Raw genomic sequence first — 56,643 nt, forward strand, 5'->3', positions numbered from 1 at the left:
TGATAGCTGCCCGGGTCCGGGGCCTAGAGGCCGGGCGGGTCAAGGGCCGGCCGCAGGCCGGTCACGCAGTGACGCGACCGAAGGGAGCGCCCTTGACGCGCCCGGCCGACCCCGGAAACTGGCCGCGAAAAGGGGGACGGAAACGCAACGCCGCATCAGAACAGCAGCTATGCGCGAGCAGGGTTCGCTGGGCTGGGGTCGTTGTCTGCGGTGACCTTCTGCGGGAGGGTACCGATCATCTGAGCGCGAACGACGGCCGCGTAAGGTTGGCGGGTATGGAAGAGCGTCGGTTCACCGGTCTAATCCTGGACTTCGCGGGTGTCCTCACCTCGAACATGGTTGAGGTGATCTCTCGCTTCGAGAGCCGTGAGCGACTGGCTCCGGGTTTGTTTCTCAGAGGGTGGGCCGACCCAAAGGGAGCGGAGCTCTACCGCCAACTCGAAGCCGGGGAGATCGACCAACGCGGCTGGAACGAGAGCTTCGGAGCTCTGCTCGGGATCGGCGCGGATGACCTGATGGGTCGATTGCTGTTCGAGCTCGATCCGGCCTATGAAGTGCTGAGGGTCGCCAAAGAAGCACGAGCCGCGGGCATCCGGACCGCAGTACTCTCGAACTCGCTCGGGCGCGAGCCGCACGATCCGTACGCCCCGTACGATCTACGCGGAACATTCGATGTTGTCGTCTTCTCAGCCGAACTCGGAATTCGCAAGCCCGATCCGGCAATCTTCCAGCACACCCTCAGACTCCTCGGAGTGCCCGCTGAGTCATGTGTGTTCGCCGACGATACTGAGGCAAACCTTCCGCCAGCGCATGCCCTCGGGATGACGGTAATCCATGCGCTTGACGAGCGAGAGACCGCTCTTCGCCTGCGAAGGCTACTCAAACTGACCAATACCCCATCAGCGCGTGGCTTCTAGGAAATCGCGCACCACCGGGACCGCACCGTGGCCGCCGAGTTTCGTCCGAAGCCCTGCCAGAGTCGACGTCGACCTCGCTGAATCGACTCCACCGAGGCAACGCATTGCGTGGGTTGCCCGCTGCACAGCCGCATCGAGGTCGCGCATCGTGAGATGCGCTTCCGCTGCCCTGGCCAGGTAAATCGCATGGCTTCGCGGGTATAGATCGTCCCCGCGGTAGTCGGCATTGATCGCTGCGTCGAACCTTCGTATCGCCTCGGCCGGATCTCCGAGTTCGAGCGCGCACGACCCCGCGATCATCTCAACCTCGCCTTCGGTGACCCAGTAAAGGGTCGCCGGATCATCGGGGTGCGGCCCCCGGTCCAGGGCCTCGCGCGCCTCATACAACATATGCGCGGCGGCCCGCCGATCACCCGTCTTGGAGAGCGCCCGAGCTGACCTTGCGGCAAGCATCGCCGACATCCGCGCCGTGCTTTTGCCGCTGACCGCGCTGCGTGCCGTCTCCAGCAACGACACTGCCTGTAGGCCCTGGCCAGTCGAATAGCTCTGGACCGCCATGAATGAGAGTGCATACGCACCAGTCACCGAATCGCCAGCAGTTGCCGACGCGCGCAGAGCCATCTCGAAGTACCGCTGAGCAACCCCGTGATGGTCCTGGTCGAATTGATCCCACGCAACTTGCCGGCTCGCTTCGGCAGCTAGGGAGTACAGCCGCCTACCTATCTGCTCGGTGTAGCTGCCTGCCCTTAGAAGCTGGGCGATTAGTGCGAGTTCACTGCGAGCGAGCGTCGCGAGGTCGCCGCTGCCCAGTTCATCGTCGAGGTGTCTCAGATGATCGAGTCGTTGGTCGATGTGTCCGACCAACGAAGGGTTGATCTGTCTGGTGCCCGCAGCTATAAGGGGTTCGGGCGCTTCAAGTGCCGCCTCCCACCGACCAGCCATCGCCATCAGCGCAGCGCCGCTGACCGCCACGAACGACCGCCGGTGCACATCGCTCCCGTCTAGCAGACCGTCAAGGATTGCCCTGGTTCCGTCGCGGTCCCACGGCATCAACACCGCATCGGGCTGGGCCTGGCGGACCACCAGCCGAGAGCCGAACGTTCCTCCGGTGTTCAACACCCGATCGTATGCGTCGACGACATCGATCGTGACCTCACGTCTGCCGTTCTCAACGCTTCGCAGGTGGCCCTCGGAGTACCCGGCGAGCATGGCGAAGCGGCGGAACGTCATGCCTGACGATCTCCGCGCGTCACGAAGATCATGCCCAAAGCTGGTGACCAACTCCTCGTCCTCCGCCGAAGTGATTCGCCTCTGATTCGGTCGACCTCATTGTCCCGCTCCTGTTGACGGTGTGTGCTCTTTTGGGCGGCGGGTTGTGAATCCGCCATGACTGAACACTCACCGACTGGGAGGCGATATGGGCGGCGCCTGGCTGAACTGTGCAGCTCAACGCTCGAATTGCCTGGCGATTCCAGACGGTCGGTTAACCCTGTGCGGGGTTCGCGAAGTAGTCACCGAGCATTTCGGTGGTCCATGCGGCTTGGCGTACCTCGCCGCGCGGGCCGAACTCTGTAAACCATGGCTTGATGTCGAGTACTGGTGTGCCGTCTACTGCATCGAGCTCTTCCACGTGAAGGTCCAGTCCGTCGACCTTGATCAAGCGACAGCGGGAAACTCCGAGCCAGTTGATACGCCGCATGTTGCGGTGGCCGAAGGTGCCGACTGGCGGCCAGTCCGGATTGTCGCGTGGCCGGCGCGCACCGAGGTTCAAGTCCGTCGGGTCCGTCAGGTGGAATCGGAACACGATCTCAAGGTGGCTGAAGTCCGAGAGTCCGGCCGTGGCATCTTGCGTGAATCGCGGATCGTCGATCCGGATGATCGAGCGTGTTCCGCCCCAGTAGTCGTCGGTGGGCTCGATGCGCCCGCCCACTACGTGGGCGATGGCTTCGAGTTCGAACGTCTCCGCAGGCATTGCGGCTCCCGTCTTATTGGGCGGCGTACCGACAACGCGGCCGGTCACTGTGGGTCGGGTGGCTTACTTAGCGGCCAGATAGCTCTTGGCGCGAGCATCCAGTTCGGCGACAGCGGAGATGCCGCGCTGTCGCAGGGGCGAGACTGCCGAGCGCATGTTGGCGACGACGGCGCGGGTTCGCGCCGAGTGGATGCCGTCCATGGCGTCCAGCGCTCTGGACCAGGTGGCACAGGCTTCTTCGATGCTCCCCTGACGTGCCTGTACGGCGCCGAGATAACCCAGAGTCACGGCGTGGGTCCGGGTGAAGGTGGCCGCCTTACGGGTGCGGACGCTACGGCGAAACTCCCGTTGCGCCCCGGCCAGATCACCGGTGTCGCGCAGGGTGCAGGCAGTCTCGTGCGCGAGGCTGGCTTCGCCGAAGAAGAACACCCGGCCCGGCTCTTCATCTCCGGCACTGGCGTTGGCGAGGTCGCGCTCTGCCTTCAGCAGCGCGGTTGCCGCGGCGCGCTTGTCGCCGGAGGCGGCGAGTGCCCGCGCGTGGACGACTCCGAGAAGGGCACGCTCTCGGGGAGTGGCCAGCGTGTAGCGGGTGCCGTCCATAGACGCGGCAGCGTGCTCCAGTCCTCTGCTTGCATGGCCGAGATCAACTGCCTGATGCGCCATCGCACGCAAGATGTGCCCTGCGAGGGGCGGGTCGTCAGCCTCGGCTGCCAACTTCAAGGCAATGCGGAACCCGGCCTGGGCGTCGGCGTGCTGGCCGTTGTCGAATGCCATCCAGCCAGCGAGATAGGCGAGTTCGCCTGCGGCAGAGAACATGGCGCGCCGTACTGGCCCACGCGCGTAGCTGCCGTGCAGAAGCCGGGCGACGTCCGAGGTCAGATAGTGCACGACGGTGGAGCGGGCGTGGCCCCCGCCTCGGCGTTGATCGGCCCGGGAGAAGGCGGAGACCAGTTCGCGGACGGTCTCGACGTCGCCTTCGCCGACGGAGAAGGTGCCCACGCCCGACCGGGCGGAGCCGCGCTGGGCCATCCGTGTCCACCAGGAACTGCTTGGCAGCGCAAGCGCCGCCACGGAGTAGGCGGCACCTCCGAGCGCCTGGCGGCGGTCCACATCCACCTCGTGATTCGCGAAGTCGGTCAGCGCGCTCAGCGTATCGCTGTCCCAATCGACCTCGATCCCGGAGGACCCGCCCGGTGTGCGCAGTCCGATGTCCTCCGGTGTGACCGTCCGTCCGAGGCGACGGGAGAGCGCTTCGCACAAGAAGACTGGCGCAGCCCCGGACGGCTGGGTTCCCCCGACCCAGTGCGTGACATGGGAGCGGCTGATCGCGGAGTAGTCGTGCGCGCCGTTCTCCAAGGCAACCAGCACGAACGCAGACGCAACATTGGCATGGGACAGCCCAGCCTCCGCGATGAGCGCGGCGAGCTTCCGGTTGGGCTGGCGTCCCTCTGCCATGACTCTGATAACGCTCCTTCGGCTCCGTCACGATCTTTCACCGCTTTCACCACATCGCGGTGCTTGACAGCGTACCCACGCCGAGTGATCCGCGGTTTGCTCAACGTGTCCGAATTCTTCATTCGCCTCACGCGCCACGGCAGGGGCCTCCAGACAGCGGGATACAGCGTGCTGACTCACAGGTGGTCCGCCAAGAGGCTGCTCGGTGGTTGGCGCACAGCCGCACGGGAGACGGCATGAACAGCGCGCAGAGCGGGGAGGCCAGCCAGGCATCGAGGGCCGTCTACGCCCTGACGCAGGCGCTTGCGGGCGCCGGCCTCGAACCAGCCCGTGACCTGCCCGGTCTGTCCACCGTCCGATTTGGTGGTCAAACGATGGTGCTGCTCGGCCGCGTCACGCCAGAGGTCGCAGCCAAGCTCGCGCTCATCATCGTCGGCGGCAACGAGGGTGGCCCCCAGTGAATCCCTCGCCACGCGAATCCGGCCGCAACCGGGCCGCCGTGCCGCAGGGCACTGCCAACACCGATCCGACCTTCCGGATCAGCCATCTGTGCGTGCCCGCCACCGAAAGCATCGCCCACAGCCTTGGCCAGGTCTCCGGCGACATCCTCGCCGCCTGGGGACTTCGGGACGACGAATTGGCGTACGCCGTGCGGATGAGCGTCCGGGAACTGGTCGGCAATGCCGTCAAACACGGCCCGCAGTCGCCGGACCCGGTGGTGTTCGTGTCCTTCCAACTCGGGGCCGACGCATTCGGACCGGACCGGGTCACCGTCACCGTGCAGGACCAGGGCCGCGGGCAACTTGCGATTCCGGTGCCCGAGGATTTCGAGGAGGCCGAGGAGTTCAGGGGTCTGACTGTCGTCAGCGGCTACGGCGCACGCATCGAGTCGATCGTGCACCCCGCAGGTCACACGGTGATGGCGTGGATTCCCGTGGCCGCCGCAGATCGCGAGCGGGTGTGCCGGTGCCTGTGCTGGGGCCACCAGGCAGTCGCGCCACACTGCCGCGGCTTGGTCGACCCCGATACCGGCACGCTGTTCACCGGTCCATGCGGAATGCCGATCGCTGTGTGTCGGGCGTGCGCGGACGCGATCACAGCGTCCTGCTTCCCCGCCCTGGCAGCAGCCGATGAAGCCGCCCGCCTCCCGATCCTGGCGGCCACGCCGGGCGGGGGGTGAGAGCACCGTGGCACTCTCGCTACGTCGGTGGCGCAAGGCCGCCCGGCAATCGATGGAACCCATCCCACAGGAGCACTTCGAGCAGCCCGCACCACGTGCGGACGACGAGTTGCGGGCATTGATGTCGACGCTCGCGCGTCGCCAGATGGCGTTGACCTACCACCTGATCCGCGTGCTCGACGAGGTAGAGCGAGAGGCGGTGGAGCCTGACACGCTCAAGGCGCTCTACGCCGTCGACCACGACGCCAACCGGCTGCGGCGGTATGCCGAGAGCCTGTTGTTGCTGGCCGGCGGGCAGGTGTGCGACGGGTTGGAAGGACCGGTCACGCTGGTGGATGTGGCGCGTGCCGCGCAGTGCGCCTCGGCCGACTTCGAGCCGGTCAAGCTCACGGCAATGCCTGCCGCCGCCGTGCCGCCCGGGGTGTCGGACGACTTGGTCCACTTGCTCGCTGCGCTGCTCGACAACGCGATCTCATACGCTCCAGCTTCTTCCCGCGTCACTTTGTCCGGGCACTCCGACCGCGACGGCTCGGTGCTGATTCAGATTGCCGACTCCGGCCTGGGAATCGAGCGGGCGGCGCTGGCAGAGCTCAATGTCCGCTTGGCCGCCGCCCCCGTGCTCGACGCCCGCTCAGCGCGGCAGATGGGGCTGTATGTCGTGGCGAGCATCGCGCATCGGCACGGCCTTTATGTCCAGCTCGCTCCCCGGCCCGGGGGCGGGACCATCGCCTACGTCACCCTGCCCGGCCACCTGATCATCTCCCCCGAGGCCATCGCGCCCGCACCGGCGGCAACGTCTACGCCCGCACCGGCGCGCTCCGCGTCGTCGAGCGGCGACTGGTGGGGAGTGCAGACCCTTGCTAGCCCGGCCACGGGCACGACGAAGAACGGTCTGCCGCGCCGCACGCGGGCTCCTCAAGCCTCGGGGCCGTGGCTGCCGACCGCGCCGTCCGCGCGGCCTCCAGATCCGCAGTCCATCCGCGACGACCTCAACGACTTCGAGGCGGGCGAGCAGCGCGCCCGCACCGAGTCAGCCACTACGCACGACACCGCATCGACCTCGTGGGAGGGACCGTGGGAGCAGCAGTGAGAGCCGAAGGCAGTGCGCAGGAAGTGGCCTTCCTCATCGACAGGTTCGCCACGACCACCACCGGGGTGACCAGCGCCATCGTGCTGTCCACCGACGGCATGAAGCTGGCCGCGTCCATCAGCCTGCAAACCGACCAAGCCGACCGGTTCGCCGCGACCGCCAGCGCCGTCTACTCGCTGTCCAGCGCAGTGGGACGCGAATTCGGGTTCGAGGGCTACCAGCAGTCGATCCTGCGCTACGGCAACGGACACGTCATCGTGACCGCGCTCGGCGAGTCCGCCGCGCTGGCGGTCATCACCATGCCCGACGCGAAGCTCGGCCAGGTCAGCTACGAGATGTCGCTGTTCGCCCAGCGCGTCGGGGCGCTCCTGACCCCTGAGGTGCGCCGGCAGTTGCGCGGCGGGCTAGTCGCGTGACCCGCACGTACGGACTCCACGCGCCGCGCCGCCCGTCGCGAGTACGCCCTTACGGCATCACCCGGGGACGCACCGCCGCGGACCGGTTTCTCGGCGTGGAGCGACTGATCAGCACGGTCGAGTTCGATCCGCGGCGCGTGCTCGGGATGCTGCCGGAGACCGCCGCCGTGTACGAGGCGTGCCGATATCCGCGCACGATCGCGGAACTCGCCACGGGCCTCGCGCTTCCGCTCGGCGTAATCCGCGTCCTGGTCGGCGACCTCGCCGCAGTAGGCAGGGTTCGAATTCATCCACAGGCCGCCGACATGCCGGACCGTCACTTGCTGGAGAGGGTGCTGCGTGGCCTTGACAATCTCTGACGCCTCCCTCGCCCTGTCCGCGAAAATCGTGATCGCCGGGGCCTTCGGCGTGGGCAAGACCACCTTCGTCGCCGCCATCAGCGAGATCCCGATCGCGGGCACCGAGGCCCTGATGACCGTGGCTGCGGAACCGGACGACGACGTCTCCCTCGCGCGCGGCAAAACCACCACGACCGTCGCGATGGACTTCGGCCGCATCGCCGTCGACGACGGGCTGACCCTCTACCTGTTCGGCACCCCTGGCCAAGACCGCTTCTGGTTCCTGTGGGACGACCTGGCCCGCGGCGCGTTAGCAGCGATCGTGCTGGTCGATACGAGGAATCTCGCCGCGAGCTGGCCTGTGATCGCGTACTTCGAGCGGCGCGGCGACATTCCCTTCACCGTCGTGGTCAACCTGTTCGACGGTCGTCTGACCCATGAACTGGACGAGGTGCGCGACGCACTCGATCTGTCGCCCGCCATCCCGCTGACCGCGGCCGACGCACGCGACCGCCACGACGTACTTGAGGCGCTACGGGCTTTGATCCGCCATGCCCTAAACCTGCTGCCGAGCCACTGATGCCCAAGCAAACAAGGGGAGAGATGCGCAAGATCCTGATCGTCGGTGCTGGACAGGCCGGCCTCCAGCTCGCCCATGGCCTGCTATTGGCGGGGGGATACGAGGTGACAGTAATGAGTCAGCGCCTCGCCAGCGAGATACGCGACGGCAGAGTCACCTCGACTCAATGCATGTTCGGCGCCGCGCTCGACCTTGAGCGACGCGCCCTCGGAGTGGATCTGTGGCCCGCCGCAGAGAGCGGACATCGCATCGACGGACTCGGAGTCAGTGTGCCCGGCCCCGAAGAGGTCCCCGCTATCAACTGGCTTGGCCGTCTGAGTCAGTACGCTCAATCTGTCGACCAGCGCCTGAAGATGGCCGCTTGGTTAGAACTCTTCGCGGAACGCGGCGGAACCGTCGTGATCAACGCGGCCACCGTCTCCGACCTGGACCACCTCTCCACCCTCTACGATCTGGTGATCGTCGCCGCAGGGAAAGGCGACATCGTCGGGCTGTTCGACCGTAACGCCGAACTCTCCCCGTACTCCGTAGCGCAGCGCTCCCTCGCGGTCGCCTACGTCCACGGAGTAGAGCCTCGCGGAGAGCATCCCGACACCACCGCCGTGCGCCTCGACCTGATCCCCACCGTCGGCGAGCTGATCGTCATCCCCGCAGTCACCACGTCGGGAACCTGCGACATCCTGTTCTGGGAAGGCATTCCCGGCGGCCCGCTCGACACCTTCGACCAGCTCGCAGACGATCCCGGGGCGCACCTGGCGCACACCCTTGAGCTGATCCGCCAATTCGCCCCATGGGAATACGAGCGCTGTGCCGCAGCCGAGCTTACCGACGCCGGGGCGACCCTCGTCGGCCGCTACGCACCCGTGGTTCGCAAACCCATCGCAACCCTGCCCTCCGGACGCCTCGCGCTGGGCATCGCAGACGTCGTCGTCGCCAACGACCCGATCACCGGCCAGGGCAGCAACAACGCCTCCCGCGCCGCAGACGCCTACCTCACTGCGATCCTCGCGCACGGCGACCGCCCCTACGACCAGGCATTCATGCAGGCCGCGTTCGACTCGTTCTGGGCCAAGGTCGCCGTCTGCACCACGTGGACGAACGCGATGTTGGCCCCACCGCCCCCGCACGTGCTGGACATCCTCGGCGCTGCGGCTCAGCACCAGGAGATCGCCGACCGGTTCGCCAACGACTTCTCCACCCCGGACGACTTCGCCGACTGGCTGTTAGACCCCATCAAGGCCGGCACATACCTCGCCGACGTGGCCGCGCGTTAGCGCGACTCGCACCGACCAACGGAGCCAACCCGTGTACCGCATCGCCAAGACCTTCACGTTTGAGGCCGCGCACCGCCTCAGCGGCCTACCCGAGGAACACAAGTGCGCCCGCACCCACGGTCACAGCTACCGCGTCGAGATCGTCCTGGAGAGCGAGCAGCTGACCGAGACCGGATTCGTTGACGACTTCGCCGAGCTGAAGCCGCTGGGCGACTACATCGCCGCATCGCTGGACCACAGCGACCTGAACAGCGCCCTCGACGGCAACCCGACCAGCGAACTGCTCGCCCGTCACTTGGCCGACTGGTTCGAGCGCCATCTCGCGCCGGACCTCAACGGGCAGCTGGCCAGCGTCCGCGTGAGCGAGACGGCCAGCAGCTGGGCCGAATACCTCCCCGCATCGTGCAGGGAGAGCGCATCGTGACGCTGACACTGGCAACCACCGCACAGCAGGCCGGATATCTACTGGTCAACGAGCTGTTCGGTCCAACGTTCCAGGGCGAGGGACCATCCGCCGGGCAGCGCGCAGCGTTCTTGCGGCTGGCCGACTGCAACCTCGCGTGCGCCTGGTGCGACTCTCGGCACAGCTGGGACTGGCGCCGCCACGATCAGGCGGCCGAAACCCGTCGCGTCACCGTCGAGACCGTCGCGGCCCAACTCCTCGCCCTCGGCACCGACCTGGTCGTGATCACCGGCGGTGAGCCGTTGCTGCAAGCCGAGGCGGTCACCGACCTGGCGACTTTGCTGCGGGCGGCAGGCCGATGCATCGAGGTGGAAACCAACGGCACAATCCCACCACCGTCACAGCTGACCGACCTGATCGAGCGGTACAACGTCTCGCCGAAGCTGCGCAACGCCGGGCTAGGCAGCAGGCCGATCGACGCCGCGGCACTGACCGCGTTCGTCACCAGTGGCAAGGCCGTGTTCAAGTTCGTGGCCTGCGGCGCAGACGACGCCGCGCAGATCGCCGCGCTGCAAGACGCCTACGGACTTCATCCCGTGTGGGTAATGCCGCAGGCCACCTCACCCGAAGAAGTCGTCTCCGGTATGCGCCAGCTCGCCGACACAGCCCTCGAACACAGCTGGAATCTGACCAGCCGCCTGCACATCCTGCTGTGGGGTGACCAGCGTGGCCGATGAACCGGACACCAGCCGTCTGTCATGGTTCGCCGTCGAAGCCCAGGCTCGGTGCCTCGCGGAGGCCGCGTCCGAAGACCGCGCACCGGACTGTGTCGTCGGCGTTCTGCGCGGCGGCGCGATCCCGGCCGTGCTCGTCGCCCACCTGCTGCGCGTACGCGACCTGCGCACGGTCGAGGTCACCCACACGCTGCACGACGGAATCGACGCCCCGAAAAGCCCCCAAGTGCGTGTCGGCAATCCCTCCACGCTCGGCGATCTGACCGGTCTCGACGTGCTGATCGTGGACGACGTCGCGGGCACCGGCCATACGGTGCGCGCTACCGCCGCGCTGGCATCGCACGCGGGCGCGGCCCGTGTACGCACCGCAGTGTGCGTCTCGAACCAAGCCAACCTCGACCCGGACCTGTCCAGATCCGAGGTCCCCACATATACGGCCCTCACCACCCGAGGATGGGTGGTCTTCCCCTGGGAGGCGCAGCCATGACCGCCACTGACCCGGCACCCACGCTGCCAGAGCAGTACACCACCCGACCCGGCACCCCGATGATCGGCCCGTACAGCGCCAACCAGATGGATGATTTCTACGAGGCTCTGCACCGGGGCGAGGCCAAGCCCACCGGGATCATGAACCTTCTGCAACACCTGCTGATCGCCGAGCACTGCCCCGAGGGCGCCACGGTCCTTGACGTGTGCTGCGGGCGCGGCTTGGCGCTGCCGCTGCTGCACCGCTACGCCCCGCAGATCTTCCGATACATCGGCCTGGACATCTCGCCGGAGAACATCTCCGAGGCGCACAAGATGCTTGAGCGCTGCCGCGCCGTTTACGGCGAACAGTTCGGAGTCGAGTTCGTCCACTGCGACGTGTCCGAGCCGTTCGCCGTCCCCCAGGTCGACCTTGCGATCTACACCTCAGCGCTCGAACACCTTCCCGGCCCGCTGGGAGCCGCGAGCCTGGGACACACCGCCGACGCGCTACGCCCCGGCGGCGTGCTCTACCTGTCCACGCCGGCCACCCCGGGCGATCCGCCCCGGGCACTGCAACACCGGGTCCACGTCTACGAATGGTCCCGGCAGGAAACCCTCGACGCACTGGAATCCGTCGGACTCGCCGTCGAATACGAGATCGGACTGCTGCCACCCGACCAGCCAGAAACCCTCGCCACCGCCCTGGCCACTCGCTACGGCAACAGCGCCGCCGCCTGGTACTACGACCTCGCCTCACGGGTGCCCGCCGCACTCCTCGGCACGATCGCCGCAACCTGCGCCCCGCAGGTGGCGACCGAAATCCTCTACGTCGCCCGGAAATCAATGTGACCGCGACCGCGACGACCGCCGCTCCGGCGCACCCCGACGCGGGCGCGCCCATCTCGCCGCTGTGGATCACCGTCGAAGGCATCAATGGCGTCGGCAAGACGACGGCGATCAAGGCGGCTACGCCGCTGCTCGGCCCCGGATGTCTACGGCTGGGCGAGCTGACCGACCAGAATCCGGACACGCTGCCCGGACGGCTGATCAGTGCGCTGTCCGCAGCCGATGACGTCTATTTGCGCACTGGCCACCCCATCGCCGAAACGCTCGCGCTGTTGGCACTGAAGACTCGGGAATACGAGCGCTACGCCCCGAAGCGCGCACCCGGCCTCGACCTGATCCTCGAAGACCGTGGCATCGACACGGTCGCCGCCTACCAGGCAGCGATCATCGAGCAGGTCGACTCCGGCGCGGACGCGCTCGCTTTGGCCCAGCAGATCCTGCGCCAGGCCGTGCTCTTCCGCCCGCCGCCCGACTACACAATCCTTCTGCTCGGCGATCGCGATACCTGCCTCGACCGGTTCGAACAACGCCTGAACATCACCCTCACCCTGCGCGACCGGCAGCTGGTCGGCCGCATCGAAGAGCTTTACCGGGCGCTGGCCGAGATCGAACCAGACCGCTACATCCCGCTGACCGTCACCGGGATGACCTCGAACCAATGCGCACACCGCCTCGCCGCGCTGTGCCGCAGCCTGATCGACGCCGACGCGGGGGCGGACTATGGCACGTGACATCACCCTGCTATGGGCGTTGCGATCGACGTGCAAATTCACCTGCGGATACTGCTACTTCGGCACGATCGCCGCCCACCGGGCCGAGGTGCCGACCGCCCCGGGCGCGCTGTCCCACCTTCGCCGCGACGACCTGACCCGCGAGGAGATCTTCGCGTTCGCCCGCAGCCTCGACAGCTCTCCGGTGGCACGAGTGGTGATCGCGGGCGGCGAGCCGCTGGATTGGCCGCACACCCTCGATCTGATCGCGACCATCAAAGCGGCCGGCTGCCAGGTGGTGATCGCCACCAACGGAATACCGCTGAACAAGCCGGCCGTGGCCGGCCGCCTGGTCGAGCTCGGCGTGGACGGGGTATCGGTATCGCTGGACTCCACGGACGCGGCCGTCAACGACGAACTGCGTCCCGCGCTCGGCGGCTACGCCGCTCACGGCGACGTACTCTCCGGCATCCGGACCCTGATCGCCGCACGAGGAGAAGGACCCGCGCCGCGCGTAGGCATCTACAGCGTGGTTTCCCGCCGCACCCTCAATCAGATCGGCGCGTTGGCCGAGCTCGCGGTAAAGCTCGGCTGCGACTACTACGTGCCCCAGCCGGTCTCGCTCTCCCCGGACCATGCCCTCGACAGAGAACTGACCCCGTACGGGCAGGAGGTCGATCGCGTCGCCGCCGAGCTGACCAGCCTTCACACCACCGGCCTGCCACTCGCGCTGCCGGGCTTGCACTACACGCGCCTGTTTATCGCCTCGATCACCGACCGGACCCCGCGCCGGGTCGAAGACTGCTTCGGCGGCGCGCAGCTGTTCTTTGTCCAACCCAACGGCTCGTTGTGGGACTGCCCCTCGGACCTGCGGATCGCCGCGACTCCACCCGAGCGGCGCCGCACGATCAAGGGCGCTGATGCACGCACCCTCTTTGCCGACCGGCCCGCATGCACCGACTGCGCGCTGCTCGGGCGCGACTGCGTAAGCATGTTCCCGCTCGTGCGCAGCCTGCCCCGGATGCTGCGTCTGGAGGAGGTTCGATGATTGAGATCCCGCCCGACAAGCGCGACCAACGGCACCTGCATGATGCGCTCGCCGCAGCTCTAAGCCAGATGCCCGACCCGTTCGCATCTCGCTGGGCCGGGCAGTTCGAGGAAAACCTGTCCGCGTATTTCGGAGGCGTGCACGCCATCGCCGTCTCCTCGGGCACCACCGCTCTGCACACCGCGCTGGCGTGCGCAGGAATCGGCCCCGGCGACGACGTCTTAGTGCCCTCGCTCACGGTCGTGATGTCCGCCGCGCCGATCCTGACCGCAGGCGCCCGCCCGGTGTTCGTCGACAGCAACCCGCACACCCTCGACATCGACTACCAGGACGCGGCGCGACGACTGACCGAACGCACCCGGGCGATCATGCCCGTGCACCTGTGGGGCCGCATGGGCGACCCCGCCGTCCTGCGCGACTTCGCCGACCGTCACGGCCTGGTCGTGATCGAGGACGCCTGCCAGGCCGTCGGCAGCTCCCGTGACGATATGGCCGCCGGAACGATCGGCGACTACGGCGCCTTCAGCACCAAGGACGGCAAGATCCTATGGTCGGGCGAAGGCGGATTCCTGGTCACCAGCGATGTGACGCGCGCCGATCTCGCCCGCGCGTTCCGCACCCACTGGCAGACGCCCCCAAGCGGACAGGCTCCGCTGTCCCGGGCCGCCGCGAACTACCGGCTCGCCGAACCCTTGGCGGCCATCGCCGCGCTCAACGCCATCCACCTTCCCTACCTGCTCTCCCGCCGCCGAGCCCAGACCCGGCGCCTGCTCGATCGGGTCGCCGGCCTACCCGGGCTGACTGTGCTCGAACCCCATCCGGCCGAGCGCTGGAACCACTACGCGCCGCTGCTGCGCATCGACCTGCCCGAACCGCGCCGGCTGTGCGAGCGTCTGGCCGAGCTACACGTGCCCAACAGCGTCGGCACGTTCAAGCTCGTGCCCTGCGACACCCGGTCCGCGTTCGCCACACCCGGCGCCGCTCCCTGCCCCGGCGCCGCCCAAGTAATCGACACGATCCTCGCCCCGATCCTGACCGACCGCGACGACGAGGACAGCATCGACACCCAGGCCCTGGTGATCGAGAAAGAGGTCACAGCATGGACGCGATGACCGGCATTGCGGACCCGATCGCGGCCGTAGACCGAGGATCTTGACCTGCACTGATCCCCTGCTGCGAACTGTGCCCCACAGCCGATCTGGAGAACGACCGTGCCGCCCCTGAGCGCCGACCCGGAGTTTCGCGCGACCACCTTCGTGGTCATCGATTTCGAAGCCACCACTCCCGCTGGACATTCGCCTGAACCGATCGAAGTGGCCGCCGTGGCACTTCGATTCGACGGCACAACCCCGCGCGAGATCGGCGACTTCGAGGCGCTGATGTGCCCACCCGCGCACGCCCCCGTCACCCGCTTCGACACCGAGCAGACCGGGATCACCCCGCAGATGGTCCAGGACCAGCCCGCCGCCGGGGCGGTCCTCGCCCAACTCGACCACCTGCTGACCGCCCCGCCGTACCTGCTGGTCGCCCACAACGCCAGCGTCGAGGGAAACCTGATTTACGCACAGCGCGGCGCCTGCCCCGTGCTCGCGCACACCCACTTGATCGACACCGTCAAGCTCTCCCGCCGCCTCCAGCCGGACCTGCCCAGCCACTCGCTGGACTGGTTGCTCTCCCATTTCGGCATCGCGCGACCGCCCGACCGGCACCGCGCGATGGCAGACGTCCGGGTCACCGTCGCGGTGCTCGCCCGCCTCCTGGCTCTCGCCGATCAACGCGGCGACCCACACGACCTAACTGGCCTGATGACCGTCGCAGGCTACACGGCGAAGGCGACCAAACCCGTCCAAGAAACCATCTTCGATGTGTAGTGGGAGGCCCCTGTGTCCACCGTGCCGAACCCGCCGTGCACACGCGGCACGCTGATCTCGATCGAGGGCATCAACGGCGTCGGCAAGACCTACCTGACCGACCGCCTCAGAACCCTGCTCCCAGCATCGGGCCGCGGCGCGCCCCTGGTCCTGGAGGAGTTCTCCGCCCGGAAAACCGGCGACGACCTCGGCCGCGCACTACTGCACGCCCTGATCGACACGGCCGACGGCGACATGTTCCTGCGTAGCGGAACGCCGGGTACCGAGGCACTGCTGCTGTTCGCGATCAAAGCCTACGACCTGGACATCGCCCATCCCGCGCTCGCCGAGGGCAGGCTGGTGATCGAGGGCCGCGGCCTGGACACCACCGCCATCTACCAGGCGCTACTCACGGAATCCTCCGACACGGCAGCCACCGCACGCGCCAGGGCTCTGCTGGAGTTCGCCGCGACGTGGCGCGCGCTGCCGGATCTCACGATCCTGATCATCGACGATCCAGACCGGGCGATGCAGCGCGCCGAGCAGCGCGGAACATTCACCTACAGCGCCGCGGACCGCAGCTTGCAGCGACGCGCAGCCGCCTTGTACCTCACCCTCGCAACCGACGCCCCAGACCGCATCCGCATCCTCGACCGGCGCACCGTGGACGAGAACGGCGCCGTTCAGCAGATGCGCGACTGGATCACCAAAGCCCGCAACGCCGACCGGGCCTGTCTGTCGCAGCCGTGGCACGGCCAACCCGGGACCTGCGCCGACGGCGCATGCCGATTCGGCAGTCACCCCGCCACGGCTGCGACAGCGCCGTGACCGGTCAGATGGCGCCCACCGCCACGATCCCAGCGATGCGGGGAAAGAGCTCCTTGGCCAACAGCTTGGTGTCCTCGAACACGTCCGGGTGCTCCAACAGCTCCTCCAAGCTCATCCACACCGTCTCGTGCACCCCCGCGCCCGCCGGCTGGTCGAGATCAGCCAGAGCTACGAAGACATGGTCGACGTGCACATGCGGCTCGCCAAGGTGGTTATCCGCAGGAACCCGCAGCTCACTGACCCACCACGGCTGCGGCATACGCGGATGCGGATACCCCGCCGGCAGATCGGGGCACGCAGGCTCCAGCAGCTCCACGCCGCGCAGACCCGTCTCCTCCTCGGTCTCCCGCTCGCCGGCTTCGGCCGCCGTCTCATTGTCCTCGACATGCCCGCCCGGGATCATCCGCTTGCCCAGGCGCGGCTGCTGCACCATCGCCACCCGCAACTCGCCCTCGATCTGGGCGAACACGAACACGGACGCGGTCAGATGCTTGATCACATCAACACCTCTGCACTCGTCGACGGCGACACGCCAACCGCTGATCCGGCGGCCCAGACCGAGCCTGCCACAGCAGCGCCCTCCGTACCGGCAGACCGGCCGAACCGAGGCGCACCAGCACCCGATCCGGAGGGCTCGACGTGACCTCGCCTGACACGATCCAGCGGTTCATCGCCGACATGCTGGCCCAGGCCGGCGGACTCATAGTCGACTACGACGGGACGTTCGCCGACACAGGCCCGGCCCGCCAAACGGCGCTTACCCGCGCACTTGCCCTCCACGGATCACAGCTCGACCCCGCCTGGTACCGAGCGCGGACGGGATTAAGCATCGGCGATCTACTCGGCGAGCTACCCGACGCATCCCACCTCGACCACGACGCGATCATCGCGGCGTCGCGAAGCCAGCTGCTGGGCTGCCTCGACCGCATCGAGCCGGTCCCATCGGTCCTGCATCTTGTCCGCCTCGCCGTAGAGCACGGCATACCCTGCGCCATCGCCTCGGGCACCTCCGGGGCGCTCGTACATCCCGGGCTCGACGCCCTCGGCCATACCGGGCTCTTCGCGGCCGTCCTCGTGCGCGAAGACGTGGCACAGGGAAAACCCGCGCCAGACCTCTTTCTCGCCGCCGCAGACAGAATCGGCGTGCCTGCGGCGCGCTGCCTCGCGGTCGACGATGCGCCGCAGGGCATCGAGGCGGCACAACGCGCCGGGATGGCCGTCCTCACCCTGGATTCCGGACTGCTGGCGCGAGTTCCAGACGACGCTGCCCGCGTCGTCGAAGGTTGCGACTCGTGACCAACGAACTTCGCGGCGCCGTCGCGGGTGGTGTCCACATACAGCTGTCCACCTCGCCCATAACACACATGGCAATGACATTAATGTCCTTCATCATGTCCCGGCGCGCGACGCAACACCGCCGCGCCCTCCCCGCTCGGGGTCGGACCGACCCGCCACGGCCGGCTTCCCCAGCAAGCTGCCCGGCCTGTGGCCCGCGTGCCGCCCCGTACCCAGCCTGCGGGACGGCGCGCCCAACATCGAGCAAGCCTGATACGCCATCCGACCAGCCGCGTTCGCTGACGCCGCGAGCCGTGAAGCACGCCAGCAACCCCGTGCGGCGAGAACTGCGCACAGCACCAGCACCAATCGCCAACTACGTATCGCACCGCGGATCTGGCCGAAGACAGCACGCCCCGCCCAATCAGCCTTCCGCATCCGGTGTGCCTGACGTACCGGTGACCCACCGCAGGGCACAAGCGCGCTTGTGCCACAGGACACGAGCATCAGCGCCGTGCCGCGCCGACAACCGTCCCGCCCATGACCAGGAAGAACGAGAGCAGTGACCGACCCCTTTGACAACCCATGGTCCCGCAAGCCACGAGTGATCGCCTACGACTACGGCGGGACGCTCGCGCCAAATAGCAGCGCCGATCCAGACGGCGCCCGCCGCGACCAGCCAGTGTATCCGGAGGCCGCCGAGATGATCCGCTACCTGCACGACGCGCACGGCATCCTGGCAATCCTTTCCTCTAACAACCAGCCCACCGAGCCGCGCCGCCCCTCACTCGAAACTGCGGGCCTGCTCGATTACTTCGGTGCGGTATTGCTGTCGGAGGATCTGAGCTGCGGCAAACCGGACCCTCTGTTCTACGGCAAGCTATTGACTGCGGCGCGGCAGATCACCGGCGGCTGCGAACCTTGGGACGTCGTGCACGTCGGCGACAACCCAATGACGGACATCGCCGGACCCATTCAGCATGGGATGCGTGCAGTGTGGGTAACCGGCGACGCGAACGGCGCGCTCGACAACCGCCACCTAGTGGCCGCCGGGGCAGTGCGGGTGATCGGGAACATCACCCTTCTGCCGCGCGAACTGGGACTGGACCTGTGACCGACGCGGCGACCGCGGCGATTTCTCCCGCGGTCAGGTCGCTCACGCTGCTGTCTGGCAACCTACTGGCTGGCGGGATCGGCCGCAGTCGCAGCGAGGTCCGTGTCACAGACCTGATGGACATCGCCGCGAAGATCCGCCCAGATGTCTTCGCCGCCCAGGAATGCCTGTACTTCGACGAAAACGACCATCGGCTCTTCCACCAAGCGGAGGAACTGCTTGGGATGCGCGGGGTGCTCGGGATCAGCCCTCGCACCCGAATGCACACCGCCGTGTTCGTGCGCGCGCCGCTGCGCATCGCCGAGCACCGGGTGTATTCGGGCGGGATCTGGCACCACAGCGTGACCCACGCCGTGGTGGTCTGGGACGCACACGACGGCGTCCCAGCGGGTCGGTTGCGGGTCGCCAGCGTGCACCTGTCCCCGCGCAACCCGACCCGCCGCCTGCTGGAGATCGCAGAGCTGACCGACTACGGGGCGGCGAGCGAGCCCGCGGTGCTGCTCGGCGACACCAATACCGAGGACGAGCACACCGATCTGTCCGGCGCATCCCGCGACATGCTGGTGCGCTACGCCCGACTCGGCACCCGCATCCCCGACACCGCGCCGATCGATCTGCTGCGGAGCGCCGGGATCAGTGACCTCGCCGACCCGAAGACGGACGCACTTGCCTTCGCCATCCCGCGTGAGCCGCCTGCGCGCACCACTGGCCACTGGCCGGGCAAGCAGGTCGCCGGGCGCCCGGACCGCATCCTGGCCAACGCCCCGGCCGCGGCGGCCGTGACCGAGTTCGCCGTGGTCACCGCGGCCCGGCACCTGACCGACCACGACTGGCCGTGCGCTCGCCTGAATCCGGCCGCGCTCGCCATGCGATGACACTACCCGGCTGGTCATCCAGCCCTCTGACACCGTGAACCGGAGCAAGCCCGTGACCCCAACAATGATCAGGATCAGCGCGATCAACCACCTGGACGGAGGGATCGAAACCCGCCCCGACAGGGTCAGGAGCCTAGACCGGCTCGACGCCCAGCTCGATCTGCTCGCCGAGCTCGACTTGGACGTGGTCCTGTCCACCGAGGGGAAAGGGTGGCTGGACGACGACAACCAGCTGCTGGGCTACGCCGCGCACCGGCTGGGGATGAACCCGTTCGTCGCTCCCGCGCCCCGGCACGACTGCAACGTGGTGATCTGGCTGCGCCCCGGCCGCTTCCGCGATGTGCGCGAACACCACATCGTGCGCGAGCCGTTCTGGCACGGCCAAGCCCGCGTCGAGGTGAGCCTCGACGGGCTGCGCGAACGGCTGTGGCTGGTCGCCGCGCACTTCTCTCCGTTCGTGCCCCCGATCCGCACCGCCGAGGCATACGCCACTCTCGAACTGGCCGCCGACGGCCTCCTGGTGATCGGTGGCGGCGACTTCCAGGACGATGCGAACGCCGAGGAGGCCCCCGACCGCTCGCACATGGACCCGGCCCGGCGCCTACGCTACGGCACCCCCGGCGACCCGCAGTCCCCCGCCGAACTGTTCCGCAGCGCGGGGATGGTGGACGTCGCCGCCGCGCTCGACGACCGGCAACCCACCGCTGGGTTCGTCGACCGCGCGCCGCTGCGCTGCGACCGCTTCCACCTCTCCAGCCGCCTCGCTCACACCCCACGCGCCTACCGGGCGCACCCGGACCCGGACGGGAAACTGTCCGACCACTTGATCATCGATGCCGAACTCGACCTGACCGCGGCGATATGAGCGCCACCGCTGCGCCTCCGCCCGGCGCTGCGGGCCACGTTTCGACGACCAACGAAGGAGCATTGTGAACAAACCGCTCAACCCAGACCGGCACAACCTCCGCGAGGACGGCCGCGACGCCCCGCGCGCGGCGGTCACCCTAACCCCGGTCTACCAGTGGCTGATCGTGCTCAACTCCGTCCTTGGCGCCGTCAGCCTCGCCCTCGGCCTGGCCGCGACGGCACGCGGACACTAGCGATCCCGCCCGGCCGACCAGCACAGTGGTTCACCGCTCAGGAGAGGCGCTCGCCGTGAGCTCGCAACAACTGACTGACGCCCCACCGGCCGACGAACTCGACGGCCTGAACTTTCTCACGGTCGGCGAGGTCGCCGGGGTGATGCGCGTGTCGAAGGTGACCGTCTACCGGATGTTGCATTCCGGGGAACTGACGGCGGTGCGTGTCGGCCGCTCGTTCCGGGTGCCCGCGAAGGCGGTGCGCGAATACCTCTCGGGCGCGTACGTCAGCGCGGACTGACGCCACAGACTCCCTCCCCGCGGCCTCTGTTGAGGGTCAGAGGGCTACGGCCGCCGCACCGGCCGCGCCCAGTGGCGGCGGGGAGGGACCACCCCACTGTTCACATGCACCACTACAAGGAGGACAACGATTGGCTGATCACGGTAATCGACAGCGCGACGCTCTCGCGGACGTTGGCACGAGTCCTGCGGCGGCCCGACTGCGAGAGCGACGACGGTGCGTCCGCAGGGCGATAAGCATCAGACGTTCGCTCATGTGCCGCGAGTTGATCGGAGCGCTCAGGGCGCCTGGTCCGGCAGCGCTGTTTTGGCTACCGGAGGGACCGGCGTTGTTCGAGAAGATCTTCGGTTTCCCGGGTTCTTAATCTACGTCAGGGCACCAAGAATCGCGATGAGATAGCCCGTCGCGCTCATATTCAGGTATGGCTCGTGAGTTAAATTCCGCAGCCGAGCCTCGGTTTGTCATGCGCTTCTTTTGCAGGGCGCGGCCTGTTGCAATGGGCCGTGCCCTGTTCCATTTTCCCTGGTCAAATGCTTGCGCGACTACACCAGGACTCTGAGACACGGAAGCGTCTTGACTCAACTTTTCCCCATGTTGCGTACGCCGCTTTTTCTACGCTAACGTCATGCCGCCGCCGCGACTGGGGAATATATCGGGCGGTTTATGGATAGTGCTCTAGCACCTCCGAATATGACGCCCACGGGCGTTTCAACAAACCTTCGGGATAGGAAGCAACCCTTTTGAGAACACGATTAATGACCGCTGCACCGGTCGCCCTCGCGGTGGCCAGTGCCATAACCACCGCAGTGCCCGCGGTGGCCACCGCCGCAGCGACCACGGCCACGCATGGATCGCAGACCCTGACGTCGGGCACCGTGCGCCCGGTGCCCGCGTCGCTCGGGCACATCGACAAGCGTGCGGTCCCCAGCCCGCTGCCCACCTCGCAGTGCGAAACGCAGTTGGGACGCGCGTGCTACTCACCGCAGCAGCTGATCGCCGCGTACGGCCTGGACGCGCTCTACGCGCGGGGCATCACCGGCGCGGGCCGCACCGTCGTGATCGCGGACTCGCTCGGCTGCCCGACCGTGCAGCACGACCTGGACGTGGCCAGCGCGCAATGGGGCATACCCAGCACGACGGTGCACATCGTCCAGCTCGCGGGCCAGGTGCCCCCGTACGACGCGACCGACCCGAACTTCCCCGGCTGGTGCGGGGAGGTGGACCTGGACGTGCAGACCATCCACGAGTTCGCCCCGGGCGCGCGCATCATCCTGTCCGAGACCCCGGTCCCCGAGACCGAGGGGGTGACCGGCTTCCCCGAGATCATGAACGCGCTCAAGAAGCTGGCCGACAGCAACACCGGTGACGTGGTCACCATGTCGTTCGGGGCCACGGAGAACACGTTCCCGGGGTTCGCGCAGGGCGACTACTCCAGCCTGTTGGACCTGCGCTACGCGTTCAAGGACCTGAGCGCGCACGGGACCACACTGGTGGCCGGCTCCGGTGACACCGGGTCGGCGGGCATCGCGGACGACGGGGTCAGCCTGCTGCCGACTCCGGCCGTGATCTGGCCGGGCTCGGACACAGACGTGACCTCGGCCGGCGGCTCGCAGCTGTTCCTGGACGACGCCGGCAACCGGCTGAGCCCGGACGCGGTGTGGAACGATGCATGGGGCGCGGCGGGCGGCGGCAAGTCCACGGTCTTCCCCCGGCCGAAGTACCAGAACGCGGTGAGCTCGGTGGTCGGCTCGCAGCGCGGCGTGCCGGACATCTCGTGGTCCTCGGCCGTGGACGGGGGCCGGTGGATCTACACCTCGTTCGCGGGCAACGCCACCGGTTGGCACATCTACGGAGGCACCAGCGCGTCGTCTCCGCAGTTCGCGGCCCTCGTCGCGCTGGCCGACCAGCTCGCCGGGCACCGGCTGGGCAACGTGAACAACGCGCTGTACTGCCTGTACTCACGCTACGGCTACGGAGCGCGCTCGGGCCTGGTGGACATCACCAGCGGCAACAACACGCTGGCCGGTTCCGGGGTCGCGGGCAACACAGCCGAGCCGGGCTACGACCTGGCCAGCGGGCTGGGCACGGGCAACGCGCAGCTGGTGTACGCCCTCGCCGCCACACACCGGTAGCCGCCGCACCTCACGGCGCTGCCGCGTAGTTCCACCCTAGACCCCTCCCCTCCGTCCCTATCCCGGAGCTGTCACCGGCTGGGGACGGAGGGGAGGTCTCCCTGCCCCGGCACTCTGGGTTCAGATCCCATCGTCGACGTCAGCCCGTCGGCGATCTTCGCTGAACCTGCCGATCTGCTGCGGCCATAAGCTGGGCGGCAGCGTCAAGGTCGGCGATGAGGTCCGGGTCGTCGGCTTGGAACCAGCCGTCGCGATCGTAGAGCCACCATGCCGACCGGTAGCGCACGATGTCAGTGACCGTATTGCCGAGCGGGCGTGCCTGTCCCGTGGTAATAGCTGTGCGCATGTCGCTGAGGCTGACAGCAGGCGTTGCTCGGTGTGCCTGCCTCTGGGCTGCTTCGGCTGCCGGGACGACGTCCCCGATGGGAGCCTGGGGCTGGGCGCTGGCGCCGATATCCATTGTCACCAGTCCTTACGGCCGCGGCTTGGGTTGGTCGGGTTCGGCGGCCTGCGGCGGCGGTTGGACGAGCGGTGCCGAGGCGCTGGTTTGCGGATCGGGCTGGGTGAGTGTCACGGTCTGGCGCGGGCTGACTGTCGACGCGGAGGATGGTGTGGTGGTCGGGTTCGGCTGTCCGTTGCGCGTAAGGGTTCTGACGGCGTCGATCGCCAAGGAAGCGCGCAGGTCTTCGGTGAATAGTTGGTTGCCCAGATCCACCGCAGCGCCGACGACGACCGCTGTGACGACGAGTCGTGCGAGGTAGTCGGGTGTGGAGGTGTCAGTACTGTGCCGGGCGGCGGGTGCGGGCTCGTCGGGCCGCGGGGCGGTGGCCGCCGGGTCTGCCGTGGCGCTGCGGCGGCTCAGTTCCCATTCCACGGTCAGTTCGCTGATGGGTTCGCCGTTCTCGGCGACGGTGAGGATCGTCTCGTAGATCTCACGGCGGGGGCCTGGCGCGAAGATCTCCGGCGTGAGCCAGGTTTCCACTTCGGCGACTTGCCCGCGGTGCTGGAGTAGGTCGGCGAGGATGAGCTCTTCGCGCCGTGCGCGCTCGTCGAGCGGAGGTTCATAGCGCGTGTGGGCGTCGAGGGCGCGGGTCGTGATAGTGGGTGCGGGGTCGGCCGAGTCGGCGGCGGCGCGGCTCTGTCGGGTGAGGGCTTGGGCGAGGCGGTCGAGGTGGTCGAGGCGGTCGTCGACGCCGCGCACCGGGCCGGCGCTCGCGGCCAGACGGGGAGCGTGCGCGGCGAGGGTGGCGCGCACGTGGGTCTCTTGGACCATCCGCGCGTACACGGCGATGTCCTCGGGCTCGGGGCACCCGTCGGCTAGGGTGCGTAGGTAGGCCGCGTCCACGCCGGGTAGGTCGAGGCGTTGCGCGATGAATTCGGGCAGGTGGGCGCTCGGCAGGTCGGGGTGCGCGGTGCGGGATCGCGCGATCTGCTCGTAGACTGCCTGGTAGGTGGGGTGGGTCAGGCGGTCGGGGGGCAGGTAGGCGATCTCGTCGAGCAGTAGGCGCTCGTGCAGCAGGGCGCCGACGAGCGCCTGTTCGGCGCGCAGCGCCAGGTGGGGGTTGGTCATAGTCAGTTCCTTGGTTCGTGCTCGTCGGCGTGGTCGTCGCCGCGCAGGATCGCCTCGACGGACGCGCGCCGCTGTGCTGCGGCGGCGGCTTCGGCCATCGCGGCTTTCGAGGCGTCGAGCTTGGTGGCGAAAGCTTCCTCGGTGACGCGCACCCAGCTGTGTTGACCGTCCGTGACCCACCACGATCCGTCGTAGTGGACGTATTCGGGGATGCTGGTGCTCAGGGGCCTGGCCAGTTGCTCGGCGAGCGCGTCCTTCATCGTGGTGTCGCTGATCGTCAGGGCGGTGTCGGCAGGGGTGCTGCCCGTCCACATGCCGACGGGGATGCCCGCCATCGCGTCGGCATCAGCCCAGCGCTGCTGGAGTTCGGGATCATCGGCTGCCGTGGTGGTGGCGCCGCGGTGTCCGGCTCGGCAGCCGGCCGCGTAGAACGTGCCGGCGGCGTGAACGAGGTTGCGCAGCTCGGCGTGCCAGTACCGGGCGGCTTGTCCTGTCGGCTGGCTGGCGGTGTAGATCTCGTCCCTCCAGGCTTTGAGCGCCCAAAGTTCCTCGATCAGGCCGGGGTGCTGCGCCCAGCAGCGGGGAAGGCGCTGTTCGATGCCCAGTTCGTAGCGGTCGTGCAGCCAGGTCACCCAGGCGCGCAGGTCGGCCCATGCCGCGCCCCGTTCAGGTCCAGTCATGGTGTGCCACTCGACGAGGGCTGCGGTTCGAGCCGAAGCGGCGCTCTCTGGGCTCTGCGTGTCGCTGGCGTGCTCGTCTGGTCGCTGACGCTCCGGGCCGCCGCGCAGGGCGCGGGGGCGAGCGATGCGGGGGCGGCCTTGGACGCGCCGGGTGGGCGGCAGGGCTGCGGAGTCGTGCGGCGGCAGTTCGGTCATCGGGGTTCCTGGCGGGTTTGGCGCTTCACTGGTTCTCGTCTGCATGCTGCTCGCGCCACACGGTGGCCCTGATCGAGGCGGAGGTTCGCGGCTCGCGCGTGGTGCCCTCGCGCCTGCCGATACATCCCCGGACGCTGTAGACGGTCCGGTCGGGCTGTGGGCGTTCGATCACATCCACGCCGAGGGCGAGGGCGTAGGCCGTGAGAGTGCTGTGTGCGTCCGGCTCGTATGTGTGCAGCTCGGCGCTGAGCGCGCGTCCGGTCCCGAGCGTCCAGTTCAGGATCGGCAGCGGCAGGCTGGCGGCCGGCCCGTGGGCGGCTACGAATGCTGTCAGGTCGTCGAGGGCCTGGATCTGCCAGCACCAGCGGTCGATGTCGTCGGCACAGTACGCGGGGTGGTCGCCGGTCACGCCGCGCTGCCTTCTTGGACGAGTCGTTGGGCGTTGTCGACCGGGTTGGCGTACTGGTCGGCCCACGCGCACGCAGCCTCGTAGTCCTTGGCGTGGGGACTCTCGTAGTGGCGCTGCATGCGTACCTTCGTGGCCGGCGTGGTGGCGTGGATCAGCAGCGCTTCGCGTCGTGCCTCGGAGAGGGTGCGTACCTGGTCGGGTGTGATGGTCTTGCGGTCCTGGAGCGTGGTTTGCAGTGTCGTGCCGTTGGCTCCGCGCTGCTGGGTGGTCAGCGATTCGCGGTAGATCCCGGCGAGGTCGGAGAAGTCGTCTACCTCGTCGCCGGTGAGCCCGCCGAGGGCGATCTTGAGGGTGGCCGCGCCCCAGAGCATCGCGGCACCGTCCGTGCCCCAGCGGCCTCGGGCCTGGGCGATGTTCTGGAGGATGGCGACAACGAAGATTCCGGAGCCTCCGGCGTAGGACATCAGGGCCGGAAGGTGCGGTAGGGGGGCAACGTTGGCGACTTCGTCGAGGAATAGTCCCAAGGGCGGGTCGAGGCGCCCGCGCGGGGAGCGGTCGGCGATGCGCTTGGCGGTCTCGGTGACCTCGTCGACGAATGCGGCGATCAGCGGGGCGAGGGCGGCGGCCTGCTTCTCCGAGACCATCAGGTAGATGGTGCCCTTGGAGCGCAGAAACGCTTCGAGGTCGATGCTTTCGCCTGCCGCGGGGGTGAAGGTGTCGCGGGCCTTCGGGGAGAGCAGCGGGGTGATGGCCGTCTGGGCGGTGGTGAACATGTTGGAGCGGGTCTCGGCCGGGGAGCGGTAGATGCCGTCGAGGACAGAGGAGATCCCACTTTCGGCCCCGGGGTGCTCGGCCAGGATCGTGATGGGTTCCTCGATGCGCTCGTCCAGCGCCCAGCGCAGCACGTCGCGCATCGTCTTGCCGCTGATGGCGGCGGCATGCAGCCAGGCGGCGAGCATGGTGGTGGCGGTGGTGCCGAAGAATCCCGCTCCGGTGGAGTCGGATGCCGTCTCGGACTTGCCGATCTGGACCATGATGTCGGCGCGTTGGTACGCCTTGCCGAAGTCCTCGCAATCGCTGGTCGGCGACCAGCGCACGCGGTCAGGCCAGTCGATCATGCCGGTGGGCGCCATGACGTAGACCGGGCCGCGGGCGCGGCGCAGTTGCGCGGTGTTCTCCAGGACATCGGGGCGCACGCTGGTGACGAGCGCTGCGCCGCGCCAGTGGTGCAGCCAGGGAATGACGACCATGCTGGTCTTGCCCTGGCGGGGGGCGGCGAGCATGAGAACGGAGTTCTCGATGGACGACCACAGCGCCGTGCCGGTCAACGTGCGCCCCAGGCTTACCGCCACATCCAGGATCGCGAACTTGATGCCCGTCAGCGACGGGCGTACCACGGTGCCGCGGGCGAGGGCGGCCTTCTGGGACAGCGTCGCGGCGAGTTGGCTGGGCGAGGCGTATCCGCGCACCTGGCGGCGGGTGCCGGAGCGCCGCACGAACGCGACGAGCGTCACAGCGAACAGGGCCAGAACGATCACGGCGGCCATTGAAAAGCCGACGGGACCGGGGAGTTCGGCGCGCGCGGTCGCGGGCCATGCCTGTTTGGGATCGCCGAGGTGGCGGGGTATCAGCTTGGCGATGCTCAGGGCCTTGCCGATGCTGACATGGGGCCAGGCGGCGTGGGTGATCAGTCCCGCGAGTTGGCCGGTGGCCCACGTGCCCAGGGTGATAAACGCGGCGAGGACGATGAGGCTGGCGATGAGGTAGTCGCTCGGGCCGTCGAGGACGGCGCGGCGGGCGACCGTCACGTTTCCTGAAGTCGAACTCATCGGTTTTACACCGCCATTCGTTCGTTGGTGTTGTAGAGCTGGCGTTCGAGCGGGGACAGGACGGTCTGCACGACGTGGGAGCTGGCGCGTCCGATTTTCCAGATGGCGCGGCCGATCTGTTCGCCGGACCAGCTGGCGATGTGGGCGCATTCGGTGTCGGTCAGGCCGATCGCCTCGCGGGTCATGGCCAGGGGTGCGGTGTCCTGGGCGAGGCAGATGCGTACGTCGCAGCTGGCGATGAGGTTGCGGGCGATGGTGACTTCTTCGCTGCCGGCAGCGCCGACGGCTTCGAAGTCGGCGAGCCGGTGGGTGGAGAGGACTTGGATGGTGCCTTGGGCGCGGGAGAGGCGCAGGTCGCTGTCGAGTTTGCGGATCATCGCGGGTACGCGCATGGCGCGCCACAGTTCGTCGCGTACGACGAGGCGGACCGGGCCGCCGGGTTCGTCGATGGCGGCCTGCCCCCAGGAGGAGACGCAGGCCAGGGTCATGGCCACGGTCTCGTCGCCGCGCCCGTCGATGCGTGAGAGGTCGACGGTCTGGATGGGGGCGGCGAAGTCGGGTCTGACGGTGGTGGGTCCGTCGAAGAGCCCTGAGAGGGAGCCGCGGACCATGTTGCCCAGGGCGTCGGTGGCGGGGCGGATCATCTCGCGTAGTTCGGCGACGTCGCTTTCGTGCACGCGCAGTTCGTCGGCCATCTCGGGCAGCGGGTCGCGTAGCAGTGCCCAGACTTGCGGGATGGTGGGGTCGGCCAGGCGGGTTTTGCCGGTGGCCTGGCCGGAGGCGTGAATGATCGCCAGGGAGAGGGCGGCTTCCTCGGTGGGTGTCAGGTTGCGTCCGAGCCTCATGACCAGCAGGGAGGAGAGCAGGGTGATGCGGCGGCGGTGGATCTCGTCGAGCCGTTCGCGCAGCTGCTCGCCGTCGCTGGGCAGGTTGGCGCCGAGTGGTCCTGCGTCCAGCGGGTTGAGGCGGGCGCGCAGGCCGGGGCCGAGTTCCACCGGTTCGACGCCGAAGGCGCGCGCGAGGGGCGCGTATTCGTTCTTGATGTCTCCGAGTACGAAGGTGCGCACGCCGTAGGCGGACAGCCGGGTGGCCAGGACTTTGAGGGTCGCGGACTTTCCGGCGCCGGGTACACCGGTGACCAGCAGGTTGGGGTTGGTGATCAGGCCGCGGTGCAGCCATTCGATGGGGTGGCAGCTGAACGCGCCGCCGGCCAGGCAGTCCACGCCCACGTACACCCCGACCGGGGGCATGGACGCGCCGTAGAGCCAGGGGTAGAGACCCTGGACTTGGCCGGTGGAGCCGCGATAGGATGGGGTGGCCGGTGCCTTGGGGGCGCGGCCGGCGAAGGGGCGTGCCCAGCCGCGCCGCGGTGCGATCGGCTCGGGGCGCTCGCTCCCGCGGTCCCGTTTCGGCCTGGCCTCGGCGGGAGTGGGGGCTGGTCGGCCGAGCACGTCGGTCAGGTCGAAGGTCGGCAGCTGCGTGTTCTTCCTACGCGGCATGGTGTTCTTCTTCCGTCGTGTGGCGCGACGCGGTGGTGGGGTTCGGGGGCGTCATGGTGTCACCAGCGCTTTCGGGGCAGGCCCATGCCGACGGGCAGCGCGCCCATGGCGAACCCGAGGTCTTGGGCGAACCACATGCGGCGCAGTTCGATGCGGGCGGCTGCGGCGTCGGCTTCCAGCGCGGCGCAGGCGTCTTCGAGGTCCGTCGGGTCGGTGACGGTGACGGTGCAGTAAGCGGTGAACCGGACCAGGCCGTGGCCTGCCGCGCGTTCGGCGTCCTGGGCTTCGGCGCGGGCCAGGGCCGCGCGTTCGTGTTCGGGGACGATCTGGCCGGTGCGCTGGCGCATGCGTACCGCGACGTGGCGGGCGGTGCGCTCCTTCATGACCTCGCGTTCGGCGGTGCGCGGGCCGAGGGGTTCGACGTGCAGGGAGAAGGCGCGCCGGTGGGTTCCCTCGCCGAGCAGCGGGGCCAGGGCGGTGGAGTAGACCTTGTTGCGGGGCCAGGAGTGGACCCAGTAGGTGGCCGAGATGGCGCCGTCGTGGGCGTAGCTTCCGGGCTTGGCTTCGGCGGCGGCCGGTCCCGCGAGCGCCGGGTCGACGCCGGGCTCGGTGGTGGCCTGGCGTCCGGTGCTGATCGCCGCGGTGGCGGCGGCGCGGCGTTCGGCGAGGGTGTGGCCGCTGTGCGGGTCGAAGGCGGTGCGCAGGACCTCGGCTAGGTCCCGTGGGGTGAGCCAGCCGTCGACTTGCAGGTCGGCGGCGCCGATCGCGCTGGTCAGTGCGCGCAGCTGGCGGATCAGGACGCTGGCCGCGCCCGCTGGTCCGCCGCCCGCCGCCCTGATCGCGGAGCCGGCGCGACGCTCGTCCATGGTGAACGCGAGGTATGCCTCGCGCTGGGAGGTGGCCAGGGTCGCGGTAGACAGCAGCGAACTGGTGATCTCGACGGCGGCGGCGGGCGCGTCCTGGGTGAGGTGGTCGGTGTGCCAGCGGTGCAGGGCGGCTCCGGATTCGGGCACGAGGCGTTGCAGGGCCTGGACGCGCACGATGGGGTTGCCCTCGGTGCACAGGCCGGAGAGCAGGCCGCCCCATCCGGCCACGCGCTGGTCGCGGCGGGCGGAGTCGACCAGGCCGATTCCGGGGTATCGGATCTTCGCCACGGCGGTGTAGGTACGGTCGTAGCGGTGGTGGATCACGGCCATGGTGCCGCCGCTTCCGGTGTCGGTTTCCAGGATGCGCAGTGGGGCGAGGATGCCGGGTAGGTCCATCGGCGCCGGCTGGTCCGGTGCGGCCTTGGTTACCGGGGCGAATGCTCCCGAGGCGAATTTGTGTTGGCCGCGGAAACGCAGCAGGTGGAAGGACACGAAGGCCACCATCCATTCGTCTACGGTGCGCCCGGCGATGCGGGCGAAGGCGAGGGCCGCGAGCAGCACGGCGAGGGGCCAGGTCACGATGCCCAGGCGCAGGTTGGAGGCGGCCAGCGGCCAGATCGCCATCAGCACGCTGCTGCCGAGCATCACGGCGCGCTGGCCGCTCATGCCGAACAGGAACGCGACCTTCTCGTGCTGCCAGCCGAAGTACGTGCGCGAGGTAGGCGCGTTGCTGCTGCTCATCGGCTCTCACCTGGGTCGGGGTCGGTCGTGGGCGGGGTGGGCTTGTTTGTCGTCGGGCTCTGCGGCGGCGGGGCGCTGCCGGTGGGTGGCCGGGATGCCGGTGGTCCGGAGGAGGGTGGCGAGGCCGGAGGGCTGGGCTCGGCGGTGTCCGCGCCGGTCGCCTGGGATGCGGGCTGGTGGTCGGTCTGTGTGACCGGCAGTTCGGCGGTAGGCGGATCGGTGCGGTCGGGTCCGGACACCGGGGGGTGTGGCGTGATCTCCTGCGGCGCTTGTGGATGATCGCCCTGGGCGGGCTGCGCCGCAGCAGGTTCTCCCGGTTCCGGGCCGCCTGGCGGGGCGCCCGGGTTTGGGGGCTGGGCGGGGTCGCTTCCGGTGGTGGGCACGCCGCCGCCTGACCAGGTCGGTCCCCGGTGCTGGGGCTGTCCCGCCGGTTGCGCGTACGGGTTGGCGCCCTGGATGCCGGCGTGCCCGGCCATCTGTTCCATCCGTCCAGTCAGCGAGTTCACCGCCCGCTGCGCCATGGTCACCCCCGCGATGGCGAGACCGATCGGGCCGGCTGCGGCTGCTGCGCCGCCGATGCCGCCGCCCGCGCCTCCCCCGGCCGCACCGGCGGCTTGCCCGGCCACGTTGCGGCGGGCGAAGGCGGCCATGGTCTGGTTGGCGGCCTGCTGCCCGAACTCGTCGGGCGACGCTCCGCTTGCTGCGCCTCCCGAGGCCCCGGCGCTCAGGCGTCCACCCGCGAAGCCGAGCAGGGCGCCGAGTCCTGCGCCGCCGCCGACCTGCACATTGGCGAAGCTGAAGAAGCGCGCGACGGCGGGCCAGGCCACGGCGGCGAGCAGGAGCACGAGCATCCCGGCGAGCGTGGTCTCCACGTCCTGGGAGCCGCCGGCCATGTTGAAGCCGAGGGCGAAGACCAGCGCGACGATCGGCTTGAGGATGACCAGTTGCACGCTCGTGGCGACCAGCTTGCTCCACCAGGACTTGGTGGTCTCGGAGACCTGGCCGGAGGCGGCGATCGGGGAGGTCGCTATCAGGATGCCGAAGGCCGCGTTGCGCAGCAGCATCTCGAACCACAGCACCACGGTCAGCAGGATGGCGATGACCGCGAAGACCAGGATCAGGGACGCCGATGTGCTCGGGTCCCACGCGACCAGCTTGGCGATCTTGTCGCTGAACTGCTGGGTGCCGCCGAACGAGGCGTCGACGATGTACCGGGTGATCTCGTCCGCCGCCGCGAGGGAGGTCCCTGCGATGGTCAGGGTCAGCATGAAGGCGAGGGCGGCCTTGCCGACGCCGACCAGGCCGTGGGCCAGGGCTGATCCGTCGTGTGTGATGGCGGTGCGGATGACCTGCCCGATCAGCAGGAGTGCGGCGACCAGAGCGGCCAGGCCGAGTGAGATGCCGTAGACGCTCTTGATGCCGCTGGAGGCGACGTCGACGTTGGGGATGTTGACGAAGGTCTTGGCGAACGCCTGAAGGACCTCGGTGGCCGCGTCGGCGAAGCTCTTGCAGATCGAGTCCCAGGCGGAGGAGGCGACATCGCCCACCGCGCCGCCGAGCACGCCGGTCACGCAACCTACGGGGTCTGTCCAGCTGCACGACATGGCAGCCTCCTGTCTTGCGTGGGGGCGGTCACTGCTGGAGCTGCTGCCAGCCGTCCGCGGACGCCTGGGCGGAGCCGGGCTCGACGGCGAGGTTGCTGTAGTCGGTGCTGCCGGAGGGGGCGAGGATCTTCCAGTCGCCAACGCTCCAGCGCAGGTCCAGCGGGAAGACCCCAAGGTGGGTCTGCGAACCCTGATTGGGCGCGGTGGTGGTGTAGTCGGCCAGCAGCAGCAGGCTGACGTCGTCGGCGCTGTAGCTGCGCAGCTGGTATTCGACCGGTTCGAGCACGACCGACGCGCCGGTGGGCGCCGCTCCCGTCGTGGGCAGGCCGAGCGCCTTGCGCGTGCTGACCGGGCCTTGGGCCAGCTGCGCAGGGCCTTGGGTCCAGGAGGGGTCGGCAACCAGGCGGCCGATGGCAGCGGCGCGGTCCGGGTCGAGCGTGGAGCCGATCTGGGTCCAGTACTCGACCGCCGCGGAGACGGCGCCCACCGAGGAGTGTGTGAATCCGATGTGCACGCCGTTGATCAGCTGGCTGCCCTGCACGATCTTCAGGGGTCCTTGGATGCCTACGGCCGACGTGCCGCTGGGATTGACGCCGGTGACCGAGCCGGGCGGGGCGACTGCGGCGGGCGGGGTGTAGGACTCCGCCTTGTGCGGGCTGAGCGCGGACTCGATCGCGACGCCGACGGCGACGAAGACCAGCAGGGCGGCGGCCCCCGCGATGACGAGCGGAAGGACTCTGCGCCTGCGGTCGAGGAACTGGTTGCTCACGGCCGCCGCCTAGTTCACGGAGCCGAAGACGGTGTTGACCAGCGGGATGGCGATCGCGGTGACGATGACGCCACCGAGCGACCACACCAGCGACCGCTTGCCCTTGTCCACCTGGTCCGGGCGGTTAGACAGCGAGCCGACGCCCATCAGCCCGCCGGAGACCACGGCGGCGACCGCGCAGCCGATCAGCGCGCCCCACTTCGCGTAGCTGAGCAACAGGTTCACCCCGTTGGAGCCGGAGGTCGGATCTGCCGGGGCGGGGTTGTTGATGGTCGCCGCGAGGAAGTTCGCCGCGTGCGTGGCGAGAGGCAAGGCGATGGACATGCGGGACTCCCTGTGTTGTGCTGCGGATGCGCCCGTGCGCGGCGTCGCGCTCGTCGGGCGAACACGCCTATGGCGGCGCGATGGGCGGGTCATGTGCGGACTCGTAGGTCCGAGGGCCGCGGGGCCAGCGCCGCGATTTACTCAAGCCTACGAACCGATGAGCAACCATAGGCTTATATGGAGCTCGGCCGTCAACTAGAATCCTTGTGATCAGGCTCACATCGCCGATTTGCCTTCACACTGGCTAATGAGTCAACCTGTAGGCGAGCATGGGGGTCGCCTACCGGGAGGAGCACGAACCACGCCATGGCCGATGAGGAAGACCCGACCCCCGGCGTCCTCGCGCAGCGGCTCGACCACCTGTTCCGCACGGTCCACCCGAAGGACCGCGGGCCGTACAGCAACCCGGAAGTCGCCGAGGAGATCAACCGGCGCGCGGGCGAACAGGTGCTGTCCCCCACCTACCTGTGGCAGCTGCGCACCGGCAAGCGCAGGGACCCCACGCACAGCCGTCTGAGCGCCATAGCCGACTTCTTCGGCGTCAGCCCGATGTACTTCTACGACGACGAGGTGGCCGCGCAGTCCGATAAGGACCTCGAACTGCTCTCCGCCCTGCGCGACCAGGGCGTGCGCCACCTCGCGCTGCGGGCGGACGGCCTGAGCCCCAAGGCCCTTGAGGCGATCACCAAGATGATCGAGAGCGCCCGCGAGCTGCAAGGACTGCCCGACGGCGAGGACGAGCTGTAGGGCGCGGGCTCGATTTACACCGGCTGCCGGTCGCCCCTGATAGGGCGATCCGTCACCAGCGCACTAAAGATCACAGATTTACAACATGGTTTTAAATCTGCGGACATGGTCGCTTAGCCTGACGTCGTCGGGAGTGAGCGAGTTGTCCGATTCCGCGTAGTGCGCTCAAACAAGAACCTCCCGTTCCACGGGAGGTTCCTGCATGCGCGACATCGACCGGCTGCGCGCTGCCTGCGCACAGCGAGTACGGGACATCGCGGTACCCCGGCCCTTCGAGATAAGCCTGTTCCGGCGCAACGTCGCCGCCCACCGCGGCCGGCCGATCCGCGTGATCCGCATACCCGGCCTGGCCCGCGAGCAGGGCTTCCCATACGGGCTGTGGGTCGCCTACGACGAGCACGACGAGATCTACGTCGAGCGTGAAACCTCGGGCCTGCACCGCGCCCAGATCGTCCTGCACGAGCTGGCGCACATGCTCTGCGAGCACGACCCGGACGAGGTCATGGACGCCGCCGTCGTGCGCCAGGTCGTCCCGCACCTTCCCGGCGACGGCGCGATCAGCCACATGTTCGCCCGGCACAACTACAGCCGCTACCAGGAGCAGGAAGCCGAGATGACCGGCTCCCTGCTGCTGGAGCGCGCCGGGGTGCCCGCGCAGCGCGGCGCCGGCGACGCGGACGGGCTGCTCGACCGCCTCGGCGAAGCCCTCGCCCATCCCCTGCGAGACGAGCGCCGCGATGGTTAGCGCCGCCGTTATGAGCCTGCTGTGGATCACCGTCATCTGGCGCGCCCCCGCGGCCCGCCGCACCCCGATCAAGAAGTCGCTCTGGCTGGCGCTGACCGGCCTGGCCATCGCCCTTACTGTGGAACTTCCCTGGTCGATCACCATCATCGACCGCGCCACCGGCGTGACCGACCTAGCCACCCTGATCAAGCACGTCGTCGGCGTCGGCGCCTGCGCAGCGGTCCTGGACTGGGTGATCGCGCTGACCGAGCCCCAGCGCATCCACTGGCACCTGCGGCACCGGCACTCGATCGCCGCGGCAGCCGCCACCGCGCTGGCGGTCCTGTTCTTCCTGGCACCGCGCACCGAATCCACGTACTACTTCGCCTCCACCGACGGCAACAACATCGCCATCGCCTACCTGCTCGTGTTCGAGTCCTACCTCGGCTTCGCCATGGCGCTGGCAGCGCAGATGTTCTGGACCGGGGCGCGACGGGCACGCACCGGCTTCCTGCGCCTGGGCCTATGGCTGCTGACCGCCGGCACACTCCTCGGCACGCTGTACGCGATCGTGCGCGTCACCATGCTGCTGATCTGGCTGGCCGGCGGGAGCATGCCCGACGGAAACCAGGCCGCCGCCCATGCGAGCGACGCGCTGCAAGCCCTCGCCATCGGCCTGATCCTGCTCGGTATCAGCATCCCGACGGCCGAGGTCGCCTGGCGTACCTGGAGCCATCTGCGCGACCTGCTCACGCTGCGCCCGCTGTGGCAGGAACTGTCCCGTGCCCTGCCCACCGTCGTACTCGGGGTCGCACCCAGCCTGCGCGACGACGTCACCGCCACACGCCACCTCGGCATCCGCAGGCTGCGCCGGGTCATCGAGATACGCGACGCGGTCCTGCTGCTGCGCCAGCACATCACCGAATCCGACTGGCAGCGCATCCACGAGCTGCTTCGCGACGCCAGGCTGCACGGCACCGACCTGGACGCCGCAGCGCAGGCCGCCTGGCTCGGCGTCGCCCTGCGCTCGCACGCCCGCGGCGAACAGCCCGCCCACAACCTGACCGCCCTGCCCGCCCACGGCGCACGGGAGATCGAGGGCGAGGTGCGCTGGCTGCGCGCGGTCGCCAAAGCCCGACGATCCCCCCTCGTGCAAGCCATCGAACGGCAGGTCGACCAGGCACGCACCACCCACGGAGAACCAGCATGAGCACCACCGCCCCCACCCGCTCGGCCCGATTCGTCACCGACGCCTTCGAACCCAAGAACTGGATCATCGCGCTCACCGTCCTGGTCGGCTGGCACGTGGACCGGATCGCCGGAATCGGATGGGGCCTGCTCGGCGCACTGTTCGCAGCCGTCCTCCCCATCAGGTTCATCAAGTTCGGCATGCGCCGCGGCCGCTGGGCGGACCGCCATGTAGGCGTCAAGCAGCACCGGCTGATCGTGATGACGTTCATCATCGCCTCCGTAGCCACCGGCATCGCCCTGATGGCGACCCTCGGCGCCCCCCGCGCGATGGTCGCCCTGATCGTCTCCATGCTGACCACACTCGCCGCGCTCATGGCCATCACCACAAAGTGGAAAATCAGCGTGCACGCCGCCGTGTCCTCCGGCGCAGTCGTGCTGCTCACCCTCACCTACGGCCCGTGGATGCTCCTGCTCTACCCGCTAGTCGCCCTCGTCGGCTGGTCGAGGATCGCGCTGAAGGACCACACCCCCGCCCAGGTGGCCGCCGGAGCGCTGCTCGGCGCAGCCGTCGCCGCAGCGACCTTCCTGTTGATCCGCTAAGCGGCGGTAAGTGGCGAGCCCATCACGAGTCTTATCAGTCCACGGATTCCTCGGAGCGGTCCCGGTACGCTCGTCGCGGGCACGCAGCATCAAACTGACGTGAGGGTGGGGCGCCGTGGACCTGGACCTCGTGCGAGCGGCCATCGGGGTGGAGCACCCCTCGATGCTGAACGTCTCAGGGCTCTATGTGTGGGCTGACACCGGGAGACCCGGCCAGCCGGTGCTCTACATCGGTCAGGCCGTAACGTGCGCAGCCGCACGAACAACGAGCGTAGGTGGGCCACGAGTTTCCGGGAACGCCGCGACAGCGGGCAGAGCCTCTGGCAATCGGCCGGCTGCGCGCTGTCCCCGATCCTCGCCGCGGCTATCGAACCGATCGCGGTGATGTGGCCGATGGACGAGCAACGGCGAGCGGCCACAGAGACCGCCCTGGTGCGTCTGGCAGCCATGACTGGCGCGACTCCGCCCGCACAGGGAGGCGGCTGGAACTGGAGCCGGGAAAGTTCCGTCATCGGCCAAACCGCCAACTCTATGCTGGACCACTGGTTCACCCTGGGCCACGCACTTGCGGCGGCCCTCGCACCGCAGCCGTAGGCCACCGAACAACGACCTCCGGGACAGTGCCGCAGCCGAGCCACCGCGCCGCTGAACCGCCACAGTTGCTGGCCAAGAAACTGACCGCCCGCTGGCCAAGTTTCTGAACATAGCGGCCTGCCTGTATGGATCTTCTACGAATTCGGGCGCTTCGTCGCCCGGCCCTTCGGTCGCACCACCGAGTGTCGCAATCTTCAGGGGCGCGCGACGCAGGTGCCGTCGCACCGGTTCCAGGTGTTTCCGCACTGGCATGGCACCACGGAACTCACGTCGTCACGTTCTAGGAGGAGGACCACGTTGGCGTAGATCCGGCTAGCCGTGTCCAGGCCCGCGCGGTAACGATCGATGTCCTCGCAGTCGTCGTCGGGCACACTCACCCACGCGAGTATCAACAGGCGCATCACGTGCAGCAGATACGTTGCGGGCGTGTAGTAGTTGGCCTGGTTGATGTCTTCGGGCCGGCGGGAAGAGTCGGTTGCGGCCTTCCACATGGCATGATCGGCAGTCACCAGCAGTCCGAGCCGCCGAATCTTGCGGCCAGCGGACTTCATGGCCTCCAGCACGTCCTCGCGCGCGGGTTGGTCCGGAACCAACAGGTTCCTGTCCCTGATGTCGCTGATGATGTCGATCGCCTGGCGGGCCAAGTAGTTCATCCGGTCACCCGGCGTGGCCCCGTCCAGCCCGGCGGCAATGTGCGGTGGAACCGCGCGCGGTTTCGCAACCTCGGCCGACACCCAGCAGGTCATTGCCTCGTCCTTCAGTCGGCCGAGGCGAGCGGCGGAGACTCCAGCGCCGAATCGGTTGTAAGCACCCTGCTTGCTGATGTTCAGGGACAGGCCGATCTGTGCCCACGGCACCTCGCGCGTCCGCGCCTCGGCGACAAGATCCTTCCGGATTTCTCCCAAGGCTGCTTCCAGCAGGCCCACCGCATAGATGTACCGCAGTGCCGGGTCTGCATCGCCATCGTCCTCAAGACCGGGCGGATTCAGTCCGCTGCCGAACGTCTTGGCCAGTTGGCCGACTGCCCGCCTGGCCTCGAACACCTTGACGTCAGATGAGTAGGGCCAGGCGTCGGAATCGCACGGGACGCCGGGCCAACTTGGGCTGTTCTGCTCCTGGTTCACGCCCGCCACCTTAGGTGTGCCCGCGTCCGTCCGCGGGGCTCGGTACACGCCAAGCGTACGAGCGTACACGCGGTATGTACGTGCGGCATCGGGCCTGTTGCCGGGATGCTCTGATGACCGGCATGGCATCCAGCACCCTGAGTCTCGCGCCAGCCGTGTTCGCAACCGCGTCCCTGCTTGTCCGGGCGGTGGCGCCGGTGGCCCGCGAAGTCCGCAACTGTCTCCTCTTGTGGCTCGCGCTCCGTGACACTCGGCCCGGACAGCGTTCCGAGGTCATCAAGGCCCTGCCGCCTCTTGACCGGCAACGGCCATCGCTCGGACACGAAGTTGAGGGAGACCAGGGCCAGAAGCCCACGGACATGTCGCTGGCCAGGGACTGACTGCAGGACGCCGCCGTGATCATGGCCGCCCTCTGTGCGGCCCGGGGACCGCTGACCCCGGGCGCCCTGGCCGACGCGCTGACCTGGAACCTCGAACGCGTCCAAGACGCCTTGGAGTTGGCCGCCGCCGATCCCGACTTGCCCGCCCCGCTCGGCCTGCGCCGCCACGTCCACGGCGCCTACACCCTCACCCCACGTCTGGACCTGCTCACCAGCAGGCAGCACGACCACCTCAACCATGCCGCCGACATGGACGCCTTCGAGTTCACCGCCGCGCACACCGCGGTGCTGCTCGCCGCCATCGGCTCCGGCCGCACCTTGCGCTACGCGAACTGGAAAGCCAAGTACGCGGCCGAGCACACCGAACTGCTCGAACTCGGGCTGCTGCTGCCGCTGCCCGGCGAGGCAGACCAGGCGGACGTCCACCCCGACGTGCTCTACGGCCTCGGCGCGCCCTGAGCACGCGATGGTGATTATTCGGTCGATCGGCGCGTGGCATCACGAATGAGCACACCGGTCTCACAGGTCGTCTCCCGTATTCGTTCGGCGCCGTCTGGCCGGTAGGGCTTGCAACAGGCGGGCATCGATTCCCAAAAGCCGCCCGGCCTGCGAACGGGCTCTGATACGTTCCGCTCACTGCGTTGCTCCGCAGTGACCTTTGGGGGGCGTCATGGATCCGGGAGTGTTGGCTGACCACGCCATCACGGTGCTGGCCGAGTACCTCAAGACCATCGCGGGTGGCGCCGCGCAGGGTGCCGAGAACGCGGCGCGCGACGCGGCGGCGCACCGGGTGTATCAGCTGGTCGGCGCGCGGCTCGGTGCCGACGGCGGCGCGCATCAAAACGCGTGGCAGGCGTTCACCGCCGCGCCGACCCTGCCGCAACGCGGCGGCGTGGTCGCCGGACTGGCTCAAGAATTCGAGCGTGACCCGAGTTTCGCCCACGAGCTGGCCGGCCTCGTTGCCGGAACCGGCCCTGCCGGGCAGACAACGACCGTGTCGCCGACCTATACCGTCTCTGGCGGCCACGTCGGCAGCATCGGCACCGCAGTGGCGACCGCCCCTGGTGCCTTTGCAGTCACGGGCAGCGGCCACTCCGTCGGCAACGACCAGCGCACCTTCATCCAGAACCTCGTGCAGCAGCGCGGATGGCGTCTCTACACGCTGATCGGGCTGGTCGTCGCAGCGCTGGTCGCGCTGATCGTCTTCGCGCTCCACGCTGGCTCGCCGAGCGCTGATACCTCGGGCAGCTCCGCGACATCCCCGTTGGCCTCCGCGCCGGGCGCGGTCGGGGCCGAGCACTCCTCGGCGGCGGCGTCGGCCACCGCCGCCCCGCCAAGCGGCCCAGCCACGCCGGTACAGGGCGCGGCGATAGCCACCGTGCAGACTGCGGCGTGGTTTTACACATGGGCGGACGGCAGCGTCCTGGTCGACGAGTACGGTCATACGAACGAGACCCCGGGCGATCCCGCGGCCGCGACCGACTTCGGGACCGCCACGGTGACGACCTACAGCCTGCCGTCGGGAACGCAGATCGCGTCCTTCGCCCCGGCCGACCTGCAGCACTCGGCCGGCGGATGCGCCGACACCCTGGTGCGCGACAGCGCTGGACACGACATCCTGCTGACCGAGTACACCAAGTCGGTGGCCGCCCAGGGTATCGTCGCCGGGTCGAACACCGACGTGTTGCAGGCCCTCGATGCGGGCACCGGCACCGTGCTGTGGACCGACGCCCTGCCCGACTACACGTCCGGTGACGCCAAAAACTCCGCAGACTTCTGCGTGCGCTCTTCCTCCAATACCGACTTCCTGGCGTTCACCACCGACGGCCGGTATCTGGTCGACACCGAACTGGGAGACGCCCCCTACCTGATCGACCTGAGCACCGGGGCGTCCTCCCACGTGCCGGACGCGACCGGGACCCTGGGCCGGTGGATCGTGGAGGAGAAGGGCTCCTCTCCGGTCACCGCGCTCGACCTGGTCGACCCCGCCACGGGGGCCGTGGCGGGCACGATCACCAACAGCGCCGCGCTCTCCCTGCTGTCCAAGGGCGCCGTTGAAAACGGCGACTCTACAGTGGCGGCCGACGGTCGCAGCATCCTGCTGAATCAGGGATCCGCCATCGCTCTGCCATCCGGCCGCACGCTGTGGAGCGCGCCACAGAACCCAAGCTGGCCTGGGTTTATAATGGTTGATCCCGATACCGGCACTGGTTTCGCCTATGGCCAGCAGTCCGCCGGCGGCCCACCGAGCACAGTGATCGCATTCAACTCGTCCACAGGCGCCACTATGTGGAGCGTGCCGATCACCCAACTATGCGGCGCGACCAACGGACGCGTCTACGTCGAAGCGAATAACCAGCTAGCCGTCCTCAACGAGAAGACCGGCGCCCAAATCACCTACGACGCGTCGATCACCGGCTGCCCGACTGTCTTGGACGGCGCGCTTGAGCAGGCAACTACGGGCTCCGCAGGGGGCACCGTGTACACGTTCACAGTCGGATGAACAGCGGCTGACCAGTCGCATGCGTGGGAACCACTGAACCTGGCACGGCATTTCCCCGCTCTTGACCCAACGCTCGGGTCCGTGCGACCAGACACAACGTAGCTCTCTGTAACCATCGTAGAGTCCGTTCAGCGTGCTCGAAGAGTCGCTGAACCTCGCGAATCGTCAGCTCGGCCCTCCTCCCGAGTCGCAGACACCCAGACAGGAAAGCTTGCGCTCGTTACCGTTAGTTACTTTGCCTCTAGTGACGCGGACCCGAGTTCCGGGCCACCCTCGCCCGGGGGCGCAGCCACCTCGTGTGGCCAGAGCAGCGATCAGAAACCTGGCCAGGCGACGTTCACCTTCTTGGCCAACCGCAGGTCATTTTCTTGGCCACCCACAGCCGCCGAAGCGCTCACGAGCTTCGGGGCACAGGCCGCACCTGCGGCTCGACCTGCTCGCGGGGGCTGCACCCTACGCGGAGTTCACTTCAGCGTCCATGAGTTGCACATCACATTGATTCTGGTTGACTCCATGCCTTCGTATCAGCCTATGGTTTTCGAAGTCAGCAATAGCTGAAGTCAATCGCGACATGCTCGTGCGCAGCTGCTCCATGCCTGGGGACGGAAACAGCATGTCCTCGCGGAGAGGAACCCATGTCTACTTCCGGACCATCCGCGCCCAGGGCGGCAGCGTGAAGAAGCTCGCACTCGCCGCCGGTGCAGGGGCACTGAGCCCCCTCGGACTCGTCCTGGCCGTCGCCCTGACCGCCGGTGGAACCTCGATCGTCAGCCCGGTCGTCGCCGCAGCAGCCGCATGCCAGTCCGGGTCGGCGACGACCGGGACGGACCTGGGCAACGGCCAGACCCTGACCGCCGAGCAGGTGGGCAACGCGCAGATCATCTATCAGGTCTCGGCGAACCTGAAGCTGCCCTCGTGGGCCGCGGTGATCGCCATCGCCACGGCCATGCAGGAGTCCAGCCTGATCAACCTGACCACCGCCACCAACTACGACTCGCTCGGCCTCTTCCAGCAGCGCCCCTCCCAGGGCTGGGGCAGCGCTGCCGAGGTGACCGATCCCGTCTACGCCTCCGAAGCGTTCTACGCCAGGCTGATCAAGGTGCCGAACTGGCAGAGCATCCCGCTGGCCCAAGCGGCGCAGGCCGTACAGCACTCCGCCTATCCCGACGCCTACGCCCACTGGCAGGCACAGGCAAAGCAACTGGTAGGCACCTTCGACGGCGCCGCCTCGAACTGCTCCGGCAGCACAAGCGACGGGGACGGGCAGACCACGACCAGTCCGGTGCAACTTCCGGTCGGCTTCAGCCTTCCCGCCGGAACCCCCGTACAGGTCGTCACCGCCATCAACTACGCGCTCACACAACTCGGCAAGCCGTACCTCTGGGGCGGCACGGGACCGAACGGCTACGACTGCTCCGGCCTGGTCATGGAGGCGTACCTCGCTGCTGGGATCACACTTCCACGCACCACCTACCAACAGGTCAGTTCAGGCACGCCGGTCTACTCCGCGAACCAGCTCGAACCCGGCGACCTCATCTTCACCGCCGGAAGCGATGGCACGGCCGCCAATCCCGGGCACGTGGGGATCTACATCGGGAATGACCTCGTCGAGGACGCACCGCACACGGGTGCTTATATCGAGTTGTCCAAGTTCGATGGCGGTTACTGGAACAAGAACGCGGTCGCATTCCGCAAGATCGCATAAAGCCCTTGGCACGTGCCCAACGGTGGCTGGCCGCGCCCTCCCATACACCAGCATGCGAGATCCGATGGCCGCAGCTCAGCGCTGTCGGCGGTCTGCGATACAACAGCGCAGTCACGCCGGCCAGGTTTCCTGGACAGTCACGACCAGTGCCGCGACGTGAAGATCAGGATAGGTGCGTACAGATGACGATCGGACAACCGTGGACCGAGACGCGGCTTGTGGTCGTCGACGTCGAGGGCAACGGCGAACATGCGGCGAGACTCGTCGAGCTTGCAGTGCTGCCGATCGTCGACGGAGTGATCAGTGACCCCACAACGTGGATGGTCCGACCGCCCACTCCAATCACCTGGCAGGCCACCCGTGTTCACGGCATCACAAATCAAGACGTCGCAGACCTACACCCATTTGCGACGGTCGAGGACGATGTCCTCGCGCACCTGGGCGTCGGGGCTCTCGTGGCGCACAACGCATATGCCGATCTCGCCGCCCTCGGACGCGAGGTACCGAGCTGGCAGCCGTCTGCGGTCATCGACACACTCAAACTCGCACGCGAGGTGCTTCCGGGTCTCAAGCGGTATGCGCTCCGCGATCTCGCGGACGCCTTCGGGCTCGACGCGGGAATTCCGCCCGGCTGGCGGCGCCATTGTGCCGCATACGATGCGCTGGTTACCGCCCGTCTGCTGTTCCGTCTGGCCGCGGAGGGTGGATTGACGACGGTCGCCCAGCTCGCCAGCTTGCCTGCGGCAACTCCGAAGCCGACGACCTTGTTCTGACCGAATACCCGACACCGTCAACGAACAAGGGCGAAGGGCGCCGCAGATCCAGCGGCGCCCTTCATCTGCACTTCGACAATGTTGGCCCACCCTAGGTCTTCATCAGCGTTCCCCGCTCCGTCGCTTCCCAGCTGTCCGGCCAGTGACCGCACTGCGCCCACTTGATCTTGACGGCACCGGGCCTGGTGTTCAGCACCACGCCCGTGAGATAGCAGCCGCATGCGGCCTTGCGAGTCGACTGCCAGGGGCGGCCGATCCAGCTGTCCTCCGGCGTCTGGGCGTAGCGGTCATGGATGTTGATGTCGCGCATGATCCTGTTCTTTCGCGGATGATCGAGGTTGGCGTTACGGCGCCGGGGAAGCGGCGGGGCCGCTGTGCGAGACGACGCTGGCGGCCTCGAACGGGTCGAGCGCTTCGTCCCCGCCGGGAAGTTGGGCATAGAACTCTGTGCACAGTTCGTCGAGTCGGGCGTAGAGGTCTGCGATCTGCTGCCATGCGTCGCGGTACGGCATTGGAAGATCGTCAGCGGTTAGGCCCCAGTCGAGGGCACCGCAGATCCCGCCTTCCCAGTTGATCTTGTCTCGTACGTCTTCGCCCGTGTCGAGCGGGAAGCCAGGCACGGTGACTCCTGTCAGGTGTCGTTGCCGCCGGGTAAAGCGGTCGGCATAGAGCGCGAGGAGTGCCCGGCCTGTGACGACGGGGCACCGCTGTCAGGCGCTACGTGCAGACCGGGTCGGGCAGGCGGCAAACCGCCGGCCCGGGGAGGCAGAACGTGCCGCAGCAGTATCCACAGACGACGATCCAGGTCCGGGAAAGCGCACGCCCGCGGTGCTACGGAGCGGGGATGCGACCAGCACCGCTCGAACGCGGCGCTCACGCGGAAACCCTGTCCTGGAGCCACGCCTTGACGTCGGCGGGGTCGTACTTGCGATATCGGCCCACCTTGTAGGACCGCGGCCCGGTGCGCTTGTAGTTCATCTGGTACAGCGTGCGAACCGGTATGCCCAGGATGCGGGCGGTCTCCTGCAGACTCAGCAGCGGATCAAGAGAGTCAGCCATTGCTTCGGCCTCCTTAGTAATCGTGAACGTTGGCGTCCGCGACGCCTCTCGCGTCGACGCCCAGGAACCCAAGGGTTGGCGAGATGTTCCGTCGCGGCTCGTTGCCTTCAGCTGGTGTCGACGGAATTGCGCCTGCAAGGGCTGCGGCAGCGGGGTTCCGATGACGCCCGCTTGGCTGCGGACCGCCAGCTCATTCCGGCGCCGCCTCGCCGGCCGACGCTTGCGACTCAAGCCACACTCGGATGTCGTCGGGCGCGTACCGCCGGTAGCGGCCCACCTTGTAGGACCGCGGACCTGTTCCTCGGTAGTTCATGTAGTGAAGCGTCGCGGGCGGCACGCGCAGCAGATCCGCAGTCTCCTCGTGGCTAAGCAGCCTCTGTAGTCCCGCCACAACCCCTCCAGGTGTCATATTGACATCACTAGATGTCAATCTGTCGTCACTTCGGCTACTGTCGCAGGGCGCTAGCGCGAAGTCAATATGACTGCTAGAGTTGTCAATATGACATCCACTCATAGCGGTTTGGCCCCAACCGACCCGCGACGTTTGACTCCCAGCGATGCGGTCGGCGCGCGCATCCGCGAAGAACGCCAGCGGCGGGGATGGACGGCGACCCAGCTGGCCGAGAAGTGCACGCGGGCGGGCGCACGGAACGTCTCAAAGACCGTTCTGGCTCATATCGAGGGAGGTCGCCCCGGCACAGACGGCCAGCGCCGCAGAGACGTCACCGTGGACGAACTGCTGATGTTCGCCGCCGCGCTAGACGTCGCGCCGCTCCACCTCATGGGATTTCCGCAGGAACACGGTGAGCAGATCGAGGTGATGGTCAACGCCACAACACCTGTCGGCGATCCCGACGAACTGCTGCTGTGGATGCGCGGCGACCAACCGCTGCCCGAGACCGACTCTCGGATCTACTTCACGACTGCGCTTCAGCACATGCCCATGCCCGACCCGGACCGCGTCATGGACGAGCTGAGAAAAGCCGTACTTCAAGACCGTGCCAAGGAGCTGGCAGCACAATTCCGCGCCTCTGCCCAAAGCGTCGCCGCTCAAGCGCGCGAACAGGTCGAGAGCGTCATCGGACAGGTAGGCGCGGCACTGGCCACCGGCGCAGACGTCCAAGACGTACTTGTGCTCCTACGGAACGCCAGCGAACGCTTCAGGGAAGACGAAAACCAATCGGAAGGCTGAGCCTTCACGCACAACGCACTCGCACGAAAGGCACGTCATGGCACACGTCGCAGATCTTTGGATGAGCACCGTCAAGGGCGACGACGGCGCACCCAAGAAGGTCAGAACCAAACGCTACGGCAAGGGAAAGCGCTGGCTGGCGCGGTGGGTGGACGACGAGGGCGAGTCTCAGTCGAAAGCCTTCGAAAAGAAGGCCGACGCGGAGGCCCACGCCGACAAGATGGCGACGGACGTCAGGCAGGGAGACTACTTCGACCCCGACGCTGGAAAGGTCTTCTTCTCCGAGATCGGCGGACGGTGGCTCACCTCCCGCATCGTCGATCCCTCCAGCTATATCCGATACGCAGGGGTCTACCGGCTGCATGTCGAGCCGAAGTTCGGCAAGCGCCAGGTCAGGTCGATCGCGCCGTCCACTATTCAGGCGTGGATCGGCGAGCTCGCTCGGACGCACGGCCCGTCGACGATCATCACGGCCTTTCAAATCCTCCAAGGCGTCCTAGACCTGGCTGTGGCGGACGAGGCTCTGAAGAAGAATCCTGCTAAGTCCCCGATCGTCCAGGTGCCTAAGTGGATCGGTCAGAAGATCGTCCCGTGGACCGACGAAACGCTCTACGCCGTCATCGACAGCCACGAGGATTTCGTGCGGGCCATCCCGATCATCGGAGCCGGCTGTGGTCTGAGGCAGGGCGAGATATTCGGCATCGCCCTCGAAGACGTCGACTTCGCCGAACAGAAGCTCTACGTCCGACGACAGATCAAGAAGCTCGGCCCTGACTTCATCTATGCCCTACCGAAGAACGACCGAGAGCGTGTCGTTCCACTTCCCGATTGGGTGGCGCAGGTGGTGCGAATCCACCAAGCCAAATTCAAGCCCCGCCCGCTGTCGCTGCCCTGGGAAAAGACCGATGGGAAGCTCGTCACTCACAACCTGCTCTTCCGATGGACGGACGACAAGGTGATGCGCGCCCGCCTCTACAACGAGATCGTATGGCGTCCGGGACTGGTGCGGGCCGGACTCGCACCCGAACCGATCAAGGACGCACGGGGCCGCAAGCGCTACGTCAACAACCGCCAAGACGGCATGCATGCGCTGCGTCACTACTACGCAAGCGTCCTGCTGGCCGACGGAGTGTCGATCAAGGAGCTCGCGGAGTACCTGGGACACGCCGATCCGGGCTTCACTCTCCGGACCTACATCCACATGCTGCCCGACTCGCACGAGCGCGCCATCCGGGCCATCGACGGTCGCCTCTTCCGGCTGCGCGCCGTCGCTGACGCGACATAGACGCAATGACACCCATTCGATCTTGTTGGGAACCCTGAGACGAACGACCTTGCCACCTGGAAATGGGGGGCGATACTGACAAAGTCGCGAAAAAGAGAGTGCCACGAGTTCTCCACAATTCCGGCCTCGCGGCTGCCGGAAGTGGCTGCCGGTGCGCAGCCGAGAGCAGCGTCCTCGTGTCGAGTGGTCTTGGCCTCTTACGCAACGCGGATCAAGGTTCGTGGGTTGCGACATGTTTTGCACGTAGGTCCCCGTACCTCGCCATGCCTTGCCTTTGATGGGTTGGATGGTTTGTGGCTCAACTGCGGGGTGGTTTCAGTACCGTGACCCATATCCGGGACGTCCCGGCGCTAGGTTGGCGAAGGGGTGGGCATCGGATGTTGGGCGTGGTGTTCGTGCACGGGTTCAACTCCAATCCGCGGATGTGGGACGCGTTCGGCAGGCTGGTAGCGGGCGACCGGGCGCTTTCGCGCGCGGTGGCCGAAGCGCTTCCGCGGTTCGGGTACGCTACTGCGCTGCGTCGGTGGCATCTGGCACGGGCGATCCCGTCCTTGGACACGGCGGCGGACAGCCTGAAAGAGTACCTGCGCACTGAGGCCAGCCCCGAGCGGTTCGAAAGGCTAGTGCTGGTGGGACACAGCATGGGCGGGCTGGTGATCCAGAGGTGCCTGGTACGGATGCTGGCTGAAGGGCGCGGACAAGAGCTGACACGGGTGCGCCGAGTGGTGTTGCTGGCCACACCGAATGCCGGGTCGCTGCTGGCAGCGGGCACCCGCCGAGTGCTGCTGGGTAGCAATCCACAAGAGCAGCAGTTGCGCCCGCTCAACGCGCAGGTCGCCGACACGCTGCGGATTGTGCTACGAGATGTAGTGGGTGCCGCAGTCGAGCCGACCGAACGCACCTGCCATATCGAATTCTCCGTGTACGCGGGTGAGTCCGACGCGGTGGTCCCACCGGCCTCCGCGCAGGCCGGGTTTCCCGATCCGCTGGCCCTGCCTGGGGATCACTTCACGATCGTTCGCCCGGACTCGCACGAGCACCGCACGTACACGACGATCAGGCGGCTGCTGCTAGAGGCCACCGGCAGCGACCCGCCACCGCAGAGCGTGATCACGCTCGATCCCGCCGTTCTAGAAGTTCATAACGCAGTCGCCGCCGGGCAGAATGCGAACGCCAGTTTGACTACATACCTTCCGCGCGCACACGACCACTACCTGCGCGAACTGCTAATTCCGACGTTCGCGGGCGGCGGATCGCGGTTGGTGACTCTGAGCGGTGGATCGGCGACTGGCAAGACCCGCGCCATCTATCAAGCGCTGGTTGAGCTGGCGCCACATGCGCCGATGCTGCGCCCCGCGGACGCGCGAGCGCTGCTAGATCTGCTGGAGACCGGACAGGTCAAGCCAGGCTATGTACTTTGGCTGAACGAGGCCCAGCGGTATCTATATGACGCCGTCGGTGAGCAGGCCGCCGCTCGACTGCGCACCACGCTGGAGAGCACCGCTGGGATCGCGACGCTCGCCACGCTGTGGAATGACCCATTCTGGAGGGAGCTGACCATTCCCGAGCCGGGCGACCCGCACGCCCAGGCGCGAGCGCTGCTGACACATCCAGGGTTCGCAGTGCGCCTGGATGTGCCTGACCATCTGACCGCCAAGGATCTGGAGGCGTGGCGGCAACTGGTCATTACCGACGACGACCCGCGCCTCAAGGAGGCGCTAGCTGCCGGGGCAGGTGACGGGCGGGTCATCCAACATTTGAGCGGCGGTCCCGAACTGCTGCGGGCTTATCTGGCCGGCCCAGGGATGCTATTCACCGCACGAGAGTACGCGCTGCTGAATGCGGCGCTCGACGCGAGACGACTTGGGCACATGTCCCCGCTGCCCGCAACGCTGCTGGCCCAGGCCGCCGACGACGATCTGCCCGCCCGCCACCGAGCTTCGGACCGGGATTGGGCGCAACGCGACCTGCACTCCCTTGCCAGCGGACGACGCGCTGACGGTTCCCGCACCGACATCCGTAACACGCTGACCGCACTGAGCGAGGTTCGTACCCGCGCGGGCACCGAGCCCGGATACGAGCCAGCCGACTACCTCGACCAATACTCCCGCCGTCGGCGCGCCGACCAGATCGGCACTCCCGCACTGTGGCGATCCCTGATCGAGCACACCGTCGACCTCGACGACCAAGACCGCCTCGCGCGGGCCGCCTGGGACCGCGGACTGCGTACCACCTCCGTGAGCCTCTGGCACAAAGCCGTCACCGCGGGCAGCCCCACCGCGGGCCTAGCCCAGCTCGGCCCCGACCTCGACCCTAGTCACGCCGCCGCCACGTACAGCGCCACACATGCCGAACTAGCCAATCCGAGCGCCGTCGTCTCCTTGTTGCAGGCGTTGCGGGAGATCGGGGCTGAGCAGGCGGTCGCCACGCTTCTGGGACGCAACCCCGCTGCCTGCGTCGACCCAACCGATCCGAGTGCGGTGGCCTGGTTGCTGAAGGAACTGCGGGAGACCGGGGAAGAGGTTGCGGTCGCGACACTGGCCACGCGCGCCGTCGTTCACGCAGACCTAACCAACCCACGCGCGGCGGCCCGGCTACTGGAGGAGCTGCGCAAGACTGGGAAAGAGGTTGCGGTCGCGACACTGGCCACACGCGCCGCTGCCAACGCAGACCTGGCTGACCAAGTCGCGGTCGCCCGGCTACTGAAGGGGTTGCGCGAGGTCGGGGTGTCGGCGGCGCTGAAATCCACCATTGAAACCATGATCGCGTCCACGTAATCCACCAGGCGGGCCGGGGTGCGTCGCCGTAATCCACCAGGGTGGCGGCGGTCGTCCTCGGCCTGGGTTCGGTCCTCCCGAACGAAGCACACTCTCACTCACCGACCGGTGAGTGAGGGGCTTGATGGCAAGGAGGACGTTCACGATGGTGGATTTGATCGAGCTGTATGTGCACTGGTACGCCGGTCGGTCGAAGTCGGCGCTGGCCGAGAGCCTTGGTTTGGATCGCGGCACGATTCGCAAGTATCTGGCCCCGGCCGAGGCTGCGGGCCTGGTTCCGGGCGGGGATCCGATCGGCGAGGAGGTGTGGCGCGAGCGGGTCGCCGAGTGGTTCCCGCAGGTGGTGGATGCGAAGTTGCGGCAGGTCACGTGGCCGGCGATCGCGGTGCACCGGGACTACATCGTCGAGCAGCTGGGGGCCGGGGTGACCAAGGCGACGATCCATCAGCGGCTGCGCGATGAGCACGGGCTGGAGGCCGGGTTGACTTCGCTCAAAAGGTGGATCGAGGCGAATCTGCCCGACGAGGTGGTGCGCGGCCGGGTCACGGTGTACCGGCCGCCGGTGCCGCCGGGCGAGGAAGCGCAGATCGACTACGGGTCGCTGGGGATGTGGCTGGACCCGGTCACCGGCAGGCGGCGGCGGGTCTGGGCTTTCATCATGGTGCTCGCCTGCTCGAGGCACATGTTCGTGCGTCCGGTACTCACGATGGACCAGGCCAGCTGGAGCGCGGCGCATGTGGCGGCGTTCGACTTCTTCGGCGGGGTCCCGCACCGGCTGGTACCGGACAACCTCAAGACCGGAGTGGAGCGCCCGGATCTGTACGACCCGAAGCTGAACCGCTCCTACGGGGAGCTGGGGCGGCACTACGGGACGTTGATCGATCCTGCTCGGGCGCGCAAGCCGAAAGACAAGGCCAGGGTCGAGCGGCAGGTTCCTTACGTGCGGGACTCGTTCTGGCGGGGCCGGGAGTTCGCCTCGCTCGTCGAGATGCAGGCCGCTGCCGTGACCTGGTGCCTACAGGTGGCCGGGCGCCGCGCGCACCGCGGGCTGGACGGGGCCGCGCCGCTGGCGGTGTTCGAGGCCGCCGAACGCGAAGCGCTGATCCCGCTGCCGACCACGCGTTTCACCCTGGCGACCTGGTCGATAGCGAAGGTCGCCCCGGATTGTCACATCAAGGTCGGCAAGGCGCTCTACAGCGTGCCGTGGCACCTGATCGGCGCCCGCGTGGACGTGCGCGCCACCGCCACGATGGTGCAGATCTTCCACGACGGGCGGCTGGTCAAGACGCACGTCGCCGCGATGCGGGGCAAACGCACCGACCACGGCGACCTGCCCGAAGAGAAGATCGCCTACTACATGCGGACCCCGGCCTGGTGCCGGACCACGGCTGAGGAGGTCGGTCCCGCCTGCGTGGAGGTAATCGCCGCCCTAAACGAACAGGGCGTGATGTTCAAGCTGCGCCAAGCCCAAGGAATCCTGGGGCTGCGCGACCGGCACGACCCGGCGCGGCTGGAGGCGGCCTGCCGCAAGGCGCTTCAGGCCGGCGACCCGTCCTATCGCACCATCAAGGGCATCCTCGCCCTGGGGATCGAGGACGACCCGGTCACCCGGCCGACCGGGGACGGTGGCGCCGCAGCGTTCCTGCACGGCCCGCAGCAGCTGTTCGCCATCGCCGCCCTGGAGGCGACGGACGGCGCCGCCGTCATCAGCACGTCGGCCGCGGACGCCGCCAACGCCATGGCGATCTCGGACGCCTTCGCCACCACCACGAACGGAGACCACCGGTGACCGCCTCATCCGTGCTCGACCCCGCGCTGCACGACTCCCTGCGCACCCTCAAACTCTCCGGGATGCTCGAGACCCTCGACGCCCGCCTGGCCCAGGCCCGTGGCGGCGATCTGGGACACCTCGACTTCCTGCAAGTGCTCTGCGACGACGAGATCACCCGCCGCGAGCAGCAGGCGATAGCCCGCCGCATCCGCCGCGCGCAGTTCGAGTCCCCGCAGGCCACGCTGGAAAGCTTCGACTTCGCCGCGGCACCGAAGCTGCCCGCCGCCCAGATCCGCGACCTGGCCGCGCTGCGCTGGCTCGCCGCCGGGGAGTCGTTGATCGCCTACGGGCCGGTCGGGGTCGGCAAGACCCACGTCGCCCAGGCCATGGGACACCTGGCCATCCGCCGCGGCGCCGAGGTCCGCTTCGCCAAGACCTCCCGCCTGCTCTCCGACCTGGCCGGCGGGCACGCCGACCGCAGCTTCGACAAGCGGATGCGCGACTACATCAGGCCTGCGCTGCTGATCCTCGACGACTTCGCGATGCGCGAGTTCACCCCGCAACAAGCCGACGACCTCTACGAACTGGTCTCCGAGCGCACCGCCTGCGGCGCGGCGATGGCACTGACCAGCAACCGCCAGCCCTCGGACTGGTACCCGCTGTTCCCCAACCCGGTCGTCGCAGAGTCCTTGCTCGACCGGCTCATCAACAACAGCCACCAGGTATTCATGAACGGACCCAGCTACCGACCGAACAAGCGACCCGGCCGGTCCGCCGACACCACGCAGACCAAGAACGAGTAACCTACGCCACGGGCCGAACCCGGTGGATTCCGCGGACGTGCGCCTGGTGAATTACGCCGTCGTCGACAGTCGGGGCCGAGCAGGCGGTTGCCACACTGCTGGGGCGCGACCCTGCCGCACATGTAGACGTATCCAAGCCGGGTGAGGTCGCCTTCTTGCTGGGGGCATTGTCGGAGGTAGGGGAGCAGGTAGCGATGACGGCGCTGGCCACGCGGGCCGCTACTCTCGCCGACTTGACCAACACAAACGGGGTGTCCCACCTGCTACGTGCGTTCGTGTGGGTCAAGGAGGCGAAGGCGATGCTGTTGGAACGCGATCCGGCTGCACACGCCGACCTGACCGACCCAGGCGCGGTAGCTTCCCTGCTGGAGGCATTGGGAGATCACAGGGCCAGGCTTCTTGAACGCGACCCGGCCGCGCACGTCGATGTGACCAACCCAGGCGCGGTCGCACGCCTGCTAGAGGGGCTACGGCAGGCGGGGGCCGGGCAGGCGGTCGCGACGCTCCTAGAACGAAACCCGGCCGCACATGCCGACCTGACTCGCCCAGACAGGGTGGCCTTCCTGCTAGACAAGTTGCAGCAGGCGGGGGCCGGGCAGGCGGTCGCGACGCTCCTAGAACGAAACCCGGCCGCACATGCCGACCTGACCGACCTGGACGGGGTGGTTTCGTTACTAATCCGCTTGCGAGAGTCCGGGGCCGAGGAGGCATTGGCCGCACGCGCCGCCGCCAACGCGGACCTGACCGACCTACGCAAAGTGGCGCGACTGCTGGAGGCGTTGAAGTCGTTGGATGCCGAGGAAGCGGTCGCGGCGCTGGCCGCACGCGCCGCCGCCGACTCTGACCTAACCGACCCAGGCGCGGTGGCCTGGTTACTAAAACAATTGCGGGAGGCCGACACTAATGAAGCGGTCGCAGTACTACTGCACCGCGACCCCGCCGCTAATGTTGACCTGACCGACCCGGACGGGGTGGTCTGGTTACTAAAACAGTTGCGGGCAACTGGGGCCGAGGAAGCGGTCGCGGCGCTGGCCGCACGCGCCGCCGCCAACGCCGACCTGACCGACCCGGGCGCGGTGGGACGACTGCTGAAAGCGCTACGCGAGGGCAGAACTGAGCAGGTCGCAGCTGTGCTCGTCACGCGTTTGGAGAACGCGGGACGCCTCCCCCAGCACTTCGCCCCCCACGGACGCGAGCCCAACAGCCAGCAATCCCCACCCTGGAAGTGGCATGATCTCTTTTCCGGAGCCTGAGCAGCCGCGTCTACGAACATGGCTCACATGCCAAACGCCTGTCAGATACTGGTAGAGCAACTGCATCAGCTTGGTGCGCAAATAGTCGGCTACTCTTAGGCGCCGCCCATCGAAGACCACGGGCAGTTCACCGGGCGCAACATAGTTCCGTGTCTTCGTGTGCCAGTTGATCGACAAGATTATCCTCGTTGATCTTTCAGGTACCCACGAGCGCTTTATACTGAACCCGACCGCCAAACTGCTCGACATCCTGCGGGATCAGCCACTTTTTGAACACCCGCCCTCCGCCCTAATGCCACATGCGGGAGCTCGGTCAGTCGGCGCGACTGAAGTGGGGCTAGTCGAGCGCAATGTCGCTGGCAGCCAGTCCGTGCAAGCTGGCCTTCGCGCCCTTCCGGAATATCCTGCAAAACAAAAGGCGAAGATTAATATTGGAAATCAATCCAGCACTGTTAGCGGTCGGCGTCTGGCAAGCCTGCTTGCATTAGAGCCCATTGCAGCCACGAAGGCTCGTCGTCGTACAAATTAAGCCAGACTTTACACTCGGGACTTGCGGTTCCTGCATTGGGAATGATGAAGGTTTCGCGAATCCGCTCCCCAGGCAATGTCCTTCGGAGTGCCACAGAGCCATCAGGCAGACTATGAGCTTCATCCTCTTTGGAAGCCGGGTTACCAGGCAGGCCGGAGAACACAACTCCGTGAATGTCGCCCGATATGGCCATTTGCTCAAGTGCCCCCTGAGCCAACTGCGCACCCTTGTGTTCCAAAGGGGCCGCTGCCAGGGCAGACTTCATGAATGGCTCGTTTGCAAACATTCCTTCATCGAGCTCGCAGCGCAACCAGCCGCCGTCTTGGGCAGGTTGGCCAGCCTTGGTGGCAAGCTTGGCACCAATACGCTTCCACCCGTCGATTTCCGCCCCCTCAGCAGCGGACTTCTGAAGTTGAACTGCGACTTCGTCACCAACGCCCATGTACAGGCATTCAACCCCAATCGGACTCTCCCCGTGCGCAAGCATGACGTCGGGCTTCCAATTCCTCGGGCCGCGGTCCACCTCCAGTGCGACAGTGTTGCTTCGCCTCTTCTCAAGTGCCGCGACGTCGAACTGGAGCCGAGCGGAGTTAATGACGCCCGCCTCAAGTTGAGACCGCATCTGCCTTAGAACCGTTGGCAGGCCCGGCGACCCATCGAGCACTCTCAAACGCGCCGCAAACTCGACGAGCGACGCCACGTGCTGGAGCGTGTACGGGGCCAGTGCGAACCTCAGGTACGGCTGTTTTGCCTTGGCCTGGAACTTTCCGGGCCAATCGTCTCCGAGTACCTCGGCAAGAACGCCCGAAGCCCACACACCCCGGCTCTTCCAGAGCTCAGGATAAGTGCTCGCATTGATCTTGGTACTCAGGTCGGCGAAAGTACGGGGCGCGGTTCGTATGAAATCCGCAGCTCTGGCCGTGGGGTCGGTACTTCCACTCATGGGGTGCTCCAGCTGAACCGTCAAAACGCTACCGGCCCAGCTCGTGCGCGGAGTCAGTACGGACGACAGCATTCTACATCGCGCGGCGACGGTGGTCCGGCTGTTCGGCGACCAGTGCCCGCGGGCTGGACCAGTCGGTGGAGGCCAAGCCGAGCCGCACGGCCAGGTACAGCCATGGGCACGATCCGGCTCTACTTCGCTCCTGACGCAACAGGGACGCAACACGACCCTGCTGACCATTGACTCGGCAGGCTCGCAGGCTCGCCGAATCCGATCCGAAAACGCCCTGATCAGCCCTTGAGGAGTTGGCGGGCCATGACGACGCGCTGGACCTGGTTGGTGCCCTCGTAGATCTGGGTGATCTTGGCGTCACGCATCATCCGTTCGAGGGGGTAGTCCTGCGTGTAGCCGTAGCCGCCGAGCAACTGGACCGCGTCCGTGGTGATCTCCATCGCGGCGTCGGAGGCGAAGCACTTGGCTGCGGCGCCGTAGAAGGTCAGGTCGGAGTCCCCGCGCTCTGACTTGGCCGCGGCGGCGTAGGTGAGCTGGCGCGCGGCGGCGATCTTCATCCCCATGTCGGCGAGCATGAACTGGACGCCCTGGAGTTCGGCGATCGGCTTGCCGAACTGCCTGCGCTGCTTGACGTACTCGGTCGCGTAGTCGAGTGCGCCCTGCGCGACGCCGAGAGCCTGCGCGGCGATGGTGACGCGGGTGTGGTCGAGCGTGCGCATCGCGATGCGGAAGCCGGTGCCGGGCTCGCCGATGATGCGGTCGCCGGGGATCCAGGTGTCGTCGAAGTACAGCTCGCGCGTCGGCGAGCCCTTGATGCCGAGCTTGCGTTCCTTGGCGCCGAAGGTGAAGCCCGGGTCGCTCTTCTCGACCACGAACGCCGAGATGCCCTTGGTGCCGATGCCGGGCTCAGTCACCGCCATGACGGTGTAGTACTCGGACACGCCCGCATTGGTGATCCAGCGCTTGACGCCGTTAAGCCGCCAGCCGTCGCCGTCGCGGACGGCACGTGTGGTCATGCCGCCGGCGTCGGAACCGGCCTCGGGCTCGGACAGCGCGTAGGAGAAGGTCGAGCGGCCCTCGGCCACCGGCGGCAGGTACTTCTGCTTCAGCTCCTCGGAACCGGCCAGGATCAGCGGCATCGTGCCCAGCTTGTTGACCGCGGGGATCAGCGAGGAGGACATGCAGGCGCGGGCAACCTCCTCGATCAGGATGCACGTCGCCAGCGCGTCGGCCCCGGCCCCGCCGTACTGTTCCGGGATGTGGATCGCGTGCATGTCCGCGGCGTGCAGCGCATCGTGCGCCTCCTG

60 protein-coding genes (1 of these 60 only partly in view) are annotated in these 56,643 nt (G+C 67.7%); 39 read left to right on the forward strand and 21 right to left on the reverse strand.

Features of this window, described 5'->3' with window-relative positions; all coding sequences use genetic code 11:
* Positions 1–917, forward strand: a 917-nt coding sequence (locus tag VGS97_RS27695; protein ID WP_326856616.1) for an HAD family phosphatase, incomplete at its 5' end; no start/stop codon positions are given.
* Here the strand turns inward: VGS97_RS27695 and VGS97_RS27700 are convergent.
* The 3 genes from VGS97_RS27700 to VGS97_RS27710 all read right to left on the reverse strand — a co-directional run bounded on the left by VGS97_RS27700 (position 900) and on the right by VGS97_RS27710 (position 4,344).
* Complete coding sequence (locus VGS97_RS27700; RefSeq protein ID WP_326856617.1) at positions 900–2,198, reverse strand: helix-turn-helix transcriptional regulator; 1,299 nt, start codon at positions 2,196–2,198, stop codon at positions 900–902. The two genes, VGS97_RS27695 and VGS97_RS27700, sit on opposite strands and share 18 nt — an antisense overlap.
* A gap of 202 nt (positions 2,199–2,400) precedes the next feature.
* Entirely contained in the window at positions 2,401–2,889 is a 489-nt protein-coding gene (locus VGS97_RS27705; protein ID WP_349262289.1) for an SAM-dependent methyltransferase, read from the reverse strand.
* A gap of 63 nt (positions 2,890–2,952) precedes the next feature.
* Positions 2,953–4,344: a hypothetical protein gene (locus tag VGS97_RS27710; RefSeq protein ID WP_326856619.1), complete on the reverse strand. Its 1,392-nt coding sequence runs from the start codon at positions 4,342–4,344 to the stop codon at positions 2,953–2,955.
* Positions 4,345–4,580: 236 nt separating this feature from the next.
* Between VGS97_RS27710 and VGS97_RS27715 the strand changes: the two genes are divergently transcribed.
* The 16 genes from VGS97_RS27715 (at position 4,581) to VGS97_RS27790 (ending at position 16,109) form a co-directional block, all read left to right on the forward strand.
* On the forward strand, positions 4,581–4,805 hold the full coding sequence (locus VGS97_RS27715; RefSeq protein WP_326856620.1) for a hypothetical protein: 225 nt from the start codon (positions 4,581–4,583) through the stop codon (positions 4,803–4,805).
* Positions 4,802–5,524, forward strand: a complete 723-nt coding sequence (locus VGS97_RS27720) for an ATP-binding protein (protein ID WP_326856621.1) — start codon at positions 4,802–4,804, stop codon at positions 5,522–5,524. Before VGS97_RS27715 ends, VGS97_RS27720 begins: the two co-directional genes overlap by 4 nt.
* A gap of 52 nt (positions 5,525–5,576) precedes the next feature.
* The gene (locus tag VGS97_RS27725) at positions 5,577–6,614 is read left to right on the forward strand and encodes an ATP-binding protein (protein ID WP_326856622.1); all 1,038 of its coding nucleotides are present in this window, start codon (positions 5,577–5,579) and stop codon (positions 6,612–6,614) included.
* Positions 6,611–7,030: a roadblock/LC7 domain-containing protein gene (locus VGS97_RS27730; RefSeq protein ID WP_326856623.1), complete on the forward strand. Its 420-nt coding sequence runs from the start codon at positions 6,611–6,613 to the stop codon at positions 7,028–7,030. The genes VGS97_RS27725 and VGS97_RS27730 overlap by 4 nt, the downstream gene beginning before the upstream one ends.
* The gene (locus tag VGS97_RS27735; protein ID WP_326856624.1) at positions 7,027–7,389 is read left to right on the forward strand and encodes a DUF742 domain-containing protein; all 363 of its coding nucleotides are present in this window, start codon (positions 7,027–7,029) and stop codon (positions 7,387–7,389) included. The genes VGS97_RS27730 and VGS97_RS27735 overlap by 4 nt, the downstream gene beginning before the upstream one ends.
* The gene (locus VGS97_RS27740) at positions 7,370–7,948 is read left to right on the forward strand and encodes a GTP-binding protein (RefSeq protein WP_414641857.1); all 579 of its coding nucleotides are present in this window, start codon (positions 7,370–7,372) and stop codon (positions 7,946–7,948) included. Before VGS97_RS27735 ends, VGS97_RS27740 begins: the two co-directional genes overlap by 20 nt.
* Positions 7,949–7,971: 23 nt before the next feature.
* Positions 7,972–9,222 carry a styrene monooxygenase/indole monooxygenase family protein gene (locus VGS97_RS27745; RefSeq protein ID WP_349262288.1) on the forward strand — a complete coding sequence of 417 codons (1,251 nt, stop codon included), beginning with the start codon at positions 7,972–7,974 and terminating at the stop codon, positions 9,220–9,222.
* 31 nt (positions 9,223–9,253) lie between these two features.
* Positions 9,254–9,646, forward strand: a complete 393-nt coding sequence (locus VGS97_RS27750; protein WP_326856626.1) for a 6-carboxytetrahydropterin synthase — start codon at positions 9,254–9,256, stop codon at positions 9,644–9,646.
* A complete protein-coding gene (locus VGS97_RS27755) occupies positions 9,643–10,362 on the forward strand; it encodes a 7-carboxy-7-deazaguanine synthase QueE (protein WP_326856627.1) in 720 nt (239 codons plus the stop codon). Before VGS97_RS27750 ends, VGS97_RS27755 begins: the two co-directional genes overlap by 4 nt.
* Positions 10,352–10,846 (forward strand): phosphoribosyltransferase, encoded by a 495-nt coding sequence (locus VGS97_RS27760; RefSeq protein WP_326856628.1) that lies wholly within the window; start codon positions 10,352–10,354, stop codon positions 10,844–10,846. Before VGS97_RS27755 ends, VGS97_RS27760 begins: the two co-directional genes overlap by 11 nt.
* Positions 10,843–11,676 (forward strand): class I SAM-dependent methyltransferase, encoded by an 834-nt coding sequence (locus VGS97_RS27765; protein WP_326856629.1) that lies wholly within the window; start codon positions 10,843–10,845, stop codon positions 11,674–11,676. The genes VGS97_RS27760 and VGS97_RS27765 overlap by 4 nt, the downstream gene beginning before the upstream one ends.
* On the forward strand, positions 11,673–12,404 hold the full coding sequence (locus tag VGS97_RS27770; protein ID WP_326856630.1) for a hypothetical protein: 732 nt from the start codon (positions 11,673–11,675) through the stop codon (positions 12,402–12,404). The genes VGS97_RS27765 and VGS97_RS27770 overlap by 4 nt, the downstream gene beginning before the upstream one ends.
* Positions 12,394–13,431, forward strand: coding sequence for a radical SAM protein (locus tag VGS97_RS27775; protein WP_326856631.1), 1,038 nt, complete (start codon positions 12,394–12,396; stop codon positions 13,429–13,431). Before VGS97_RS27770 ends, VGS97_RS27775 begins: the two co-directional genes overlap by 11 nt.
* On the forward strand, positions 13,428–14,543 hold the full coding sequence (locus VGS97_RS27780; protein WP_326856632.1) for a DegT/DnrJ/EryC1/StrS family aminotransferase: 1,116 nt from the start codon (positions 13,428–13,430) through the stop codon (positions 14,541–14,543). The genes VGS97_RS27775 and VGS97_RS27780 overlap by 4 nt, the downstream gene beginning before the upstream one ends.
* Positions 14,544–14,642: 99 nt before the next feature.
* Complete coding sequence (locus VGS97_RS27785) at positions 14,643–15,302, forward strand: 3'-5' exonuclease (protein WP_326856633.1); 660 nt, start codon at positions 14,643–14,645, stop codon at positions 15,300–15,302.
* Positions 15,303–15,314: 12 nt separating this feature from the next.
* The gene (locus VGS97_RS27790; protein WP_326856634.1) at positions 15,315–16,109 is read left to right on the forward strand and encodes a dTMP kinase; all 795 of its coding nucleotides are present in this window, start codon (positions 15,315–15,317) and stop codon (positions 16,107–16,109) included.
* Positions 16,110–16,113: 4 nt separating this feature from the next.
* Here the strand turns inward: VGS97_RS27790 and VGS97_RS27795 are convergent, their stop codons facing one another.
* Complete coding sequence (locus VGS97_RS27795) at positions 16,114–16,608, reverse strand: NUDIX domain-containing protein (RefSeq protein WP_326856635.1); 495 nt, start codon at positions 16,606–16,608, stop codon at positions 16,114–16,116.
* Between the two features lie 140 nt (positions 16,609–16,748).
* Between VGS97_RS27795 and VGS97_RS27800 the strand changes: the two genes are divergently transcribed.
* The 7 genes from VGS97_RS27800 (at position 16,749) to VGS97_RS27830 (ending at position 22,885) form a co-directional block, all read left to right on the forward strand.
* On the forward strand, positions 16,749–17,405 hold the full coding sequence (locus tag VGS97_RS27800; protein ID WP_326856636.1) for an HAD family phosphatase: 657 nt from the start codon (positions 16,749–16,751) through the stop codon (positions 17,403–17,405).
* 541 nt (positions 17,406–17,946) lie between these two features.
* The gene (locus VGS97_RS27805; RefSeq protein ID WP_326856637.1) at positions 17,947–18,498 is read left to right on the forward strand and encodes an HAD family hydrolase; all 552 of its coding nucleotides are present in this window, start codon (positions 17,947–17,949) and stop codon (positions 18,496–18,498) included.
* Positions 18,495–19,373: an endonuclease/exonuclease/phosphatase family protein gene (locus VGS97_RS27810; protein ID WP_326856638.1), complete on the forward strand. Its 879-nt coding sequence runs from the start codon at positions 18,495–18,497 to the stop codon at positions 19,371–19,373. Before VGS97_RS27805 ends, VGS97_RS27810 begins: the two co-directional genes overlap by 4 nt.
* Before the next feature lie 52 nt (positions 19,374–19,425).
* Entirely contained in the window at positions 19,426–20,238 is an 813-nt protein-coding gene (locus VGS97_RS27815; RefSeq protein ID WP_326856639.1) for a hypothetical protein, read from the forward strand.
* A 64-nt stretch (positions 20,239–20,302) separates the two neighbouring features.
* Entirely contained in the window at positions 20,303–20,473 is a 171-nt protein-coding gene (locus VGS97_RS27820; protein ID WP_326856640.1) for a hypothetical protein, read from the forward strand.
* A gap of 55 nt (positions 20,474–20,528) precedes the next feature.
* The gene (locus VGS97_RS27825) at positions 20,529–20,753 is read left to right on the forward strand and encodes a helix-turn-helix domain-containing protein (RefSeq protein ID WP_326856641.1); all 225 of its coding nucleotides are present in this window, start codon (positions 20,529–20,531) and stop codon (positions 20,751–20,753) included.
* A 755-nt stretch (positions 20,754–21,508) separates the two neighbouring features.
* Positions 21,509–22,885, forward strand: coding sequence for a S53 family peptidase (locus VGS97_RS27830; RefSeq protein WP_326856642.1), 1,377 nt, complete (start codon positions 21,509–21,511; stop codon positions 22,883–22,885).
* 139 nt (positions 22,886–23,024) lie between these two features.
* On the opposite strand, the gene VGS97_RS27835 is transcribed toward VGS97_RS27830, so the two are convergent.
* From VGS97_RS27835 to VGS97_RS27880, 10 genes are all read right to left on the reverse strand, one after another.
* Positions 23,025–23,345, reverse strand: a complete 321-nt coding sequence (locus VGS97_RS27835; protein ID WP_326856643.1) for a hypothetical protein — start codon at positions 23,343–23,345, stop codon at positions 23,025–23,027.
* Positions 23,346–23,357: 12 nt separating this feature from the next.
* Positions 23,358–24,455 (reverse strand): DnaB-like helicase N-terminal domain-containing protein, encoded by a 1,098-nt coding sequence (locus tag VGS97_RS27840; protein WP_326856644.1) that lies wholly within the window; start codon positions 24,453–24,455, stop codon positions 23,358–23,360.
* A 2-nt stretch (positions 24,456–24,457) separates the two neighbouring features.
* Positions 24,458–25,330 (reverse strand): hypothetical protein, encoded by an 873-nt coding sequence (locus VGS97_RS27845; protein ID WP_326856645.1) that lies wholly within the window; start codon positions 25,328–25,330, stop codon positions 24,458–24,460.
* Positions 25,331–25,355: 25 nt separating this feature from the next.
* Positions 25,356–25,739, reverse strand: coding sequence for a hypothetical protein (locus VGS97_RS27850; RefSeq protein WP_326856646.1), 384 nt, complete (start codon positions 25,737–25,739; stop codon positions 25,356–25,358).
* Positions 25,736–27,568, reverse strand: a complete 1,833-nt coding sequence (locus tag VGS97_RS27855) for a type IV secretory system conjugative DNA transfer family protein (RefSeq protein ID WP_326856647.1) — start codon at positions 27,566–27,568, stop codon at positions 25,736–25,738. Before VGS97_RS27855 ends, VGS97_RS27850 begins: the two co-directional genes overlap by 4 nt.
* Before the next feature lie 5 nt (positions 27,569–27,573).
* Positions 27,574–29,067 carry a type VI secretion protein gene (locus tag VGS97_RS27860; RefSeq protein WP_326856648.1) on the reverse strand — a complete coding sequence of 498 codons (1,494 nt, stop codon included), beginning with the start codon at positions 29,065–29,067 and terminating at the stop codon, positions 27,574–27,576.
* Positions 29,068–29,126: 59 nt separating this feature from the next.
* Complete coding sequence (locus VGS97_RS27865; RefSeq protein WP_326856649.1) at positions 29,127–30,674, reverse strand: SCO6880 family protein; 1,548 nt, start codon at positions 30,672–30,674, stop codon at positions 29,127–29,129.
* The gene (locus tag VGS97_RS27870) at positions 30,671–32,245 is read right to left on the reverse strand and encodes a hypothetical protein (protein ID WP_326856650.1); all 1,575 of its coding nucleotides are present in this window, start codon (positions 32,243–32,245) and stop codon (positions 30,671–30,673) included. Before VGS97_RS27870 ends, VGS97_RS27865 begins: the two co-directional genes overlap by 4 nt.
* 61 nt (positions 32,246–32,306) lie before the next feature.
* Positions 32,307–33,047 carry a hypothetical protein gene (locus VGS97_RS27875; RefSeq protein WP_326856651.1) on the reverse strand — a complete coding sequence of 247 codons (741 nt, stop codon included), beginning with the start codon at positions 33,045–33,047 and terminating at the stop codon, positions 32,307–32,309.
* Between the two features lie 9 nt (positions 33,048–33,056).
* Positions 33,057–33,371, reverse strand: a complete 315-nt coding sequence (locus VGS97_RS27880; protein WP_326856652.1) for a hypothetical protein — start codon at positions 33,369–33,371, stop codon at positions 33,057–33,059.
* Positions 33,372–33,677: 306 nt separating this feature from the next.
* Between VGS97_RS27880 and VGS97_RS27885 the strand changes: the two genes are divergently transcribed.
* From VGS97_RS27885 to VGS97_RS27905, 5 genes are all read left to right on the forward strand, one after another.
* Positions 33,678–34,118, forward strand: coding sequence for an XRE family transcriptional regulator (locus tag VGS97_RS27885; RefSeq protein ID WP_326856653.1), 441 nt, complete (start codon positions 33,678–33,680; stop codon positions 34,116–34,118).
* A 202-nt stretch (positions 34,119–34,320) separates the two neighbouring features.
* Positions 34,321–34,863, forward strand: coding sequence for a hypothetical protein (locus VGS97_RS27890; protein WP_326856654.1), 543 nt, complete (start codon positions 34,321–34,323; stop codon positions 34,861–34,863).
* 10 nt (positions 34,864–34,873) lie between these two features.
* A complete protein-coding gene (locus VGS97_RS27895) occupies positions 34,874–36,052 on the forward strand; it encodes an MAB_1171c family putative transporter (RefSeq protein WP_326856655.1) in 1,179 nt (392 codons plus the stop codon).
* Complete coding sequence (locus tag VGS97_RS27900; RefSeq protein ID WP_326856656.1) at positions 36,049–36,633, forward strand: phosphatase PAP2 family protein; 585 nt, start codon at positions 36,049–36,051, stop codon at positions 36,631–36,633. The genes VGS97_RS27895 and VGS97_RS27900 overlap by 4 nt, the downstream gene beginning before the upstream one ends.
* Before the next feature lie 246 nt (positions 36,634–36,879).
* Positions 36,880–37,227, forward strand: coding sequence for a hypothetical protein (locus VGS97_RS27905; protein WP_326856657.1), 348 nt, complete (start codon positions 36,880–36,882; stop codon positions 37,225–37,227).
* A 194-nt stretch (positions 37,228–37,421) separates the two neighbouring features.
* Here the strand turns inward: VGS97_RS27905 and VGS97_RS27910 are convergent, their stop codons facing one another.
* Positions 37,422–38,351 (reverse strand): hypothetical protein, encoded by a 930-nt coding sequence (locus tag VGS97_RS27910; protein WP_326856658.1) that lies wholly within the window; start codon positions 38,349–38,351, stop codon positions 37,422–37,424.
* Between the two features lie 401 nt (positions 38,352–38,752).
* Between VGS97_RS27910 and VGS97_RS27915 the strand changes: the two genes are divergently transcribed.
* The 4 genes from VGS97_RS27915 (at position 38,753) to VGS97_RS27930 (ending at position 43,712) form a co-directional block, all read left to right on the forward strand.
* On the forward strand, positions 38,753–39,190 hold the full coding sequence (locus tag VGS97_RS27915) for a hypothetical protein (protein WP_326856659.1): 438 nt from the start codon (positions 38,753–38,755) through the stop codon (positions 39,188–39,190).
* Positions 39,191–39,416: 226 nt separating this feature from the next.
* Positions 39,417–41,234: a PQQ-binding-like beta-propeller repeat protein gene (locus tag VGS97_RS27920; RefSeq protein WP_326856660.1), complete on the forward strand. Its 1,818-nt coding sequence runs from the start codon at positions 39,417–39,419 to the stop codon at positions 41,232–41,234.
* Positions 41,235–41,847: 613 nt separating this feature from the next.
* Positions 41,848–42,939 (forward strand): C40 family peptidase, encoded by a 1,092-nt coding sequence (locus tag VGS97_RS27925; protein ID WP_326856661.1) that lies wholly within the window; start codon positions 41,848–41,850, stop codon positions 42,937–42,939.
* Between the two features lie 182 nt (positions 42,940–43,121).
* Positions 43,122–43,712: an exonuclease domain-containing protein gene (locus tag VGS97_RS27930; protein ID WP_326856662.1), complete on the forward strand. Its 591-nt coding sequence runs from the start codon at positions 43,122–43,124 to the stop codon at positions 43,710–43,712.
* 91 nt (positions 43,713–43,803) lie between these two features.
* Here VGS97_RS27930 and VGS97_RS27935 read toward each other — a convergent pair whose 3' ends face one another.
* The 4 genes from VGS97_RS27935 to VGS97_RS27950 all read right to left on the reverse strand — a co-directional run bounded on the left by VGS97_RS27935 (position 43,804) and on the right by VGS97_RS27950 (position 45,162).
* Positions 43,804–44,022: a hypothetical protein gene (locus tag VGS97_RS27935; protein WP_326856663.1), complete on the reverse strand. Its 219-nt coding sequence runs from the start codon at positions 44,020–44,022 to the stop codon at positions 43,804–43,806.
* Between the two features lie 34 nt (positions 44,023–44,056).
* Positions 44,057–44,332 carry a hypothetical protein gene (locus VGS97_RS27940; RefSeq protein ID WP_326856664.1) on the reverse strand — a complete coding sequence of 92 codons (276 nt, stop codon included), beginning with the start codon at positions 44,330–44,332 and terminating at the stop codon, positions 44,057–44,059.
* Between the two features lie 253 nt (positions 44,333–44,585).
* Positions 44,586–44,771: a helix-turn-helix domain-containing protein gene (locus VGS97_RS27945; protein ID WP_326856665.1), complete on the reverse strand. Its 186-nt coding sequence runs from the start codon at positions 44,769–44,771 to the stop codon at positions 44,586–44,588.
* Positions 44,772–44,961: 190 nt separating this feature from the next.
* Positions 44,962–45,162, reverse strand: coding sequence for a helix-turn-helix domain-containing protein (locus tag VGS97_RS27950; RefSeq protein ID WP_326856666.1), 201 nt, complete (start codon positions 45,160–45,162; stop codon positions 44,962–44,964).
* Between the two features lie 108 nt (positions 45,163–45,270).
* Here VGS97_RS27950 and VGS97_RS27955 point away from each other — a divergent pair, with 108 nt between their 5' ends.
* The 6 genes from VGS97_RS27955 (at position 45,271) to VGS97_RS27980 (ending at position 53,852) form a co-directional block, all read left to right on the forward strand.
* Positions 45,271–45,963, forward strand: a complete 693-nt coding sequence (locus VGS97_RS27955) for a helix-turn-helix transcriptional regulator (RefSeq protein ID WP_326856667.1) — start codon at positions 45,271–45,273, stop codon at positions 45,961–45,963.
* 61 nt (positions 45,964–46,024) lie between these two features.
* Positions 46,025–47,248, forward strand: coding sequence for a tyrosine-type recombinase/integrase (locus VGS97_RS27960; RefSeq protein WP_326856668.1), 1,224 nt, complete (start codon positions 46,025–46,027; stop codon positions 47,246–47,248).
* A gap of 377 nt (positions 47,249–47,625) precedes the next feature.
* On the forward strand, positions 47,626–50,025 hold the full coding sequence (locus VGS97_RS27965) for an alpha/beta fold hydrolase (RefSeq protein WP_326856669.1): 2,400 nt from the start codon (positions 47,626–47,628) through the stop codon (positions 50,023–50,025).
* Between the two features lie 145 nt (positions 50,026–50,170).
* Positions 50,171–51,814, forward strand: a complete 1,644-nt coding sequence (gene istA / locus VGS97_RS27970) for an IS21 family transposase (protein ID WP_326856670.1) — start codon at positions 50,171–50,173, stop codon at positions 51,812–51,814.
* Positions 51,811–52,599, forward strand: a complete 789-nt coding sequence (istB, locus tag VGS97_RS27975) for an IS21-like element helper ATPase IstB (RefSeq protein ID WP_326856671.1) — start codon at positions 51,811–51,813, stop codon at positions 52,597–52,599. The genes istA and istB overlap by 4 nt, the downstream gene beginning before the upstream one ends.
* A 194-nt stretch (positions 52,600–52,793) precedes the next feature.
* Entirely contained in the window at positions 52,794–53,852 is a 1,059-nt protein-coding gene (locus VGS97_RS27980; RefSeq protein WP_326856672.1) for a hypothetical protein, read from the forward strand.
* A 452-nt stretch (positions 53,853–54,304) separates the two neighbouring features.
* On the opposite strand, the gene VGS97_RS27985 is transcribed toward VGS97_RS27980, so the two are convergent.
* Complete coding sequence (locus tag VGS97_RS27985; RefSeq protein ID WP_326856673.1) at positions 54,305–55,324, reverse strand: hypothetical protein; 1,020 nt, start codon at positions 55,322–55,324, stop codon at positions 54,305–54,307.
* A gap of 290 nt (positions 55,325–55,614) precedes the next feature.
* Positions 55,615–56,643: the 3' portion of an acyl-CoA dehydrogenase family protein gene (locus VGS97_RS27990; protein ID WP_326856674.1), read on the reverse strand. Its footprint extends 135 nt past the window's final position; only the last 1,029 of its 1,164 coding nucleotides appear in the window; its start codon lies off the right edge, out of view; the stop codon is at positions 55,615–55,617.

The sequence above is a fragment of the Actinocrinis sp. genome (genome assembly GCF_035946395.1).
Classification (GTDB): domain Bacteria; phylum Actinomycetota; class Actinomycetes; order Streptomycetales; family Catenulisporaceae; genus Actinocrinis.

What these genes read in the sequence shown, in the direction of transcription:
- VGS97_RS27860 (WP_326856648.1), bottom strand. Translation starts at nt 29,067, where the DNA reads ATGCCGCGTAGGAAGAACACGCAGCTGCCGACCTTCGACCTGACCGAC.
- VGS97_RS27745 (WP_349262288.1), top strand. Translation starts at nt 7,972, where the DNA reads ATGCGCAAGATCCTGATCGTCGGTGCTGGACAGGCCGGCCTCCAGCTC.
- VGS97_RS27705 (WP_349262289.1), bottom strand. Translation starts at nt 2,889, where the DNA reads ATGCCTGCGGAGACGTTCGAACTCGAAGCCATCGCCCACGTAGTGGGC.
- VGS97_RS27985 (WP_326856673.1), bottom strand. Translation starts at nt 55,324, where the DNA reads ATGAGTGGAAGTACCGACCCCACGGCCAGAGCTGCGGATTTCATACGA.
- VGS97_RS27965 (WP_326856669.1), top strand. Translation starts at nt 47,626, where the DNA reads ATGTTGGGCGTGGTGTTCGTGCACGGGTTCAACTCCAATCCGCGGATG.
- VGS97_RS27880 (WP_326856652.1), bottom strand. Translation starts at nt 33,371, where the DNA reads ATGTCCATCGCCTTGCCTCTCGCCACGCACGCGGCGAACTTCCTCGCG.
- VGS97_RS27890 (WP_326856654.1), top strand. Translation starts at nt 34,321, where the DNA reads ATGCGCGACATCGACCGGCTGCGCGCTGCCTGCGCACAGCGAGTACGG.
- VGS97_RS27945 (WP_326856665.1), bottom strand. Translation starts at nt 44,771, where the DNA reads ATGGCTGACTCTCTTGATCCGCTGCTGAGTCTGCAGGAGACCGCCCGC.
- VGS97_RS27835 (WP_326856643.1), bottom strand. Translation starts at nt 23,345, where the DNA reads ATGGATATCGGCGCCAGCGCCCAGCCCCAGGCTCCCATCGGGGACGTC.
- VGS97_RS27915 (WP_326856659.1), top strand. Translation starts at nt 38,753, where the DNA reads ATGGCCGCCCTCTGTGCGGCCCGGGGACCGCTGACCCCGGGCGCCCTG.
- VGS97_RS27925 (WP_326856661.1), top strand. Translation starts at nt 41,848, where the DNA reads ATGTCCTCGCGGAGAGGAACCCATGTCTACTTCCGGACCATCCGCGCC.
- VGS97_RS27885 (WP_326856653.1), top strand. Translation starts at nt 33,678, where the DNA reads ATGGCCGATGAGGAAGACCCGACCCCCGGCGTCCTCGCGCAGCGGCTC.
- VGS97_RS27765 (WP_326856629.1), top strand. Translation starts at nt 10,843, where the DNA reads ATGACCGCCACTGACCCGGCACCCACGCTGCCAGAGCAGTACACCACC.
- VGS97_RS27710 (WP_326856619.1), bottom strand. Translation starts at nt 4,344, where the DNA reads ATGGCAGAGGGACGCCAGCCCAACCGGAAGCTCGCCGCGCTCATCGCG.
- VGS97_RS27895 (WP_326856655.1), top strand. Translation starts at nt 34,874, where the DNA reads ATGAGCCTGCTGTGGATCACCGTCATCTGGCGCGCCCCCGCGGCCCGC.
- VGS97_RS27845 (WP_326856645.1), bottom strand. Translation starts at nt 25,330, where the DNA reads ATGACCGAACTGCCGCCGCACGACTCCGCAGCCCTGCCGCCCACCCGG.
- VGS97_RS27960 (WP_326856668.1), top strand. Translation starts at nt 46,025, where the DNA reads ATGAGCACCGTCAAGGGCGACGACGGCGCACCCAAGAAGGTCAGAACC.
- VGS97_RS27780 (WP_326856632.1), top strand. Translation starts at nt 13,428, where the DNA reads ATGATTGAGATCCCGCCCGACAAGCGCGACCAACGGCACCTGCATGAT.
- VGS97_RS27775 (WP_326856631.1), top strand. Translation starts at nt 12,394, where the DNA reads ATGGCACGTGACATCACCCTGCTATGGGCGTTGCGATCGACGTGCAAA.
- VGS97_RS27855 (WP_326856647.1), bottom strand. Translation starts at nt 27,568, where the DNA reads ATGAGTTCGACTTCAGGAAACGTGACGGTCGCCCGCCGCGCCGTCCTC.
- VGS97_RS27900 (WP_326856656.1), top strand. Translation starts at nt 36,049, where the DNA reads ATGAGCACCACCGCCCCCACCCGCTCGGCCCGATTCGTCACCGACGCC.
- VGS97_RS27830 (WP_326856642.1), top strand. Translation starts at nt 21,509, where the DNA reads ATGACCGCTGCACCGGTCGCCCTCGCGGTGGCCAGTGCCATAACCACC.
- VGS97_RS27865 (WP_326856649.1), bottom strand. Translation starts at nt 30,674, where the DNA reads ATGAGCAGCAGCAACGCGCCTACCTCGCGCACGTACTTCGGCTGGCAG.
- VGS97_RS27715 (WP_326856620.1), top strand. Translation starts at nt 4,581, where the DNA reads ATGAACAGCGCGCAGAGCGGGGAGGCCAGCCAGGCATCGAGGGCCGTC.
- VGS97_RS27930 (WP_326856662.1), top strand. Translation starts at nt 43,122, where the DNA reads ATGACGATCGGACAACCGTGGACCGAGACGCGGCTTGTGGTCGTCGAC.
- VGS97_RS27840 (WP_326856644.1), bottom strand. Translation starts at nt 24,455, where the DNA reads ATGACCAACCCCCACCTGGCGCTGCGCGCCGAACAGGCGCTCGTCGGC.
- VGS97_RS27725 (WP_326856622.1), top strand. Translation starts at nt 5,577, where the DNA reads ATGGAACCCATCCCACAGGAGCACTTCGAGCAGCCCGCACCACGTGCG.
- VGS97_RS27935 (WP_326856663.1), bottom strand. Translation starts at nt 44,022, where the DNA reads ATGCGCGACATCAACATCCATGACCGCTACGCCCAGACGCCGGAGGAC.
- VGS97_RS27980 (WP_326856672.1), top strand. Translation starts at nt 52,794, where the DNA reads ATGACGGCGCTGGCCACGCGGGCCGCTACTCTCGCCGACTTGACCAAC.
- VGS97_RS27955 (WP_326856667.1), top strand. Translation starts at nt 45,271, where the DNA reads ATGACATCCACTCATAGCGGTTTGGCCCCAACCGACCCGCGACGTTTG.
- istA (WP_326856670.1), top strand. Translation starts at nt 50,171, where the DNA reads ATGGTGGATTTGATCGAGCTGTATGTGCACTGGTACGCCGGTCGGTCG.